Raw genomic sequence first — 57,671 nt, forward strand, 5'->3', positions numbered from 1 at the left:
AATCAGGCGCGATTAAAAGCCGTGCTGGCCTATGAGGATGCTGCCACAGATGATGCCGCGCTCACCCTGGCAGTAGCCGAATCGGCAAAACAGTTCGGCTGTGAAATCTCCGAATCGACCTCTCTGCAGCGGGCAACTTATGATGGTTCCTGCTGGCATCTGAAACTCAGCAGTGGTGAGATGATCAGCGCACGGATTCTGATCAATGCGACAGGAGCCTGGATCAACAGGCTCGGCAACAGAATTAAACCGGCCCCGCCCCGGCAGGCGATGCATCTGGTGCAGGGCAGCCATCTGATGCTTAATCGGCACTGCCCCGGTTTTATCTACAGCGAATCTGTGGATGGCAGGGTGATGTTCTTCCGCCCCTGGCAGGGCAAGACACTGGCAGGTACCACCGAAACCCCCTATAGCGATGACCCCGCCAGGATCAAACCGACAGGTGAGGAGATCGCCTCTATTCTGGCCAGCTACAACCACTACTTCCCGCAAATGCAGTGCAAAAAAAGTGATATCATCGGAACCTACTGCGGCCTGCGTGTTCTACCTGAGAGTGAGGGCGGAGCCTTTGCTGCCAGCCGCGAAACGATACTGCGCTGTGACAATGAGAAACAGCCGACCTATATCGCCATATACGGCGGCAAACTGACCACCTATCGACGGGAGTCGGCGAGAGTGGTCAAGCTGATCGGCAGAACTGTGCCACCACCCCATCTGGCCGATACCAGGAAGATTCCGTTAACCAGAAGTGAATAACCCTGCCTCTGCACCGCTCTTCTGCCATCTTATGACCGCATCGGCCTATGCCGGATCAAGCCTCTCAAGCTTGCGCAACTCAATCGGCATCGCCCTGATCTTTTCATAGACTCGCCGGTTGCGACGGATCGGCCACCAGTCGTAGAGGTATATCTGGATCGGCCGCCACATCGCCACCCAGCCACAGATCATCAGCCCCTCTTCGACAATATCGCGCATTAACCCTGCCTGCAGCGCCGTCGTGAGCAGTTCGCGTGCAAAGAGACAGCCGAAGAGAAAGAGCAGGCCGATCATCAGCGAAGTGCGCCCCTGCAGCAGCATAAAGCGCAGGTTCATATCGGCATGGTGGGCACGGTAATCGAAATAGTTTGCAATCGCTTCAGGGATCGAAGCGGCATCTTGACACTCATCTTCAGGCAGATAGATCACCAGCTTCAGCGCCACTGCCAGTGGAAAATCCATCACGGTATCGACAATGTAGTTCTCGGCATCACTATCCAGATCCTTCTCAATAAAAGGCGCCGGATCGAGTGAATTAAACAGTTGCCTGGCCTGGCTCAACCGGAGTTCAACCAGATAGTGCTCATCCTCACGGCTGTAGTGGGCAGCAAGGCGTCGCGTGGTAGAGAAGAGACGCATCGGCGCTACCTTGAACAGAGCAAGGCTAAAGGTTGAGTGTGAACGAAAAGCGTAGTCATGACTGATAACCTCACCTGCATGATCACTTCACAGGATAACCCACAGACAGCGGCTCTGCCAACTCCTGCGACAGGCAGGCCTGTGCAGAGCAGAATATCCAAGCTCATCGCCGGATTTTCTACCAACATTAAAAAGGCCCGCAGGGTAAGCTGCGAGCCTGTTCATATTCAGCCTGAGAGGAGAGCGAAAAAGCCTTACAGCTTCTCGATCACCTTCTCCATGGTTGCCTTATGTATAAAACGATCGCCCACCCGGATAGCAGGCGCATGCGGACAGAGGCTCTGGCAATCCAGATCCTCCACCTCATGACCCATTTTTCTCAGCTCCTCTGCCATATCCCTGCCACCGAAATCACTGCAGCGGGGGCCATAACAGACTCCGATCACAGATTTACAGCTCATCAGAATCAATCCTTCTTGGCTGCCGCCCGCTCATTTCTGCCGGGACGACGGCCACGCGTGCTATGCGGCTTGCGTGGTGAACTCGGGTCATGCCTGCGGTGATCAGGCCTTCTGCGCTGCTGCTGTTTCGGCAGCTCGGTCGACTCGTTCTCACCCGGCTCAAATCCCGGAATAACCACTTTCGGAATCGACTTTTTAATCAGCTTCTCAATATCAGCCAGCAGCTTCTTCTCATCTGCTGAAACCAGCGACAGCGACTCACCTGAGTTGCCGGCACGGCCGGTACGGCCAATGCGGTGCACATAATCCTCAGAGACATTAGGCAGCTCAAAGTTCACCACATGCGGCAGCTGATCAATATCAAGGCCACGGGCAGCAATATCGGTTGCCACCAGCACACGGATGTCGCCGGCTTTAAAGGCGGCCAGTGCTTTGGTACGGGCCGTCTGGCTCTTGTTACCGTGAATCGCTGCAGCCTGAATACCATCACTCTCCAGCTGTGTGGTCAGTTTATTGGCACCATGCTTGGTTTTGGTGAAGACCAGCACCTGCTGCCAGTCACCCTCTTTAATCAGGTGCGCCAGCAGGAATCGCTTCTTGGCTTTGCTTACCGGATGCACCACCTGAGTGACCTGATGGGCCGTCTCGTTACGAGCCACCTCAACAAACACAGGGTCATGTAAAAAGCCGCTTGCCAGCTGTTTGATCTCGCTGGAGAAGGTCGCTGAGAAGAGCAGGTTCTGACGCCTGTTCGGCAGCAGCTTGAGCACCTTGCGGATATCGTGGATAAAACCCATATCGAGCATGCGGTCAGCCTCATCAAGCACAAAAAACTCAACATGGCTGAGATCGCATTTACGCTGACCGATCAGATCCAGCAGGCGACCGGGTGTCGCAACAAGGATATCAACACCGCGCTGCAGCTTCTGAATCTGGGGATTGATGCCAACACCGCCGAAGACAACGGTGGAGCGCAGCGTGAGATGTTTGCCGTAAGTAGCGATACTCTCGCCCACCTGCGCAGCAAGCTCTCGTGTCGGGGTAAGTACCAGAGCGCGAATCGGACGCCTGTTGTGGCGTTCGGGGTGCGCCTTCTGCATCAGCTGCAGCATAGGCAGGGTAAAACCTGCGGTTTTGCCGGTGCCGGTCTGTGCGCCTGCAAGAATATCGTGGCCCGCAAGCACAACCGGGATCGATTTTTCCTGTACCGGTGTTGGCGTGGTATAGCCCTCTTCACGCACAGCGCGAAGCAGTTCGGCTGAAAGGCCGAGGTCGTCAAATGTCATCTGTTTCTAATTCCGTGGCACCCGAAGCTGTAACTCACTGAAAGTGTTGGGTACCTGTTTTATTTTCCGAATCGCCGACCATCAGTGACTGGTCGGGCAGATGAAGCAGAGAGTGTCCCCGCTTCAGGAGCGCCTCACCCTGCGTATTACCCAACAAAGTACAATCTTATTTTTATTACGATCTTTTAATATCCGCTGACAGAAGGAGGCAGCTGCTCCTCCAGATAGGTGTAACCGGCCAGCCCCTCTTTGTAGAAGCGCAGGAAGACACTCGACTCGGCAGCGCTCAGGCGTCCTTCGCTGCGCGCCTGTGTGAGCTGGCGGCGCATGCGATCAATCAGCACCTTCTCATTGAACTGCACATAATCGAGCACTTCAGCCACGCTTTCGCCCTCTACAATCTGCTCCAGCTCATAGTGATCACCATCCATGCGCACATGCACCGCATGGGTATCACCAAAGAGATTATGCAGATCCCCGAGAATCTCCTGATAGGCACCGGTCAGAAAGACACCGATAAGGTAGTCATCACCGTTATGCATCGGATGCAGCGGCAGCGTTTCTGAGTGGCCGCCCTCCAGTGCAAAGTTCTGAATCTTGCCATCGGAATCACAGGTGATATCGACCAGAATGCTCTGCCGGTCAGGCTCTTCGTCGAGGCGGTGAATCGGCACCACAGGAAAGAGCTGATCAATCGCCCAGGAGTCTGGCAGTGACTGGAACAGTGAGAAGTTGCAGAAATAGCGATCTGCCATCTGGGTGCGAATACCCGGAATCAGCTCGTCAACCTCATCATCGTCAAGCTTATCAATCAGCACGGTTAACATGTGCCAGTAGAGCTCATCTGCCTGTGCCCGTTCGGCCAGAGAACAGTGACCCAGCACGAAGAGCCTGTTCACATCCTCACGCAGGGAGACCACATCATGTAATGCTTCACGCGCTTCGATCTTGTCAAAGTCGACATAGGTATTCCAGAGTTGGCGCAGCTGCATTGGCGCCTCATCATCCGGCTCATGCTCAGGCAGACGACTACTACGCTTGGTTACACCCAGCACATCGATCACCATCACCGCATGGTGGGCCACCAGTGCCCGTCCCGATTCAGAGATGATGTGCGGATGCGGCAGCTCCTCATCATCACAGACCGCCTTCAGCGACCAGACAATATCGTTGGCATACTCCTGCAGTGAGTAATCCACCGAGGTGTGGGTGCCGGAGATCGAGCCATCATAGTTTACGCCCAGACCACCACCGACATCCATGAACTCAATCGGGGCCCCCAGCTTGCGCAGCTCAACATAGAAACGCGCCGCCTCCTGCATCGCCTGCTTGATACGACGTATACGCGGCACCTGTGAGCCGATATGGAAATGCAACAGACGCAGGGCATCCAGTTTGCCCGCCTCTTTCAGCTTGCTGACCACCTCAACCAGCTCTGACGCAGCCAGACCGAACTTGGAGCGGTCACCACCGGAATCTTCCCACTTGCCCTGACTGGTTGCAGCCAGACGGCAACGCAGGCCGATCAACGGCTCAACATTAAGGCGCCTGGATGCTTCGAGAATCATATCCAGCTCGTTGGACTTCTCGACCACGATAAATACCTGCTTACCCATCTTGCGACCTATCATGGCCAGCTCGATAAACTCGCGATCCTTGTAACCGTTGCAGACAATCAACCCTTCAACATCTTCAAGCATGGCCAGTGTAGCGTGCAGCTCAGGCTTGGATCCGGCCTCAAGTCCCCAGTTAAACTCGGAACCGAACTCGATGATCTCTTCTACCACCTGACGCTGCTGATTCACCTTGATCGGATAGACACCGTAGTAGCGTCCCTCATAACCGGACTCTTCGCGTGCGATTGTAAAACGCTGATGAATCTGGGACATGCGCTGCTTGAGGATGTCGGAAAAGCGCAGCAACAGCGGTGGATAGAGGTCGCGCTTGGCCAGCTCATCACAGAGCTGCTTCAGATCAACCTGATGCTCACCATCGGGAATCGCCACCATATGGCCGGCATCGTTGATGCCGAAAAAACCGTTGCCCCAACCCTCAACCTGATAAAGTTCAGCTGCGCGTTCGGTGCTCCACTCACTATTGGCCATGCTCAGACTCCTCATCACGACGTTTACTGCTGCGCAGATTTGCCTGCTCATAACGCCACGCCTCTATTTTGGCATGGTTACCGGAGAGTAACACATCGGGAACCTGCTTACCCTCGAACACTTCAGGACGGGTATAGTGCGGCCAGTCGAGTATGCCCTCCTCACTAAAGGAGTCGAGCACCGCAGATTCCGGGCTACCCAACACCTCAGGCAAAAGACGAATCACCGCATCAAGCAGGCAGATGGCCGCTGGTTCTCCACCGGAGAGCACATAATCACCAAGTGAAATCTCTTCATCGACATAGTCACAGATGCGCTCATCAAAACCTTCGTAACGTCCACAGAGCAGGGTAATACCGGCTTTTTCAGTAAACTCCAGCGCTTTGGCCTGCGTGAAACGGCTACCTGAGGGGGTGAGCATCACCACATGGGTATCGGGGTGACGCAAGCGCGCTTCGCGAATCGAGGCCACCACGGGTTCAGGTTTCATCAGCATACCCGGACCACCACCATAGGGGGTATCATCAACCCGGCTGTGTTTATCAGTGGCAAAATCACGAATCTGGATGGTATCGACCTGCACAAGGCCAGATGCTATCGCCCGTTTGGGGATCGAGCAGGCCAGCGGTGAATCAAAAAATTCAGGAAAGAGGGTCAGGATCTGGGCGTGAAACATACGTCCATCCCATCCGGAAGATCGACAACAATAATGCCCTCTTCGAGATCAACTTCGACAATAGTCTCTTCAATAAACGGTATCAGCCATTCACCCTGAACTTCAGCATCTTCAGGGGTACGAATCAGCAGATTATCCTGCGCACCATACTCCTCAAGTGCCTCGACAGTGCCGAGCAGCGCTTCACTACCCTCGCACAGCACCTCGCAGCCGATCAGGTCTTCCCAGAGGAACTCATCCTCATCAACCTCGACTTCAGAGGTCGGAACCCAGACTTTCAGCCCTTTAAAGCGCTCTGCACTATTGCAGTCACTGATACCATCGACTTCAGCCAGCATACGTTTACCGTGCTGCCAGCAGCGTTTAATCTCATAAGATTTTGCCGACTCCGCAGTTTTTCCCAGCCACCAACAAGAATACCCGGCGACCGCGTTAGCGGGCCGGGTATGCGAGAACACGATCAGCGTACCCTTGAGACCATGTGTCCCTAGAATATCGCCAACGTGCAGATATGATGAATCGAGCGCCATCAACCAAAGCCCTCAGTCAGGCTTCGTTGATCGGAATCAATTAAGCTGACGCTTTGGCGATCAGGCTGGCTACACGGTCAGAAACCTGTGCGCCCTGATCAGTCCATGCTTTCACACGGTCCAGGTCGAGCTTGATCACTTCAGGATCAGTACATGGATCAAAATAGCCAAGCTTCTCGATGAATGCACCATCGCGACGCTTACGCTCGTCCATGACTACTACAGAATAAAATGGGCGCTTCTTGCGTCCACCGCGGCTCAAACGAATAACAGTTGCCATCTATGTAAAACCTCCAAAAAACAGGCGGCGCACTATAGTCGGGTCAGGGGGCAGGGGCAAGGAGTCAGATGCATTTATTTTCAGCGATTCAATTTCCTCTGTCAGCAATAGGGATAATGGGAATCCAGATCCAACACCATCTACTCATCTTATCTGTTTTCCTTAGTGCCCTTTGCCCCTTTGTGGTGAAAAGGACTACATCCTCGGCATGCCCGGTGGCATACCACCACCGCCACCGAATTTACCCATCATCTGAGCCAGCATGCGTTTGCCTTTGCCACCCTTCATCTTTTTCATCATGCGCTGCATCTGCATAAACTGCTTGAGCATACGATTGAGCTCAGGCACAGAGGTGCCGGAACCCATAGCGATACGGCGCTTGCGACTGCCGTTCATCAGCTTGGGATACTTGCGCTCCTTGGCTGTCATGGAATAGACCATCGCCTGCATACGCTTGACCGGTTTATCATCGATCTGATCCAGTGCCTCCTGTGGCAGCTTCATGCCCGGCATCATCTTCAGCATACCGGCCATGCCACCCATGTTCTGCATCTGGCCCAGCTGCTCGGCAAAATCATTAAGATCGAACTGCCCCTTGTTCATCCTGTCGGCGGCTTTCTGCGCCTGCTCATGATCAACAGAGGATTGAATCTTCTCAACCAGACCAACCACATCACCCTGACCGAGGATGCGCCCTGCCATACGTTGCGGATCAAACAGCTCGAAGGCATCGACCTTCTCACCGGTACCGACATAACGGATCGGCACACCAGTACTGTGGGCCACGGAGAGTGCAGCACCACCGCGCACATCGGCATCGGTTTTGGTCAGAATACAGCCGGACATATTCACCGCTGAGTGGAACTGCTCGGCAATCTGCAGGGCGGTCTGACCGGTCATGGCATCCAGTACCAGCAAGCGCTCGGTAGCACCAACGGCAGCGGCAACCTCCCTGATCTCACGCATCAGCTCATCATCAACCACCTGACGACCGGCGGTATCGAGAATCAGTACATGGTGGCCGTCACGACCGGCCTGCTTCACAGCAGATCTGGCCATGGCAGCAGCACTGTGACCCTCACCGGCGATATATTGCACATCCACCTGACCAGCCAGCACCTGCAGCTGTTCACGAGCAGCAGGACGCGTTGCATCCACAGAGGTGAGCGCCACTTTTTTACCCTGACCTACCAGCAGACGGGCAAGTTTACCCGCCGTGGTTGTTTTACCTGCACCCTGCAGACCACAGAGCAGAATAACTGAAGGAATTTTAGAGAGATCAAGATCGCGGCGCTGACCACCGAGCAGATCGGCAAGCGCATCATTCAATATTTTGATGATCACCTGACCCGGCTGCAGGCTCTTGGCCACCTCGGCGCCAAGTGCACGTTCACGCACCTCACTCATCAGGTGACGGGTAACCGGCAGCGCCACATCCGCCTCAAGCAGTGCCAGACGCATCTCACGCAGCGTTGCATCCAGATCAGCCTCGGATACACGCGCAGCTCCGCGCAGCTTGTGGGCAATATCTCCGAGCTTTTCACTTAAACGACTAAACATCTCTCTCTCCTGCTAACCCGTTATAACCGCGGCAAACGGGCTGGCCATTCTGTGTCAGTAATGTGTTGGGTCAATCCTCGGTTTTTGATTCTTTATTTATTAGCCTATAATGAGAATCACTATAACATTTCCACCAATTATCCTCATCGCTATTACATCCCTGTTTCTGATCTGGGAGCGTCTTTTCTCAGGTCGAAAGTTGCCTTATGCCTCCGGGTGGCTGCTTCCCGTCAAAACAGGCATTCGCTCGGATTCTAAAATGAAGTACAAACAGTTTGAAACCTCTTGAAAAATGGCCTAATTTTTGCTTCATTTAAACGATCAATATTGTTTGTGGGGAACCAGCATGGCGAAAAAGAGTAATACAAAGGGCGATTCCATTCCCGCAAAGAAGAATGATAGTCGGCCAACCTATTACGTAGGCATTGGTGCCTCGGCCGGTGGACTGGAGGCGATTGAAGATTTTTTCAAACAGGCGCCTGAAGATGCAGGCATGGCCTATGTTGTGATTCAGCATCTCTCACCAACCCATAAAAGTATGATGGTTGAGTTACTCTCCCGCCACACTGAGATGCCGGTACTGCGAGCTGAAGATGGCATGGATGTAGAGCGTGACACGATCTACCTGATTCCACCCAATAAGACCTTAAGTATTTTTCACGACAAGCTGTTGCTCTCGGAAGTGGATCATTCGCGTGAACTGAATCTTCCGATTGATATCTTCTTCCGCTCGCTGGCAGAGGATCAGGAGGAGAAGGCGATCGCTATTGTGCTCTCCGGCACAGGTAGTGATGGCACCCGGGGAATCCGGAATGTCAAGGAGAAGCTGGGTATGGTGATGGTGCAGGAGCCATCCTCCGCGAAATTTGATGGTATGCCGAAGAGTGCGATAGCCACCGGCCTGTGTGATTATATTCTGCCTCCTAATGAGATGCCGGGTCAGCTGATGGAGTATGCCAAGCACCCCTATGCCAGCCGCTCCAAGATATCAGAGACTGTGTTAACCGATGAGGATGGGCTGACGCGTATCTTCTATCAGTTAAGAGAGAAAACAGCTGTTGATTTTACACTCTACAAACCGAGCACGCTGGTGCGCCGCATTGAGCGTCGCATGCTGGTCAATCAGATGCATGATCTGCCAGATTATGTACGTTTTCTGGAGTCCAATCAGACCGAAGTGATGACCCTGTATAGAGAGATGCTGATTGGCGTGACAAGCTTCTTTCGCGACTCCAAAGCATATGAGCTACTGGAAAAAACATTCCTGCCTGAGTTGATTCGTAAAAAAGAGGGGCAGGAGCTGCGCATCTGGGTGGCAGGCTGTTCTACCGGCGAAGAGGCCTATTCACTGGCCATGCTCTGCCATGATTGCATTGAACGGTTGGAGATTTCAGTGAAGGTGAAAATCTTTGCCACTGATGTCGATCGCGATGCCATTATAAGGGCCGGCAACGGCGTCTATCCGGAGTCGATCGCTGCTGATGTGCCAGATCGCCTGTTGGGGAAATATTTTTATCGACATGAAGATAGCTTCCACATCATTCGCCAGATTCGTGAGATGGTGGTCTTTGCGCAGCAGAATCTGGTGAAGGATCCGCCATTTACCAATATGGATATGGTCACCTGCCGCAACCTGTTGATCTATCTGCAGCCGATTCTGCAGCGCAAGGCGCTGGAGATGTTTAACTTCTCGCTCAGGCCGGAGGGCATTCTGTTTCTCGGTGCGAGTGAAACCACCGGTGAGATGTTCGAATACTTCGAGTCACTGGATAACAAATGGAAAATCTTCCGCTCTCGCGGCAAGCGTCGCGAACGCTCACTCACCGATGCTGATTCGATGCTGTATCGCAAAACAATAACCAGCATGCCCTATTCGAGCACTCCGCTACCGCGCAGCTATTCGCAAAGATTGCAGGAGGAGGAGCGGATTCTTGATCGGCTGTTGCAGTCGATCACTGGCAGTGCCCTGACCCTGGCACTGGCGGTCAATGAGCAGATGGAGCTGCAGTATGTAGCTGGTGACACGGATGGTTTTTTCAAACTGCCGTCAGGCAAGATTGAAAACAATATCGCCAAGATGGCGGTAAAGGATCTCTCGATTCCGCTCTCTACCGGTATTCAGAAAGCCTTCGCCAAGGGTGAAGAGGTACTCTACTCCAACATCTCCATTGAGCATCGCAGTGGCCCTAAAGTGTATGATATGCGGGTAAAACAGCTGGCCAAGAAGAAGGGGCAGGCGCCACTGGTTGGCGTGTTCCTGAATGAGAACAGAAAAATTCCGGTCATAGAAGAGAATGGTGATGCCTCGCATGTTTATGATGTCAGCAAAGAGGCGCAGCAGCGTATCATCGATCTGGAGCAGTCTCTGCAGTTCCATAAAGAGAATCTGCAGGCAACAGTGGAGGAGCTGGAGACCTCCAATGAGGAGTTGCAAGCCACCAATGAGGAGCTGATGGCCAGTAACGAAGAGCTGCAGTCCACCAATGAGGAGCTGCAGTCGGTCAACGAAGAGCTCTATACGGTGAATGCTGAGTATCAGAGCAAGATTGTTGAGCTGACCGAAGCCAACAACGATCTGGAAAACCTCAACGCCAGCACCAATATCGCCACTGTGTTTCTCGATGAGAACTTTGATATTCGTAAGTTTACGCCCGCCTTTTCAACGGTGTATAAGATCATCGAATCGGATGCCGGGCGTCCATTCAGCCACCTGAGCCACTATCTGCATGCTATCGACCCCTATGAGACGGTGAAGTCTGTGGCCAGAGATGGTGAGCCGGTGGAGATGGAGGTGGAGCATGAAAACGGCAACACCTATTTTATGCGCGTACTGCCCTACTATATCGCTCCGGAAGTCTATTCGGGTGTGGTGCTCAGCTTTATTGATGTCAGCCCGCTAAAAGCCGAAAGCCATGAGCGCAAGCTGATCAACGCTGTGCTGAATGGCATGGTCGATGGGCTGGTGGTGTGCGACAGCTCTGGTGTGATCAGGCATGTGAATCCGACGGTATGTAAAATTTTCGGCTATGCGGAAAAGAATCTTCTCGGCCAGAGTGTGAATATGCTGATGTTTGAGAAAGAGGCGAATGAGCATGATGAGCATATCGCCAGGCAGATGAGTAGCGGTAAGCACGTGAATGCTTGCGGTCAGGATGTGACTGGCAGACATCAGGATGGCAGTGGCATTGATCTGCATATCACACTCTCCGAATCCTTTCTGGAGGGTAACAAATACTTTACTGCTGTGATCAGGAGACGGAATTAAAGCATGGAGGGGAAATCTCGAGAGTTTGATGCGCGCTTTTCAAGGCTAAAAGATCAGGCCGAGGAGCTGCTGCGTGAGGATCCGCAGCGGGTTCATGAAATTGATGCGGCGCATGATCTGATTCATGAGCTGCAGGTCTATCAGGCCGAGCTGGAGATTCAGAATGAGGAGTTGCGGGCAAGCCAGCAGGCGCTCGCGGCCTCGCGTGATCGTTTCTCCTACCTCTATCATGAGGCGCCGGTCGGTTATGTGTCACTGGATCGCGATGGGATAGTGCGTGAAGCCAATGCCAGGATGGCACAGATGCTAAAGGTTCAGCTCTCTAACCTGATTGGTAAGTCGTTGCAGAATTTCATCTATCCCGGTGACCGGGATATCTATTTAGGGCGATACCGCGCTTTTTACAATGCACCGGATGGCAAAGAGCTGGAGCTGCGTATGGAGTGCTCGGATAACACGGTAATGGATGTGCTGATTGAGGGGCGTTCAGCAACATTGAAGCATGAGGATATCTCCTGCGATGTGCTGGTGTTGATGGTGATCACCGATATCAGTGAAAGAGTGGCGGCAGAGGCGAACCTTCGTTTGGCCGATAAGGTGATTCAGACGGCTCAGGAGGCGGTGATTGTGACCGACAGCGCTGGCCTGATTATTAGCGTTAACCCCTGTTTTGAGAAGACCACCGGCTATCAGAAGCATGAAGTGATCGGAAAAAATCCGCGTATCCTGCAGTCCGGGCGGCAGGATAGATTTTTTTATGAACAGATGTGGCAGGAGATTGTTCATAAGGGGCAGTGGCAGGGTATTGTCTGGAATCGCAAGAAGAGTGGCGAGGAGTATGCCGAGCGACTCTCGATTAGTTGTATTCGCGATACTCGCCAACATATCACCCATTATGTTGGTGTGTTTACCGACATCACCGAGCAACTCGAGCTCGAGGAGCAGCTCAGGCAATCCCAGAAGATGGAGGCGATCGGAACGCTGGTTGGCGGCATCGCCCATGATTTTAACAATATGCTGGCCGGCATCACCGGCAACCTCTATCTGGCCAGAAAAGCCAGTGCAGACAGGCCAGAGGTTGTTGCTAAACTGGATGTGATAGAAAAGCTCAGCCTTGATGCAGCGACCATGATCTCTCAGATGCTGGTGTTTGCCCGTAAGGATCTCGTGCGGCATGACTATCTGGATTTGAATCGTCTTGTGCAGCAGTTCAGTAGTAGCGTGGCTCGGGTAACCATTCCAGAGACCATTCAACTCGATGTCCAGCTGGAATCAGAACCTATGGTTGTATTGGCCGATGCCACGCAAATCCAGCAGGTCATTCTTAACCTGTTAAGTAATGCCCGTGATGCGGTAGCTGCCATCCGACAACCTGAGATCAGCATTGAGTTGGAACGATTTATCCCCGATGAGCTATTCGAGTTGCGTAATCAACACTTTTCCAGGAGGGAGCTTGTTCGATTAACGGTGCGTGACAATGGCTGTGGCATGGATGAGGAGATACTGAAGCGCGTGTTTGAGCCGTTTTATACCACCAAAGAGGTTGGTAAAGGTACCGGACTTGGGCTCTCCATGGTGTATGGTGCAGTGCAAAGCTTTGACGGAGTGGTTGAGATTGATAGTCAGCCTGATGCTGGCACGGCAATACATATCTATCTGCCACTTCATGAGGGGAAGGTTAATGATATTGCCAGTAGTGATGAAGAGGTGCCGAGCCTTGAATCTCGTGGTGAGTTGATTCTTGTCGCTGATGATGATGCCATGGTTCGCGATGTCACCGCAGAAACCCTGAGGGGAATCGGCTATAGCGTTATTGAGGCCGAAGACGGTTCCAGATTACTGGATCTTTTTATTGAGCATCGAGATGAGATTGATCTGGTTCTGGTTGATATGGTGATGCCGAAGGTGGGCGGTTGGACGGCGGCAGAGAAGTTGCGTCGATTGCGGCCTGATATGCCTATTATATTTATGACCGGATATGATCGTGAGCATGTTCTGGATGCACATGGAGAGATGGATAATACACGCGTTCTATCCAAACCATTTCCGGCTGATCAATTAAACGCAACAGTGCGTACACTGTTGGCCTGAAAAGTAATTTAAATCTGTTTGTGGCCGAAAGTGGCCATGCAATTATACCTGATAAAAAAGTTAAGCCATATGCTGTGGGATCTATTTGGATTAGAGAGGAGGCTAAAGCCTCCTCTTTTCTTGAATCCCAATTCAATCCTTAGATAATCATACCTGCGCCAACGGTGTTGTTGGTGAAGGTGTCGATCAGGATAAAGCTGCCGGTCGTACGGTTATCCGCATAACGATCATAGTGCAGCGGCTTCATCAGCTTCAGGGTGATCTGACCGATCTCGTTCATGGCCAGCTCATCAGCATCCTCCTGATGATCGAGCGTATGGATGTCGGTTTTGAAGTCGATACTGGCTACCATCGCTTTGACACTGTTGGTGGTGTGTTTAACGATATACTTCTGGCGCTCGGTCAGTGGTTCATCACCAATCCAGCAGACATTGGCTGTCAGCTCTTTGGCATCCATCGCCTTGTCGCCAACATGGGTGATCATATCACCACGTGAGATATCGATCTCATCATGAAGCGTGATGGTGATACTCTGCGGTGCGAATGCCTCATCAAGATTACCGTCGAAAGTGACAATCTCTTTGACTGTAGAGGTGTTGCCACTCGGTACAGATACGATCTGATCTCCGACTTTAACAGTGCCTGAGGCGATCGTGCCCATGAAACCACGATAATCGGGCAGATCAGCCGTCTGCGGACGATTCACCAGCTGCACCGGCATACGGAACGGTTTATTGTCGATATCACCCAGCACAGGCAGCGTCTCCAGAGTCTCCAACAGCGTATTGCCGTCATACCAGTCCAGATTATCGCCGCGCACAGCAACCATATCACCATCAAGCGCCGACATCGGCAGACAGATCAGATTATTCACCCCCTGCTTATCACAGTAGGCCTGCATCTCTTCACGAATATTCTCATAGATCGCCTGATCAAAACCGACCAGATCCATCTTGTTCACCGCCACAATCAGGTGGGTGATGTTCAGCAGCGCCAGAATATGGGTGTGACGCTTGGTCTGCGGCATCACGCCGTTGCGGGCATCGATCAGAATGATCGCGGCACTGGCGGTAGAGGCACCGGTCACCATGTTACGGGTGTACTGCTCATGACCCGGACAGTCAGCCATGATGAACTTGCGTTTCGGGGTGGCAAAGTAGCGATAGGCCACATCAATGGTAATGCCCTGCTCACGCTCAGCCGAGAGACCGTCGGTCAGCATCGCCAGATCGATCTCGGATGCAGAAGCGATATGATGCTCCTGCCCCTTCTTCTTGCGCACGGCCAGAAGCTGATCCTCGAATGCTCCCTTGGTATCGACCAGCAGGCGCCCGATCAGTGTCGATTTACCATCGTCCACACTGCCCACTGTCACCAGTCGCAGCAGCTCGATCTCTTCAGTCATCTTAATATTCAGTTCAGTCATCTATTAAACCCCATAAAACCTTTCGCGATCTCCCTTGAAGGAGCTCCCACTCCACCCAGGATGGGTGGCGAATCAGCTCCAGCTGATTCGTGAGGCAGCTGCAAACCACGTTTTTCTGCTGCCGTTCAAGCAAAAGGGCAGGACGCCCATTTGCCTGTCAATCAAAAATATCCTTCTTTCTTTTTGTCTTCCATACTGTTGGAACCGTGATCGATGATGCGCGTTTCACGCTCCGAACGGCGTGCCGCCGCTGCCTCGATCACAATCTCATCCATATTCGTGGCATCCGAGCGCACGGCACCGGTACACGGACTGCATCCGAGCGTACGGAAACGGCTCATCACCATCTTCGGCTCCTCGCCTTCAAGCAGCTGATCCTTCATCTCTTCATAGTAAGGGATGAGCAGGTTTTTACGCTCCACCATCAGACGCTCCTTGGCAAAGTAGAGCGGCACAATCGGGATATTCTCTTCACGGATGTAGAGCCAGACATCCATCTCGGTCCAGTTGGAGATCGGGAAGACACGTACCGATTCACCCTCATGGATGCGTCCGTTATAGAGGCTCCAGAGTTCAGGTCGCTGATTCTTCGGATCCCACTGACCGAACTCGTCACGCATTGAGAAGACACGCTCTTTGGCGCGTGAACGCTCCTCATCACGCCGTGCACCACCGAAGGCGGCGTCGTACTCCCCCTCCTCCAGCGCATCAAGCAGCCCCTGGGTTTTCAGTGCACCGCAGCAACGGGCTACGCCGTGATCCTTGGGGTTCATGCCCTTGGCAATGGCTTGCTCATTGCGACGCACGATCAGATCGGCACCGACCTCTTTGCAGTAGTCATCGCGGAACTGATACATCTCCTTGAACTTAAAGCCGGTATCCACATGCAGCAGCGGGAACGGCAGCGGCGCAGGGTGAAATGCCTTGCGCGCCAGGTGCAGCAGTACGCTTGAGTCCTTACCCACCGAATAGAGCATCACGGGATTACGGAACTCCGCCACCACTTCGCGGATGATATGAATCGACTCCGCCTCCAGCGCCTTGAGCTGTGTCAGTTTATGTTCTGATATATTACTTTCAGACATTGCTATCTCCTAAATTCCTTCGCCGCCTTCAATATCGCCGGTGACCTGCTTGATACTCATGACATGCAGGCCGCACTCTGCCGCCACATCATCATTTTCCCACCACCAGCGACCGGCACGTTCATCTTCTCCAACTGTAATCGCACGTGTACAACACTCACAGCCAATCGACTGATAATGGGCATCGTGAAGCCTGTTGTACGGCAGATCATTGGCACGCACATACGCCTCCACATCATTAAGGCTCCACTCCAGCAGCGGATTATACTTTTTCAAGCCATAGACCACATCAGTCTCTATCGACTGCAGGTCAGAGCGCCCCTTGGACTGCTGGCGACGGCGGCCGGTAATCCACGCCTGTTTGCCTTCCAGTGCCCGCATCAATGGGCGTATTTTGCGGATATCACAGCACTTCTTACGAAGTTCCGGTGACTTCCTGAACAGATTCACACCATCTTCCCGCACCATCGCTTCGACTTCGTGGCAATCAGGAAAGAGAACCCTGACGCGAATGCCGTAACGGCTCTCAAAGGCGGAGATCACATCATAGGTCGCCTGCGGCAGGCGTCCGGTATCGAGTGTCATGACAGGGATTTCAAGACCGTGTTTACTGATCAGGTCCACCATCACCGAACCTTCCAGCCCCATGCTGCATGGATAGACCAGACCATCGCCATGGGCCTCTTTGGCCTGCTTCAACAGGCTTACCGCCTGTTCAACTAAAACACTCATGTTGTTACCCAATCCTCTCCAGCAGCGGCCACCAGACCGAAACTGTGATCATAAATAGTACAAATGCAGTCAGGGAGAGTAGCGCTCCGTAACGCAGCATATGTGAAGCGCGTACATATCCTGTGCCGAATATCATCGCGTTCGGCGGCGTGCCCATCGGCAGCATAAAGGCAAAGCCGGAGACTATACCTACAGCCAGTGCCGCTGTGACAGGATCGATCTGCGCAGCAGCGGCAATGGGCATGGCTACCGGCAGCACAATCGCCACGGCTGCGGCATTGCTGACCCCTTCAGTAAAAAAGAGTGTAATCAGTGCCAGCAGCGCCAATAGCGCCAACCCGGCAATGCTTTCCGGGAAAATCGACGCTGCCAGCCAGATACCTGCCCCGGTCACCGTCAACGCTTTACCGATGGCAATGGCACCACCGTACATCAGCACCACACCCCAGTTGACATGCTTCTCAACCGCACGCCAACTCACCAGACGCAGGGCAAACATGAACACGACACTGATCAGCGCAATACCTGCCAGGGAACTGGAGTGGCCGGCAGAGATCCAGGCCAGCATGGTAATCACCAGCAACACTGCCATCGCTTTGGATTTAATATCGAAATCACCCAGCTCAAGTCTGCGCAGTGAGATACGCTGACGCGCCGATGCGATATCGATACCGGCCATAGGCGTGACCCGCATCAACACGATGGCCGAAACAAACAACACTGACAGGGCTAGGGGCGCCGCTGCCAGCGTCCAGTCGGCAAACGAAAAGGTCTTGCCGGTCAGCTCTTCAGTCAGCGCCAGAGCCAGTGGCCCGCGCGCACCACCAAGCAGGGTGATCACACCACCAATAATTGCGCCCCAGGCCAGGGCAAAAAAGATAGACTGGGCATAGGCGTTGCCCGCCTTCAGGCCAAGGCTGCGCACAATCGCCCAGGCAATCGGCAGAAACAGTGCGGCTACGGCATGCTCAGGCATAAAACAGGCCATAAAGGCGGGCAGTAGCAACATCGTCAGCAGCAGTCGGCGCGCACTGGTGCCAAAGCGGTCAATGGTCAGCAGCGCCATACGCTCTGAGAGACCACTCTGCATGGCTCCTGCGGCCAGCATAAAGGCACCGAGAATGAAAAACACGGCAGGATTACCAAACAGGGCGAAGACATTGGTTGCCGGCAATACACCCAGCAGCGGCAACAATGCCAATCCCAATAGTGACGTCACTGCCTGTGGCAGCAGCTGTGTCACCCACAGCACCAGACACAGAGCGAAAACGATCAGTGCACTCCAGCCGTTCTGGCTCAGCCCCTGCGGGGCATCCATGTTTCCGGCAGCAAAGGCCAGCAGCGCAATGACAACCAGAGCCGCAAACGGCAGCGCCTCGCCAGCCAGCAGCACATGCATCGGCCTGCGATCCAGCAGGGTCTCATCACCTTCACCGTTACCGGCACGCAGATGGCGGCGCAGACCATCCATCCAGCCATCCCAGTGACGCCCTATCGAGGAGGAGACCCAGCGTTCACTGAGCATCGCTTCGCGGCCATCAAGCACCCGACTCTCCATCGGCGTTAACACACGTCCCATATGGCGCAGCCGATGTGTCGAAAAGCCTGCCGCACTGATGGCTGCATAGAGATGCAGAAACAGCTCCTCCATCTCTTCCAGCGAAGGTCCGGCTTGCGACTCCAGCGGCGTTCCCGGCAGCGGCCTGAAGGGCTGCAGCAGAGGTACAACACCATGCGCAATCAGTGCATCAATACCCTTTTTGGTAGACTCCACATCATCCAGACCAACAATCAGATGACTCACTACTGCGCCACCGCGGAAAACCTGACGGGCATGATCCAGCGCCTTCCAGATTGCGACCTGACCACCAGCCTGCTGTTTGCCGGGACAAACTTCTGCAAATCGATCTGCATTATGCACTTCCAGATTGCAGACAAAGATATCCAGGCCTGCGGCATAGAGTGCATCAATCACCGAAGTATCCTTGGGTGCAACCGTCTCCAGAGCAATCTGACGATGCCCCAGGTGACGCCTGAGCAGGGCAATGACCGGCACCAGCCGGGAGAGACCGACATCATCACCCGGTGCAAAACCGTTGTAGAGATAGACCGTATCGATCTCACGCTCTGAGAGTGCGGCGCGAACCACCTCCACCAGCTCCAGCGGATCGCGCAGCGGCGGCTCATCTTCATTGAGCATCGAGTCATACTGGCAGTATTGACAGGCCAGACTCTGACCGGCAAAAAATCCGCAGCCCATAAGCGGATGCAGCATCAGCAGGTTTTCATGCAGCGAGGCAAAGCTGCCCATGCGGGCACCGGAGCGTGTTTTGTTGCGGTAGAAGCGCGGCGCAGGCAGAACCTGCACATCCAGTGTTTCATCCCCCCAATGCAGAGAGGCATTGCCATCACTATCCTGCTGTCTGAGCTGAATCGAACTCTTCTGCGTATAGGGCTGGGCTACAGGAACGGTAGCAAAGTGACCCGATGGCAACCTGATATCGATCACCGACTCGGTCGCATTGGCCTGCGCCACCCAGTGCGATGCATCCTGCAGACCATCCGGCAGGAAGATGCCCTGACTTACCAGTGCCAGCTTACAGCGGCCCGGATTGGCAAAAGGATTCAGTGTTGTCATCGGATCAGCTGTCGCGAAATTTAGATGCTTCCGATCTTCTCAACCCGGATTTTCCACTGAGTCTCGGAGATCTGCTCTTTGGCGAGCACCTTCTGCCCCTGCTCTTCAAGCGAGAGCGGAACATTCTCAATCGGAGCACCATCATCAAGAATCACATCCAGCAGCGAACCGACAGGCATCATCGTCAGCTTGATCTTGGTTTTCACAAAGTTCATCGGACACGCCACACCGGAGAGATCAAGCAGCACAACATCGTCGGAGGTTTGAGTTGCAGCCTCTGCTGCTGCAGTTGTCTCCACCGCTTCAGGTACCGCCGCAAAACGTTTGGCAGCCAGAGCCACCCACGCGCCCTGCACCTCTTTCAATTTGGTTACTCCGGTACCGGGATCGGCCAGATCGATATTCATCAGCGCCGACTGCACAGCGTTGAGACCGGCAATCACCTCCGCATCGGCAGCGGCATTCGCAGCCAGCAGGCCAAAGACAGTGCTATCCTCTTCCGGCGCTTCACCATAAGGCACCAGATAGGCACGAGCCGCAGAGATCGATGAGCGACGCAGCGCGGTAAGCGCCTCCGCCCAGAACATCGCATCCAGATGAGCTCGGGCAATCAACAGCTCATACTCGGCTTCTGAGATCAGCGCATCCGACATCGAGAGTACCGCACCGGCACACTCACCCTTCTTGTTGCCCTTGGTGTTAAATGCCTCGTTCTCACTCCAGTCGTAGATCAGCCCTTCAACCTCTCCGGCATCAGCGGCAAACGGAGCCAATATCTCTGAGATACCCTCTTTGCCAAGGCGTGTTGCCCAGTCATGCATATTCTCTTCACCACTGCGCCCCGCTTTATAGGCATTAAGCACGGCAATACCCGCTTCCGGCGCATATTTGGCCGGCACAGGATCGGTCGCAAAGGCCAGCGGAGAGCCGGCAACGCCACTGCCACCCACGTGCAGCTGATAATGCGGCACCGCCTGACCAGCCACCTTCTTGGCCATGCCGTGGAAACCGAGATCAGCAATATGATGACGACCGCAGGAGTGCTGACAGCCGGATGCCTTCACCGTAATACCGGCCAGCGTGCTGTCCTTCTTCAGATCGGCCATCAATGGCTGCAGGGCTGCAGCAAGGCCACGGCTAGATGTAATACCAAGACGGCAGGTCTCAGTGCCGGGGCATGCCACAACATCGGAGATACCGCGTGCATATTCGGTCTGCAGGCCTGCAGCATTGAGAATAGCCACGGCGGCAGCAACCTTGTCGGCATCCACATCGCAGAGCACCATGCCCTGCTCAGTGGTTACCCGCAGCTCGTCGGTGCCCGCAGCGCGTGCGGCACTGGCCACAGCACGGCACTGATCCGGAGTCATATCACCACGGAACAGATTGAGCAGAATGGCGGATTTACCATTGTGCTGATCCACCACGCCTGAGTCAGCAAATGGCATCGCAGCAGTAGGCGTGCGCCAGTTGGCTTCAGCATACCCTGAATCATCTGCATGGGTCTTCTCGATCACTGCTCGCTGCTTCCTGTACTCCTCGATAAAACCTTCAGCACCAAGTTTCTGGGCTACATATTTCATACGTGCACGGGCACGGCGTTTGCGATCGGAGTATTTAAAGTGCATACGCATCAACGCTTCACCGACCACAAACAGCTCCGACTCTTCGATAAACTCTTCCAGCAACAGTGCGCCCATAGGCTGGGATGAGAGGCCACCGGCCGCCCACACCTGGAAACCGGCTTTGCCATCTTTGTGCGTGGCAATGAAACCGGCATCGTGCATGCCTGAGAGGCCGCAATCGCTGGCACAACCGGAGAAGGTCACCTTGAATTTACGTGGAAACTGCTGCCCCAGCGGATGGCGCAGGAAAAACTCAGCGAACTTGCGCGCATGAATGGTCACATCGGCATGTTCAGCCGGGCAGCGACCGGCCAGAAAACAGGTGGTGACATTGCGTACGGTATTACCACACGCCTCACGTGTGGTCATCCCTGCAGCATCAAGCTTGCGCAGAAATTCCGGCACATCATCAAGCGCCACAAAGTTGGCCTGAATATCCTGACGTGTGGTCACATGCGCCACCTTCTCAGGCGCCTCAGTCAGCGTGCCATCTGTTGGCATACGTCCGGCATAGCGCTCAACACACTCGGCAATGACATCCATCTGATCGGCTGTGATGCAGCCACCTGGCAGCTTGGCGCGCACCATCTGCACACCCTCCTGACGCTGACCGTAAACACCCATCTGCAGACGGAACGGTGTAAAGCGCTCTTCGGACATGCGCCCCTCTTTGAAGGCCTTGTAACCTGCTTCAAACTCATCAACATCGGATGTGTGTGCGAAATCAAATTCTGTTGCCATGTTAAAACCCCATACGTTTTGCAAACTATAAAAATGCGACCTCTGCCGCCTGTAAGTGATAGAAGTCGAGAGGCCTGATCCTTCGTATCCCCCCAGACACTCCGGATCATGCGACTCCTATCTCAAAATAATTTTCAGTCTCTCTTATTCGCCAAACTTCAATTCACAAGCCTGCTCATAGGTAACCAGTTCTGTAATGGTAGGATTCTCACCACACAGTGGGCAGGCAGGATCCTTGCGCAATTTCAGCTTCTTCCACTCCATGCGCAGTGCATCAAAGGTCATCAGTTTGCCAGCCAGCGAATCACCGATACCGAGCAGCTCTTTCACCGCTTCTACAGCCTGGATCGTGCCGACAGCACCAGCCAGCGCACCGAGGATGCCCGCTTCGGAACAGGATGGAACAAGACCTGCCGGTGGTGGCTCAGGATAGAGACAGCGATAGCATGGCGCATCTTTCTGGCTGGTCGGCTTGAAGGTTGCGACCTGACCATCAAAGCGGAACATCGCACCGGAGATCAGCGTCTTCTTCTCAAAGAAACAGGCGTCATTAACCAGGAATCGGGTCGGGAAATTATCACAACCATCGATAACCAGGTCATACTCACGAATGATCTCGCGAATATTCTCTTCGGTGACAAAGTAGTTGTAGGTATTGACCTTTACGTCCGGATTCAGTGCCTGAATCGTCTCACGCGCACTCTCCACCTTCGGCATGCCGACACGATCTTCGTTATGAATAATCTGGCGCTGCAGGTTGGAGGAGTCGACCACATCGGCATCGGCAATGCCGATGGTTCCAACACCGGCCGCCGCCAGATAGTAGGCGACGGGTGACCCCAGACCACCGGCACCGATCATAAACACCTTGGACTCAAGCAGCTTGCTCTGCCCTTCAGCGCCGACTTCCGGCAAAATGATATGGCGCGAATAGCGCTCAATCTGTTTCTCTGTAAAATCAATCATGAACTATTAACCTCTTTTATGAACCACTAAGACACAAAGAAAATCTAATCACAGAGCGTAACTTTGTGACTTGGTGCCTTAGTGGTGAAAACTTTAGACTTCGATGCCTTTAAATAGATCTGTGGACATATAACGCTCAGCCATAGATGGCAGAATTACCACGATACGTTTGCCCTTCATCTCTGGTCGACTGGCCACTCGCACTGCAGCCATCACCGCTGCACCGGAAGAGATGCCACCTGGAATACCCTCTTCAGCAGCAAGGCGACGTGCCATCTCAAAGGCCTCATCGTTGGTCACCTTCTCAATACCATCAATAATATCGACATTCAGATTCTTCGGGATAAAACCAGCACCGATACCCTGAATCTTGTGCGGGCCGGGCGCTTCACCTGAAATCACGGGTGAATCAGCAGGTTCAACGGCAAAGGCCTTAAAGTCAGGATTGCGCTGCTTCAGCACCTCCGCAGCTCCAGTGATGGTGCCACCGGTACCTACACCGGCAACAATCGCGTCGATATTGCCATCGGTGTCGCGCCAGATCTCTTCAGCCGTAGTTCTGCGATGAATCTCGGGGTTGGCCGGATTCTCAAACTGCTGCGGCAGAAATGCACCTTCAGTAGTCGCGGCAATCTCTTCAGCCTTGGCAATAGCACCCTTCATACCCTTCTCGGCAGGCGTGAGCACAAGTTCAGCACCCAGCAATTTGAGCAGCTTGCGGCGCTCCAGGCTCATCGATTCAGGCATGGTCAGGATACAGCGGTAACCCTTGGCACGCGCCACAAAGGCCAGCGCGATACCGGTATTGCCACTGGTCGGCTCAACAATCAGGCCGCCGGGTTTCAGCCGCCCATCAGCTTCAGCCGCTTCGACCATCGCCTTGCCAATACGATCCTTCACCGAATTCAGCGGGTTAAAGAACTCCAGTTTGGCCACGATTTCAGCACCGCAACCAGCACTGACCCGATTCAGACGAACCAGCGGGGTATTACCAATCGCCTCTGCAGCATTATTAAAAATTGCCATTTCTAACTCCTGTCTTCACCACAAGTCTTACCACAGACTTTTTCACCACAAAGGCACGAAGGCACAAAGTAAACATTCAAGATTGGTTTTCTTTGTGTCTCTGTGTCTTAGTGGTAAAGAACACAAAACATCATCCTTCGATGATACTCTGCTCAATCGGGTCAACCTGAACACCCTGCTCACCCAGCCACTTCACAGCCGCATCGACCACATCGTTGTCGCCCTCAAGCTCAAGCCCGACAAGCCCCATATGATCCCTGACTTCAGCCGTTCGGATATTGGTAACCAGATCAAACTCTTTGCCCAACTGCCAGATAATCGGCGCACGCACAGTCGCCTCATCAAAGGTCAGATAAACACGGAACTTCATTAGCAACCGCCGGCAATGGCAGGGACGATAGAGATCTCATCACCATCTTTCAGTGCGGTGGCGCGACCATCAAGAAAGCGCACATCTTCATCGTTCACATAAACATTCACAAAGCGGCGAATTTCACCGGCATCGTCACACAGACGCTCTTTCAAGCCTGGATGTGCAGCCTCAAGGCTTTCAATCACATCACCGACTGTTGCGCCCTCTACACTTACTTCATCAGCGCCACCAGTCAGCTTACGCAGCGGGGTTGGAATACGTACAGATACACTCATTTCTCTCTCCTGTTCAAATTAAATCTTAATATATTTATGCGTCAGCAACGCCGTCAGCTTCAGCCAGCACATCAAACTCTTTCAAGCTGGCGTTGATAATACGCGGTTTGGTGATCGCATCCACTACTGCTTCCTGTGTCTTCAGCCCGTTACCGGTAATGCAGAGTACAATCGACTCATCACGCGGCAGCTTGCCGGACTCAATCATCTTCATTGCACAGCCCAGTGTTACACCACCGGCAGTCTCGGCAAAGATTCCTTCAGTCTCAGCCAGCAGCTTCATTGCAGCAATAACCTCCTCATCGGAGATATCTTCTGCCCAGCCACCGGATTCATTAATCACACGGTTGGCGTAGAAGCCATCGGCAGGGTTGCCGATAGCCAGTGATTTGGCGATCGTATCAGCATGCACAGGGTGGATCATGTCGGTACCGTCTTTCACAGACTTGGAGATAGGTGAACAACCTGTCGCCTGAGCGCCATACACGGCAGTGCCGGCATCTTCGATCAGACCAAGCTTGATGAACTCCTTAATCGCCTTATCCACCTTGGTACAGAGTGAACCCGAGGCCATCGGTACAACCACATGTTTGGGTGCCTTCCAGCCCAGCTGTTCCATCATCTCATAAGCCAGCGACTTGGAGCCTTCAGCATAAAACGGACGCACATTCACATTTACAAATGCCCAACCATACTTGCCGGCCACTTCAGAACAGAGGCGATTCACATCATCATATTTACCTTTGATCCCGATGATATTGGTACCGAAGATGCCAGCACCGAGCACTTTACCCTGCTCCAGATCGTGAGGAATAAAGACGTAGGACTCCAGCCCTGCTGCCGCTGCATTGGCAGCAACTGAACCGGCCAGATTGCCGGTAGAGGCACAAGCCACGGTAGTAAAACCAAACTCAACGGCCTTGGAGAGGGCCACGGAAACCACGCGGTCTTTAAAGGAGAGGGTCGGATAACAGACTGAATCATTCTTGATATAGAGCTCTTTCACGCCCAGCACTTTCTCAAGACGCTTTGCCCGCACCAGCGGGGTAAAACCATTCTGTGCACCCACAGTTGGCTCGCCATCAATCGGCAACAGTTCTTTATAACGCCACATGGTCTGCGGGCGAGACTCAATCAGTTCACGGGTAAATTTACCCTCAAGCTTGTGATAGTCGTACGCCACCTCAAGCGGGCCAAAACAGAACTCGCAAACATGCGTTGGCTCTATTGGATACTCCTGCCCGCATTCACGACACTTCAACGCACGAACGATACTTTCACTCATTATAGATACTCCGTTTTTTCAGGCGCATCCAGAAACGAAAAAACCTCCGCGATAGATGCGAAGGTTGTCATGTACAGAGCACAGGCATGCCCTTTACGAACAACCCGCCATCATCGCTCCCTCCGTGATTACTCACTTCGGGCAGGCATTGGCACCATTCTCCAAAAACTATCAAAATAGTCTCTGGCCGGTTGCCGCAGTTTCACAGGGCCTGTAACCCTCCACCGCTCTGGATAAAGCCGGATCAAAATATGTAGGTGCGAATTATCATGCCACTTTTGCAAAAGGCAAGCGTTCTTCGCTCACTACTGTTTGACACATACCCACATTATGGTTAGGTGTTTGCCTGAGATTTGTCCTCTCGAGCCGCGTCTTTCCCCTCCCTATACTTAAGACGCGGCAGCGCCCCGTTCGGTTTTCCGAGCGGGGCGTTTTTATTTACACCTTTCATTTACCCGTAAAAGCCCTGTTCTTGACACAACTGGCGAGGATTCACACGATGCTGCGTGCCTGAGAACTGCAGAGTAAAAAGACAAGCAGCTGCAGAACATGATCCTGGCAGACCAGCCATGATACGCATGGATTGCCTCATCCCTCAGACTGTCCATAGATACCCGGAGCCCTACATGATTACTGAAACCGACATCCTCAATGCACTCTCTGTGATCATCGATCCTGATTTCAAAAAAGATATTGTTTCGCTTGGTTTTGTTAAAAACATCACTATCAATGGTGCCCAGGTTGCATTCACAATTGAGTTGACCACGCCTGCCTGCCCGGTCAAAGAGGAGTTCCGTTCTCAGGCAGATGCGGCTGTAAGGGCTTTGCCCGGCATTGAGAAGATTGATATCACCATGAGCGCGAAAACTACTGCCGCCCAGAGCAAGGATCACATCCCGGGCGTAGCCAATATTGTTGCCATCGCATCGGGCAAAGGTGGTGTAGGAAAATCTACCACAGCGGTGAACCTTGCTGTTGCCATGGCTCAGACCGGCGCTCGTGTTGGCCTGCTCGACGCCGACATCTACGGCCCATCCATTCCACGCATGATGGGGCTTGCCGGTTACAAACCGGAGATCAATTATGAGACCAAAACCATCCAGCCATTGGAGAACTATGGTGTAAAAACCATCTCCATCGGATATCTGGTTGAAGACAATCAGGCGATGATCTGGCGCGGCCCGATGGTAGCCAGCGCCCTCAATCAGCTGCTCACCGATGTCGCATGGGGTGAACTTGACTACCTGTTTGTCGATATGCCTCCCGGCACCGGTGATGCACAACTCACGCTAACCCAGAAGGTGCCGGTAACCGGCGCTGTACTGGTCACCACACCACAGGACATTGCCCTGCTCGACTGCCGCAAAGGCATTGAGATGTTCCGCAAAGCCCGCGTTCCGGCCCTTGGTATTGTTGAAAACATGAGCCAGTTCATCTGCCCCCATTGTGGTGAGTCCAGCGCTATTTTTGCTGAAGGCGGTGCAGAGCGTTTAAGCCAGGAGTACAACACCGAAGTGCTGGCTCATATTCCACTGGATATCAAAATACGTGAGAAGGCGGATGAAGGTACGCCAATTGTTGCCGCATTTCCGGATTCAGAGCAGGCGGCCCACTACAAGAGACTGGCAGGTGATGTGGCCCGCAAAGTCAGCATCCAGAACAGTCGCAAGATCGATATCCCCGTCATTTTTCAGGATTAAAACAGAGAGGGCGCACAGCTTTGCTGTACGCCCCCGGATGTGCAAAAAGAAGAGTATTCGCTTACTAATCCAATCAGGAGCGGCGATCCGCTTCGCTGCCCACGCGACGCTTATCAGGTACGCCGCTGCGATCAGATGCACGAGTTTTCCACTCGCCCTTTTTGCGCGAAGCACGCTCGGTCACATAGAGCGTTGTACCAATAAGCAGAATGCCTGCAGAGAAGGTCATCAGATCCTTGATGCCGTCAATCTCCATACCAATGGCCATTTCGAAAAACTTCACAATCAGAACCATCATGATCACCTTGCCAAGGCGAGATTTCAGGTCATCCAGATTGTTCACCGAGAGCATATGCTCCGCAGATGTATCATGATCTTCATAAGCGTGATCGATTTTACTGATATAGAGCTCATACATACCCAGCCCAAAGATCATCAGTACAATCGCCAGCAGGAAGATATCAATCACCTTCACCACCATGCCGACAGCCTCTGCCCGCATCACGCCTCGGGCCTCAGGAGAATCCAGCAGATAATACTCTTTGAGCATATCGACAGCATAGAAGGTATCGACTGCCGAGATATAAAACATAATCAGTGCGGCACCAATGCTACACATCACAGCCAGAAGGACTGCCCAGCGGGATGTCCATAAGACCTGTTCAAAGCCACTTGAGAATGCTGATTTTTTAGGTGTTTCCATGATTCCTCACAAGATTAATCGCCAATGCCCGTTTAATAGAGCGCTGGTTTTTTTTCACTTCACGCAACTCAATACTCTGCGTACTGCATAAACTTGTTACTTGCCCGCACTTCCTCGGGTTGCCATTTCTGTCAACACCAGTGCTGCCGCACTCATCAACACACCACCGGCAAACATCAGCAGGGCCATGGTATTATCAACCTCCATACCGATCGCCAGCTCAAAGAATTTCACGATAAGGATCATCATGATCACCTTACCAAGACGCGACTTCAGGTCATCCAGACTGTCAATGGAAAGCAGATGCGCTGAAGCATCATCCTCAGCATCATAGGCGTGATGAATTTTACTGATATAGAGTTCATATAGTCCCAGACCGAAGATCAGCAATACAATCGCCAGCAGAAAGATATCAATGATCTCTACCACCTGGGCAACCGCTTCTGCCCTGATCTCACCGCGATCAGCATAATCATCAACGCCGGCATAGGTGGCCAGATGCTCTATGGTGTAAAAGGTATCAACACCTGCGATATAAAACATCAGCAGCGCTGCGATAACGCTACTGATGACGGCAACAAGAACAGCCCAGCGTGAGTTCCACAGGCTGTTTTCAAATACGGCCTCAAGTGCCGATCGATCTTCTGATTTTTTTAACATAAATTCTTTCCCCCGGACAAGCAGCCCTAAGCAAAAAACGAGCCAACCGATCCGCATAATGGCCATTTAAAAAGTGCGTTCATTTCCGATTAAGACAAAGAGTGCTTTAATTATATATCGCCTGTTTCTATCCGAACTTGAATTTAATCCTGTTTGCCCTTTTTCTATCAACGACTAGGTTTCGCAGCCCTACAATAACGGAGGTGTAACGTTGACTCTGCCCACTGATAAGAAAAAAGTATCCATCGTCTGTTTCTCCGGCGATTTTGATAAGATCGTTGCCGCCTTCACCATTGCTACGGGCGCAGCTGCCACCAACCGTGAAGTAACCATGTTCTTCACCTTCTGGGGACTCAATGCCCTGAAGAAGAACAAGGGGCGTGCCGCCACAGGCAACAGCATCATGGCCAAGGCTTTCAATTTCCTCATGGGAGGATTGAACAACCTGCCGCTCTCTCGCCTGAACTTCTTCGGCGCCAGCCCGAAGCTGATGACCGGCATGATGAAAAAGCACAATGTAGCTACCCTTCCTGAACTGGTTGAAGCTGCCCATGCGCTCGGCATTCGCATCGTCGCATGCGAGATGGCCATGCATATTCTAGAGGTCGGTAAAAGCGATATGATCGAAGAGGTACAGGATGTGGCTGGTGTAGCCACCTTCCTCAATGAATCCGAAAACGCCCACATTATTTTCATCTGACCTATTTAGATAAGGATACTATTACCATGAAACATTTCCTCGATATTACCCGCGAGACCTGCCCGATGACCTTTGTGAAGGTGAAGCTGAAACTGGCCCAGATCAACAAAGGCGAACAGTTGGAAGTACTGCTTAACGAAGGCGAACCACTGCAAAATGTTCCCCGCTCATGTGAAGAGCAGGGCTTTAAAGTTCTCTCCAATGAACCTACCGATGAGGCTGGTAAACATATGCTGGTGATTGAGAAGTAATCGACTTTGACTGATCGCGCCTTCTGGGAAGCCAAGTATAAGAATAACGAAACCGGCTGGGATCGCGGTGATTTCAGCCCTGCCCTAACCAAATGGCTGGAGACTCTGGAGCCTTGCCGCATACTTGTGCCCGGTTGTGGTCGTGGCCATGAGGTGATTGAGCTGGCTCGTCGCGGTTTTGACATCACCGCTGTCGACATTGCGACACCTGCCATTGATCACATGCAGGCCATGCTCGAAAAAGAGAAGCTTACCGCCACCCTGATTCACGGCGATCTCTTTGAGATTGAGCTACCACCCTTTGATGCGATCTATGAGCAGACCTGCCTCTGTGCCATTCAACCCAGCCAGTGGAAAGAGTACGAAGCGTGGTTATACAATCACCTGAAACCCGGCGGCCAGCTACTTGCCCTGTTTATGCAGACCGGAGCAGAAGGTGGCCCACCTTTCCACTGTGATCTGTCAGAGATGAAACCCCTTTTCGATGAATCCCGCTGGCAGTGGCCGGAATCCGCTGGTGATGCTGTCGTGCACCCCTCAGGCCGTCATGAGCTGGCCCACCTGTTAAAACGAAAACTTTAAGCATCAACAGGTAAAGTTTACCCATCTCCGGTCACGACTCACATACAAGTTGTGGCAACCCCTGAAAGATATGCGATTTCAATATCTTCACCTCTTCATCCAGATAGGGAACAGCCTCTAGCTTACCCCAAACCGGAGCAGGCCAGGCCGGGTCGGATTTGTAGCGGACGATGTGGTGAATATGCAGTTGCGGCACCATATTGCCGAGAGCGGCGATATTGATCTTGTCGGCGTTGAACGCTTTTTCGATGACTGCAGCCAGTTGCGAAGATTCGCGCATCAACTGCTGCTGATCTTCATCTGATAACTGATGGATTTCGGTGATGCCTTCGCGCTGTGGAACCAGAATAAACCACGGGTAGTTGGCATCATTAAGCAGAAGCAGCGTACAGAGTGGCAACTTCCCCACTACAAAACAGTCTTTTTCCAGCTGAGGATGCAGAATCATCGGTTCTCCTTTAGATGTTTGGTGATAAAACGATCAAACTGATTGGCAAAAGCCATGCGATCAGCCTGACTGAAAGGCGGAGGCCCACCTGTAACCACACCAGCCCCGCGCATCTCATCCATCATATTGCGAACACTTAACGCCCTGCGCACATTATCCCGGGTATAGAGCTCGCCTCTTGGATTAAGCGCGAAGCCTCCCTTCTCGATCATGCCTGCAGCCAGTGGAATATCGGCAGTAATAGCCAGATCTCCCGGTTCGCAATGATCAACGATATAAGCATCGGCCACATCGGCTCCGGCAGCCACATGAACCGAATCGATATAGTCAGACTTAGGGTGCTGCAGCTGCATGTTGGCGACCAGTGTCAATGGGATCTGCACACGCTCAGCCGCACGATAGAGAATCTCCTTGATCACTTTGGGACAGGCATCGGCATCAATCCAGATACGCATCAGCGACGCCCCATCAGACGACAGGCGCGCATCAGATCACCCGGCCTGCCGATATCAAACCACTCTCCCTTGTGGACTGCACCACGGCAGCGCCCCTGTTCAACAAGTTCGCGCATCGGCTTCACCAGTGAAAAAACAGAACCCAACGCATAGTGATCGAACACCGTCTCATCCCAGAGTGAGATGCCGGAGAAGGTGAAACGCGACTCTCCCTGGTTGGTCACCTCGCTGCCATGCAACGCAAAATCACCAACAGGATGGTGGGCTGGATTATTCACCAAACCGATCGCTACCCCCCGCTCTGGCACCAGATGACTCAAACGATGGAGTTCAAAGTTGCTCAGTACATCGGCATTATAGACCGCCACCAGCCCACTGCCCGACAGAAACCCCAGCGCCTGTTTCACACCACCGCCTGAATCAAGCAGTGAGGATTCATAACTGATCGAAATGCGGCATCCGAAACGAGAACCGTCACCCAGATAATCCCTGAGCAGCCCTGCATGGTGATGGGCATTAACTGCAATATCGTGAATGCCCTGAGCCACCAGCGAGCGGATGACATGCGCAACGACAGGTTCACCCGCCACCTGCATCAGCGCTTTGGGGCGGGAGCTGGTCAACCACTTCAGCCGTGTTCCAAGCCCTGCCGCCAACACGACAGCCCTTTCAACCCGTGCCCCCGTCACTGCTGCAGCTTTTTGATCAATGCAGGCATCTTCTCATATGCCGCCTGCCGTCCGCGATCAATCTCCTGTTCAGGATTACTGAAATCATTCCATTGGGTAAACCCGACCAGCGGCTCAATCACCACATCGGCATGATCCCGATTGGCCTTGCGCAGATGGAAGGATTTAACCTGTGTGGACCAGTCGAGCATGCCGTAGACATTAGCCGGTTCAATGTCATTGCGAGGCCTTGATCCGACATTAACCGCAACCACCAGCTGATGGGGACGGGCCACCATCTGCGCTTCAATCACAGGCAGATCGGAAGCCACACCACCATCAACATACTTTTTACCACCGACATGTACCGGCTCAAACACGCCCGGAATCGCCATGCTTGCAGCAATCGCACAGGGCAGTTTGACATGCGAATCGACTGAAAATATCTGGCACTCGCCGCTGGGAAACTCAACGGCCGTGATATAGAGGGGGATTTTGGCATCAATGAACGATTCACCACCACAAAAAGTAAATGCGATATCGATCAGGGCATCGGTATCGGCAATGGATCGATCCGTTGCCGCCCGCGTCAACATGATCGACTGCTTGGCTGCAGCGGTAAGTCTGGAGAGCCAGCTCTGCTCCTCTTCCCCCTCCCCGTCAAGCGCTGGCAGGGAGAGTCTGGAGAAGGACTCATGCGAGATAATATCCATGGTTCGAGCCATCACTTTTCTGGCATCCGGATCAATCGCATACATCGCCCCGAACAGCGCTCCGATACTGCAGCCGATGATCGCATCAGGTCTGAGTTTATGCTCTTCAAGCACCTCCAGCACACCAAGATGGGCCAGTCCACGGCCACCGCCACCGCCAAGTGCCAGCACAAACCCGTGTTTTTTCTCCTGACGGGCAGCAAAGATACGATCAAGCAGATTCATCTCTATTTGAACTCCTTATAACCCCTGACAGGGCTGTGGCAACGACAGCGGCTATACGACCCTCTTCTCAACTATCGCGCGAGTCAGGTCAACGGGTGTTGATCTGACTCGCTTGCTGGCAGTGCCGCTACTTCACGCAGTTTAGCACATAAAACCTCTATCTGTTCAGGTGAAAGCGGCCCGGAATCGCTCCCGGCAATAAAGAAGACATCAACAGCCCGCTCACCAAAGGTGGAAACCGAAGCGCCATGCAGCGAATACCCCTGCTGCGCAATCGCATCGGCCAGACGCGCCAGAAGCCTTGGCTGATCGGCTGTAGATACCTCGATTGCCGTTTCACGGAATGATGCTTTAGGCAGCTCGCGCACACGAACCGGCACGTTACGCATCAGCACATTTACCTTGAACTTCTTGCTGATCACCAGTGCAGGCAGACTCTCAGCCTGCAACAGCGCCGCCACGCGCTCCTGCAGCCGCTCAAGATCACTATGCACATTGAACGGAGCACCGCGTTGACCCTGCAGATGGAACACATCCAACACACGACCATCATTAAGCATATAGGCCTGAGCGGCCAGGATACTGGCGTGCCCCGTGGTCAGTGTTGCCGCCAGCGCAGCAAACAGCCCCGTCCGCGGCAGCCCGACAATATAAAACAGTGTTTCACTGCGATCATTATCCACCCAGTACTTCACCGCATTACCATCACTGCCGGCAATCAATGACACAATATCGACCAGCTGGCGAGGCGGGAAGTGCATAAGACACTGGCGCGACATGGTCGCCAGAGCAGCCCGTATATCGGCCTCATCGCCATCATCAACGCTGCTGAGTACCGAATCCACACGTGTCTGGTAAAGGCGCTCAGCCGTTTCACTGATCGTCTCATCACTAAGAAAATGGTTCTTGGTTGAGCGGTAGAGCTCAGCCAGCAGTGAACCTTTCCAGTCATTCCAGACATTAGGCCCCACCGCTGCGATATCGGCCACCGTCAACAGCAGCAGATAGTTGAGTCGGCTGTGATTACCTACCCGATCAGCAAAGGAGCGAATTACTTCAGGATCTGAAAGATCAAAACGCTGACTCTTCACTGCCATGAGCAGATGCTCTTTGACCAGCCACTCCACCAGCTCTACAGCATCCAGATCAAGGTGCATGCGTTCACAGAAGCGACGGGCAATTCTGGCACCCTCTTTAGAGTGATCGCCGGGCAACCCCTTGGCGATATCATGAAAAATAAGGGCAATATAGAGCAGTTCCGGGCGGTTAATGGTGTGACACACCTCATGCGCCAGTGGCAGGCGAACATCGCGGTCACGATGAAAAAAGTTGCGCGCCTCTCCTACCGCACGAATGGTATGCTCATCAACAGTAAAAGCGTGGTACTGGTTAAACTGCCCCAGCCCCACCACCTCACGGAATTCGGGGATAAAGCGTCCGAGCACACCTGTATCGTGCATCTGCCTGAGCACCCACTGCACATTACGTTTACTGCGCAGGATTTTCATGAATATGCGTTGTGCCAGTGGATCATCACGCATGGCATCATCAATCAGCAACACATCAGCCCGAACCTGCCGTAACGCCCGGCTGGAGAGTCGACGCTTACCCTTCTGTGCCTCCCTGAAAATGCGCAGCAGCCGCAACGGCTCATCCTTGAAAACACTGTCATCGGCAATACTCAGGCGTTTACCTTCAAGTATGAAACCATGGTCAATCGACTTCTTAAAGGCAAAAAGCCGTGGGTTTAACTGCTCTCTGAAATGCATATAGAGCAAGCTGGATACGCGAGAGATACGGCCGACATGACGAAAGTAGTCCTTCATAAAGGCATCAACAGCAGGCCGGTGCGAGACAGGCTGATACCCCATGCGCTCAGCCAGAATCGCCTGCTGTTCAAAACCCAGTCGATCAGATGGACGGCGCATCTCCAGATGCAAACCTGTTCGGCAACGCCAGAGAAATTCCTGCGCACTCAACAGGCCGTCACGTTCGTGTGCAGAGATCGCCCCTTTCTCCACCAGTTCAGCAATGCTATCGCAGCCATACCAGACCTTGGCTATCCAGAAAACAGCCTGCACATCACGCAATCCGCCTTTGCCCTCCTTGATGTCGGGCTCCATCCAGAATGCTGTGCCACCTGTACGGGCATGACGCGCTTTCACCTCGGCCAGTTTTGCCTCAACAAACGCCTTACGTCGCTTTTTAAAGAATTTCTCCAGCCCCCGTTGCAACTCTTCATAGCGCTCGCCGGGACCGATCAGAAGACGCGATTCAGATGCTGCTGTGGCGCTGTTCCAGTCCTCTTTGACATGCTCCAGACACTCTTTGACACTGCGCACGGCATGACCGATCTTGGCGCCCATATCCCATAGTGCGAGAAGAAATGCCTGTATCTCCTGTTCAATAGCCTCTGAACACTCTCCAGAGAGCAGAAACCACATATCCCAATCAGATTTGGGAGCCAGTTCACCGCGACCATTGCCACCGACAAGCACCAGATCAATAGAACGGCACGCTGTTGGCGCTTTCTGCTGCCAGAGACGAATCAGCAGCGCATCAACGCCGCGACACATCAAACCGGTCAGCTCCCCACCTGCTGCCCCGGCTTTAAACGCCTCTCCTACAGCGTCATTGAGCTTGCGCAGCTCCTCTTTTTCAGACAAAACTATTTACCACAGTGATAGACATTAAAGGCCTGCTCACCATCAATCACCTTGCTGACAGCCACAATGGTGTCGCCATTCAGCTCGGCAGCACTGTTCTTCGCCATCGTCTGCAACTCACCGGCCACCTTCTCTTCATCACGCGGAATAAAGACAACCTTGTCCAACACCGCCACAGTCACCTTGGCAATATTTTTGCATGTTTTAACCTGCTCAAAGGTAGCAACAGTGACACTTTCACCTGTCTCTGTCGGCTTCACCCAGGTACAGCCAGCAGCCAGCAGCGCTACAGAGAGAAACATCCATACTGATTTTTTCATGATTCACTTACCCCGTTTTTTAATTGATCCAATAACATCAGCGCATCAACCGGACGCATCGATTCAATATCAATGCCCTGCAATACATTTTCCAATGCTCGCAGGCGTTCCAGATCGCGCTCCTGCTGTTTTTTCTCCGCCACAGCAAACAGCCCCAACTGTGGCTTGCCTCGCTCTGCCGCCAACTCTGAACCATGCTCCAGTCGAAAAAGGTGTTCACGCGCACGTTTGATTACCTCACGCGGCAATCCTGCCAGCTGCGCCACAGCAATGCCGTAGGACTGATCCGCCGCATCCTCTATCACCTGATGCATAAAGATCACCGAACCATTCCACTCACGCACTGTGACAGAGGCATTAAATGCAGCGTCAAATTCGTCCGGCAGCTCAGTCAGCTCATGGTAGTGGGTGGCAAACAGTGTCAGCACATCAGCTGATGCAATCAAACGCTCGGCCACTGACCATGCTATGGCCAGTCCATCCCATGTGCTGGTGCCACGACCAATCTCATCGACAATCACCAGCGAACGCGGCTCCAGCTGATTGAGAATCGTGGCCGTCTCCATCATCTCAACCATGAATGTTGATCTGCCACTGCTGAGTTCATCTCCTGCCCCGACACGGGTGAAAATGCGTCGGGTCAACGGAATACGCGCCTCATCAGCAGGTACAAAACAGCCGGTGTGAGCCAGCCATACAATCCATGCCACCTGCCGCATATAGGTCGACTTGCCACCCATGTTAGGCCCGGTCAGCAGCATAAAGCGCCGATTTTTCAGATCCATGTGGGTATCGTTGGCGACAAACGGTTCGTTGCTATCGAGGAACCGTTCAACCACCGGATGGCGACCACCCACCAGCTTCATGCTGCGGCCACTGTGCACCTCAGGCCGCACATAGTTGTAGCTGCGCGCCAGCCAGGCAAAACAGCAGAGCACATCAAGTCTGGCCACCGCCTTAGCTGCCTGCTGAATCATTGATGCTGCACTGCACAGTTTTCTGCTTAGCGCCTCAACCAACTCATCTTCACGACTTAATGCCGCATCCCGGGCACCAAGCACCTCGGCCTCAAAACTGTGCAACTCATCGGTAATGAAACGCTCCGCATTGACCAGTGTCTGTTTGCGCACGAAATCAGGCGGTGCATCTTTTGCCTGCACCTTTGATATCTCAATAAAATAGCCGAACACCTTGTTGTACTTCACACGCAGATTGGCCAGTCCGGTGCGCTCCCGCTCCCGCGCCTCATAATCGCGCAGCCATGCATTGGCATCGTGAGCCAGCCCCCGCAAGCGATCCAACTCGCCATCAAAGCCTTCACGAATCACACCACCATCGCGGAACACCTGTGGCGGAGCCTCGACGATGGCACTGTCGAGCTCCGCTGCCAGCGACTCCATTCCCTGCATGGCACTGCTCATAGCGGCAAACAGACCACTGCGATCCTCAATCAGGGCATACAACTCAGGCAGCGCAATAATCGCTTCGGTCAAACCCCGAAAATCACGCGGAGAGGCGCGATTGAGAACGATACGCGTCAGCATCCGCTCCATATCACGCACACCACCAAGCCGCTGGCGCAATGACTGCAAGGTCTCCTGATCATCGAGCAGACTCTGCACTGCATTCTGACGATCATTGAGTTGTGCCATGTCACTCAAAGGCCTGTCGATCCACTCCCGCAGCAGGCGTGCTCCCATCGGGGTTTTGCTCTCATCCAGCACATGGATCAGGCCACCCTTGGGGTCTCCTGCCAGTGAGCAGTAGAGTTCAAGGTTTCTTCTCGAGCGCATATCGATGCGCATACCACTTCCCTGTTCAACAAATACCGGTAGCGAGAGATGTTCAAGCGCACACCTCTGGGTCTGACCAAGATAGACCAGCACAGCCCCGATCGCTGCAGCGGCATGCTCATGTTTTTCAAGATTGAGTGATTGCCAGTCACTGACACCAAAATGCTGCTGCAGCTGTTCTCGTGCCACGGCAGCACTAAAACTCCAGTCTCCCGGTCGATTCACAGGCACAGCGTGGCGGGAGTCATCGGATGTGCTCAGTAACAGCTCAGCCGGTGCCATCACCGCCAGCTGCTCTTCGAGAAGCAGATCACCTGATCCCTCAGTGAGGCGCCAGTGGCCACATGAGAGATCTACCGCAGCCAGCCCCCACGCCTCTCCCTTGTGATAACAGGCTACCAGCGGAGCAGAGCGAGCCTGATCCAGCAGCTCCGCCTCGGTAATCGTACCGGAGGTGACAACACGCACCACCTCGCGCCGAACCGGCCCCTTGCTGCCATCGGGTGCTTCCATCTGTTCACACACTGCAACCCGTTTACCGGCAGCGACGAGGCGGGCCAGATAACCCTCAGCCTGATGCCAGGGTACGCCCGCCATCGGAATATCATCGCCATTGGCTTTACCGCGTTTGGTCAGCGTGATATCGAGAATCTTCGATGCCTCTACGGCATCCTCAAAGAACATCTCATAAAAATCGCCCATGCGATAAAAGAGCAGGCAGTCCGAATGCTCGGATTTAATCTTCAGATACTGCTGCATCATAGGGGTGTGAGTCGTTTGACCCGGTGTCTTCGCCATGGCCGCAATGTAACACGCAGTTTGGCGATATTTAAGAAGGAACTGTGCATCTGATTAAAAGGTGCGAACGACCTGATTGTCTGACTGTGAAAAAGGGCATGTTTAATAGCTTTTCAGGAGATGCTTAAGCCCGGGAAATGTGCGAGGGAAGGGGGGGGGAAGGGGAAGGTGCACATTTGCCCGGGCTGTTTATAAAGCACTATCGCTTCTGATATCTATATCGGCAGATAACATACGCCCTTTAACAATCCTGTTGTGAAAGAGGCGTCGCAACAGGGCTTAGTTTAGAGATCCGATTGGTACGAAAATGTGACCCACATCATCTTTTCACACTTTACCTTTCCGCCATCTCCGCCGTTGACTTCACCACCCTTGCACCGGAGCGTTCCCGCCTCAAAAGGGAAGAAACATGAATAGAACCAGAAATCAAATCCTGCTGTTTATCCTGCTGATCGCCGCCGATCAGATCAGTAAGTGGTGGATCCAGCAGCCCGACTTCAAAGCCTTCGTCGTTATCGACGGCTATTTCAACATCATCCGCGCCTACAACCCGGGCGTTGCCTTCTCAATGTTTTCCGACCTGCCAGATGCTGTACGCATCTGGTTGCTGCTCGCAGTCACCGTTGGCATAGCTGTCGCCGTTAGCTTCTGGTGGTGGCAGGAGCGCCAGAGTGCCGGCATCACCTCATGGCTACTGGTGCTGATTCTGGCGGGTGCAGTCGGCAACATATGGGATCGCATGCAGCTGGGTTATGTGGTCGACTTTATCGACTGGTACGTGCGCACTGATGCCGTTGAGTACCACTGGCCTGCTTTTAATGTTGCCGATGCCTGCATCTCAATTGCCGTAGTGATGCTTCTGATCACCAGCTTCAAACAGCGCTAATCACACATTCATAGCAGCCCTAACACCTTTAATCAGGCCTGCGACTTCATCTGATTTCTAAAGTTTTCTGCCTCTCCGATGCATGCCAATGACCCGGATGACGATTCCTACAAACATATCCACAACATCTCACAGGAGTTCCTCGTGTTCACTGATCATTTCAAGGCTGTCAACGACACCTACGGAGATCCGGCAGACGATGCCCTGCTCATCGCAGTAGCTACTAAGTTACATAAACTGGCAGAGAGATGATTTCGGCAACCATTTCGCTGGGCCTTGCATACATTCCCGGCTCCACACGGCCGAATCGCCTGACCACTATCTGAGAATCGCTGATCGCGCCCTCTATCAGGCCAAAGAGAGAGGCAGAAACAAAACCATACTTGGTACAGACTGATTTACAGACGTTTCACCATCTTACTTGCCACCTGATCTGCGAGTATAGCCAGCCGCCGCTGATTCGTATTTGTGCCATAGATGCCTCCTGCAGCATCATAAATGCTACTCACCGCCTCAGAAGCCACCACCTCCCCATCTCGGGTAATCCATATCCTGATGCCCATCTCATCAACACCAGCCACCTGCCATAACAAAAACACCGCCGCATTTTTTCTTAAACGGATATATTTGATCTCGATATGGATAACCAGCGCCTCATCCTCACTCCAACGCCCTGACTTTCGCAGCTGACGCTCTGTCGCATGCGTAAGACGATTGCCAACGAAATCAAACACCTTACCTTTAGAACCTTCCACCTCAACCTGACTGGCAATATATTTCACCTCGGAAATCCGGTCATATTCTTCCAATAGCGGCGCATTGGAGAGACCAGTGACAACAGGCTGGTCGGTATGTGCCACACAAGCGCTTAAAACTACCATCAGAAGCGCGGCAAGAACGCCTCGTCGCAGACTCTTGTTCAGATCTTTTTCCTGCGTTCAGATCGCATGCGAATGCCGAACATCAGACGCGCCACATCCTTAAAATGACGGGCATAATGAATCACCAACCCTTCACGCACACTCTCCGGCAACTCAGCCACATCCACCTCATTGGCAGAAGGAAGAATCACTTCGCTGATTCCCAAACGTTTGGCCGCCAGCAGTTTTTCACGCTCACCACCAATGGGCAGCACATCCCCCACCAGTGTCAGCTCACCTGTCATGGCAATGCGTTCGGGCGATCTATCCAGTGCCAGAGAGAGCAGGGCCGTCGCAATGGCGATGCCTGCAGATGGCCCATCCTTGGGAACCGCACCTTCAGGCACATGCAGATGGATAAAGGCTTTATCAAAGAAGTCGGGAGCAACGCCGAAACGGTCAAGATTGGCACTGACATAGGAGTAGGCAATCTCGACTGACTCCTGCATCACCTTACCCAGTTGTCCGGTCACCTTCATGCCACGGCGATCATGATGTGTGATGGTAGCCTCAAGCGTCAGCGTGGTACCACCCATAGCCGTCCAGGCCAGCCCTGTTGAGAGGCCAACGCCCTGCTTGATCGCCTGCTCACGAAAACGGGGTTTGCCGATATACTCGGCAATATCGGAGATGCCAATACGCACAGGCGTCTCAGTGGAACCTTCCGCAAGGTTGCGTGCCAGCTTGCGCAGAATCTTCTTCAACAATCCCTCTAAACGCCGCACACCCGGTTCACGTGCATAGTTCTCAACCAGATGCTTGAGCACCCCAGACGTCAACGTGACATCGCTGCGTTTTAAGGCGTGTTCATTTAACTGGTTCGGCCAGAGATGTTTGCGTGCAATCTCCACCTTTTCACTGGCCATATAACCGGGCAGACGAATGATTTCGGCACGATCAAGCAGAGGCCTTGGCACGGTATCAAGTTGGTTGGCGGTCAGCAGAAACAGCACCTGTGAGAGATCAAAGCGGACATCGAGATAGTGATCCATAAAATCTGAATTCTGCTCCGGATCAAGCACCTCCAGCAGCGCAGAGGAGGGGTCGCCACGGAAATCGTTACCGATCTTATCCACCTCATCGATCATAATCACCGGATTGGCCACCTCAACACGCTTCAGCGCCTGCACAATCTTGCCCGGCATGGCACCGATATAGGTACGACGGTGACCTTTAATCTCAGCCTCATCACGCATGCCACCGACTGAAAAACGGTAGAAGGGACGGCTTACCGCCTCTGCAATGGCTTTACCCAGTGACGTTTTACCCACGCCCGGCGGGCCGACAAAGAGAATGATGGAGCCACCCACCGCCTTCTTGCGAGCACCCACGGCGATGAACTCAAGAATACGATCTTTCACATCCTCCAATCCTGAGTGGTGTTTGTTCAAGGCCCGTGTCGCAGCCTTCAGGTTGTAGCGGTCACGACAGGTCTTACCCCACGGCAGGCAGGTCAACCAGTCCAGATAGTTACGGGTAACACTATACTCAGGGGATGCGGTCTCCAGCATCGAGAGCTTGTTCAGCTCCTCTTCAAATGCGCCATCGGCCTCTTTACTGAACTTAAGCTTTTTGGCCTTCTTCCTGAACTCCTCGATCTCCTTCTCACGAGGATCTTCATTCATACCCAGTTCGCGCTGAATCTCATGCAGTTGCTCCTGCAGAAAAAAGCGGCGCTGCTGATCAGAGACACGCTCCTCGATATTGTCACGGATTTTACGCTGCACCTTACTAACGTTGAGTTCGCGATTGAGTAGCGTCACCACCTTCTTCAGGCGATCATAAATCGGATAGGTCTCAAGAATCTCCTGCAGGTCCTCGCGACTGGCAGTGGTCAGACTGGCTGCAAAATCGGCCAGCCGGTTGGGCTCATTGACATCAAAGCGTGAGGCAAAAAGACGCAACTCCTCCTCATGCAGCGGATTATGTTTGAGCAACTCCTTGATCGTATTGATCACGGCAACGGTATAGGCGCGCAGCTCAATATTATCTTTATAGGAGGTCTCTTCACGATAGGCCGCCCTCACCCGGATCGGATGCTCATCACTGATGAAACTCTCAATACGGAAACGGCGCAGACACTCGACCACCAGATGCAGGCCGTGCCCTTCGATCTCTACCGCCTTGGCAATGCGGGCAACCACGCCCACCTCATAGAGATTGGCCGGTTCGTACGGTTCATTCTCGTCACGTACCAGCACAAGGCCGATGTGCTGCTGATGGCTGGCTGCCAGTTCACGCACCACCTTGCTCATATCCTCATTCTCATAGACCAGCGGCACCACCAGTCCGGGGAATAGCGGGCGATTGGAGAGTGGCAGCAGCGTCAACTGATTGGGCAGCACCTCATCGGCCTGCACCAGTGATGCTTCCATGCTTTCGCCCTCATCAGCAGAGCCGACATCAAGGCTATCAATTTCATCTAAAATTTCAGGGTCGTGAATATCGTCTGGCTTCATAACGTTTTATTAAGGTTATCCTCATCATTTTTCAAGACTTGAATTCATACGCTAGCATCCCCACATTTAACCTGACAATCAAAAAAGGAGATTTCATGCGCAGCTTCAAAGGTATTTTTCTGTTAATCATCACCAATGTACTGATCTTTTTTACCCTGGCGATCACCGGCACCATTCTCATAGAGGTGGTTTTACCGAACTTCGGTATTGATCTGCGGGGCACTGTTGCCGCACAGGACTTCGCCTGGGCGATGGTCTTCGGCTTTGGCGGCGCTTTTATTTCACTGTTTATGTCCAAGTTTCTCGCCAAGCGAGGCATGCGCATGCAACAGATCACCAGCCCGTCCACGCCCAAAGAGAAGGTGGTCTACAACACTGTTGCCGAGCTTGCGCAGCGTGAAGGCATTAAGATGCCGGAGGTGTGGGTCTACTGGGATGATGTTCCCAACGCCTTTGCCACCGGCCCTACCCGCAACAATGCCATGGTAGCCGTATCCTCAGGCCTGGCCATGAATCTCACCGATGACGAACTCAAAGCGGTGGTTGCGCATGAGGTCGGTCACATCAGCAATGGCGACATGATGGCCACCACCCTGCTACAGGGATTGATGAACACCTTTGTTTACTTCCTTGCCCGCATGATCTCCCGTCCGCTGATGGAGCGTAATTACTGGCTCGGCTTTGCAGTCTATATGGCACTGCAATTCATGCTCTCAATTCTGGCGATGATCCCGATCTGCTGGTTCTCCCGTCGTCGCGAGTTTCGTGCTGATGCCTTTGCCGCTGATGCGGTGGGTGCGGCATCCATGGCCTCTGCCCTGCAGAAGATCGAAGCGCTCTCTCAACGCACACTGGCCACTGAACATCGCGAAGAGGGCATGAGTGAAGATGCTCTGGCGACCATGAAAATCCATGGTCAGTCTTCAGGTTTCGCTCATCTGTTTTCCACGCATCCGCCAACAGAGGCGCGTATCGCAGCACTGAAAAACCGTAAATAGTCAGCCGCTGTTAATACAGCATCAAAGGCGTGCCAATCCGGTGCGCCTTTTTTCTTGCACTGGCGAACTTCTGATGACCTATCTATGATATAGCCATGGCACATCAGACGGCTGCAATTCTGGTTATCGGCAATGAGGTTCTCTCCGGGCGCACCCGCGAGGCCAACGCTTTTTATGCGGCTGGAAAGCTGTTTGAGGCAGGCTGCAAGCTAAGCGAAGTGGCGGTTATCCCCGATGAACGCGATGCCATCATCTCCACGCTCAATCGGCTGCGAAACAAATTTGATGCTGTCATCACCTCCGGTGGCATCGGCCCCACCCATGATGATATCACCATGGAGTCGATTGCAGAGGCATTCGACGTTGAGCTCATTGAACACAACTTTATTGTGCAGGCGATGACCGAGCACTTCGGTGCTGAAGGACTGAATGAGGGGCGTCGTCGTATGACCCGCGTGCCGCAGGGCTCCAAACTGATCCGCTGTGAGAAGACCATCGCGCCGGGCGCACGTATCGGCAATGTCTATATTCTGGCCGGTGTGCCCTACATCTTTGAATCACAGCTCGACTCTATTTTGCATCAGTTCGGTGACAGGCCCTACCGGCGTATTGAGATAGAAGTAAAACTGGCTGAGAGCCTCTTTGCCAAACCACTGACAGCTATTCAGGCGCAGTATGATGATGTCGAGATCGGCTCTTATCCCGGCCGCTGCGGCCCTGACCCTTGCGGCAAAATCTGCCTGAGCGGTCAGAATGAAGGTCGGTTAAATGAAGCCGTCAAAGCGGTTAATGCGATGTTGAAGAACATCATACCTGCATGAGCTAACGCTCACCCGGATTGAATCTGAATGGGGATCCGGCGGGCACCAAAGGCATCGTGGAATTCATCGAAATGACCCGGCGTTTTAGCGCCACACATCACACACAAACCCTCTTCATCTAAACGGTGCTCTGTAATCTCATACCAGTCCCGGACAATCACCCTGTTTTTACAACCGGGACAGAGCGTGGTTCCGCCCTGCTTATCATGCGTATTGCCTGTATAGACAAAATTTAAGCCTGCCTTTTTGGCAATCCTGCGGGCCCGGCTCAGGGTGGCCTGCGGTGTTGCTGGCACATCCTCCATCTTCCATGCCGGGTGAAAGGCGGTGAAGTGGAGCGGAACATCCGGCCCGAGGTTTGCCATGATCCATTCAGCCAGCGCGGTGAGCTCCTGATCACCATCATTGTGGCCGGGAATCAACAGGGTAGTAATCTCAAACCAGACATCCGTCTCATCGTTAAGATACTTCAGTGTATCAAGCACCGGCTGCAGCTCTCCGGCACAGAACTTACGGTAAAAATCTTCTGAGAAGGCCTTCAGATCAACATTGGCGGCATCAATATGGGCGAAAAACTCCTGCCGTGCTGCAGGGTGAATATAACCCGCCGTTACGGCCACCGTGTTAATGTCCAGAGCATGGCAGGCCTTCGCTACATCAACGGCATACTCAAGAAAAATGACCGGATCGTTGTAGGTGAAAGCGACACTCCTGCAGCCCCACTCCAGAGCGGCTGCAGCTATCGCTTCAGGCGTAGCCTGATCGCATAAGCGGTCAAATTCGCGCGATTTGGAGATGTCCCAGTTCTGACAGAATTTACAGTTCAGGTTACACCCTGCGGTGCCAAAAGAGAGAACGCTACTGCCCGGATAGAAGTGGTTGAGTGGTTTTTTCTCAATCGGATCAATACAGAAACCTGATGATCTGCCATAGGTGGTGAGAACGATCTGATCATCTTCACACTTGCGAACAAAACACAACCCCCGCTGGCCATCGTGAAGCTTGCAGTCACGCGGACAGATATCGCACTGAATGCGTCCATCTTCAAGCTTGTGCCAGTAGCGGCCGGGAAAGTGAGACGTGATCATAGACTATTCGGCGGGTAGATCCTTTTCGCGATACTTCTTTACCTGATACTTATAGAGCAGCACTTCAGGATGCCAGAACTCGGCAGAGAGCCCCGCCTTGGCCTTGAGATGACCGAGAAAATCGGCCGGCTCAGGCAGCTGATCCCACACCTGCGGCAGGAAGGTCGCTTTGTACATGCCAAACTTAAAGACCACGCCATCAATGCCGGGCCGCAGCTTGGATATGGCAACATCCTCAGTATGGGCATGCATCGCTTCGATCTCGGTAAGCACGGAGACCTCAACCAGCAGCCCGGCAAACTCATCGGCTGTCAGAGGCTGAAATCTGGAATCTTCAAATGCGGCAGCTCGTGCATTGGCAGAGACATCTTCAAGCAGCGAGCGATGCGCCTCCAGTGTGCCGATACAGCCGCGCAGCTTGCCATTGATGGTCAGGGTGACAAAGGTTGCAGCAGGCTCCTCCAGCCAGCTCAGCCCTGCAGTAGGAAACTCATCGATAGCCACGCGCAGCTGCCTGGCAATGGCCGAGCGCGCAATACTGATAAGAACCCTGCCTCTGTTTACCGAATCATTCATTCAGCCCCCCCTGCTCAAACCATGCCATCGAAGCATATCCCACCACACGGTTTTTATCTCCCGCTGTATCTCCCGAATTACGGTAGTCGAGAAGGCGAGGCTCAAGTCCATATTTGTCGGCGAGAATCAGCAAGGCATTAATAGCAGTAGCCCCACAGGCCTGCTCATGAGTAACAGGCCATTGAATGGTCAGCATCGCATCGACTGTGGCGGCATCAATGGCATTGGCACGCTGATAATCGTGAAAATGAGAGAGATCGGAACTAATCACAATCAATGTCTCCTTTTCATCCAGAAACAGTTCCATCACCTCAGCGACAGCTTGCGGCTCAACCATGCCGACACAGACCGGAAGAAGCTCGAAATGCTGCAACACGCTCTGCAAAAAAGGCAGCTGCACCTCCAGTGAATGCTCCTCTGCATGCGGCGCATCGGAGGCTTGTACTTGAGCATGAACCAATGCGCGCCGTACAGCTTCCTGATCAACAGATATATCCCCCAGAGGAGTCCGAAACACTTCGCTCTCCGGTACAGCCATACCCTGAAAGCCAACCCGATGAGCAGGACCAAACAGCACAACCCGTCTGAATGGAGACTCACGAACAGCCTGATAGGCGAAAGCGGCAGTCACTCCTGAATAGATATAACCGGCATGGGGTACAATGAGAGCCCGGGGAACCGGCAATCCCTTCTCCAGCTCCCTTTCAGCCACAGCCAGCGACCGGGAGATCTGATGAGCAAGCGCTGCTGCTTCTGCCGGATAGAACATGCCTGCAACTGCGGCGGGACGAACGACCATCTACACCTCCGGAACTACCCCCAGCTTAAGAGTTTCAGCCCGTGCTGTGAAGTCCTCTGATGCCCCGGAGAGCTGATGTTGCGCACGTTATCACGTGAGTCAGTCAATAGCGGAAGGTTGCCTTCACCAGATAACTTTGCTGTTGCAGTGTGGAGGCTTCAAGGGTGGATTCAAGATCCTCTTTATGCGTAGCCTTCAACAGGTTTTTTCCAACCAGACTTAACTCCAGATTCCTGATCGGCCGCCATCCCAGCCTTGCATCCAAACGATTATAGCGGGCCACCCTGTCGCGCTTAAAGATATCCCAATGCGAAAAATTCAGATCCAGTTCAACATCATCACCCATATCGATACTGGTACCGATATGGTACCTGTTTTCCGGTGTCTGTTCTCTGAGCACATATGCAGAGTAACGGGTCTCCGCATCGTTTATCGGCGTAGGCAGATAGTGGGAGCGCTGGTGCGTAAAGGAGCCCTTCAGCTTGATCCAATCGAGCGCCTGCCATGTAAAATCAAGCTCAACTCCTCGCGTACTACCATCAAGGATGTTGGCCATATAGATCGGAATCACCAGATAGGTATTTTCGATAAATGCCGATGCCGGATCCTGATAGGTATCGGCAACACCTTTGTAGAACATCTTGAACACTGTGGCCTGAAACAGCAGGTCATCATCAGGATGAAATCGTAAGCCAGCCTCATAAGCAGTGACCTGCTCAGGGTGCATGCGTCCATCGCCAATCAGACGCGCCACATATCCCGGACCGGCTTTCACATTATATGAGATAGTATTCTCAATCATGTTCGGCATACGCAGTGTTCGTGATGCGGCTGCCCACAAGCCCCACTGATCAGCACTGTAGATGGCTCGAAAACTGGGCTGCATCTCCCATCCGCTATATTGATTATGCTCTGCCTTTAGCCCTCCTGTGAGCTTCAAACGATTGTCCATAAAATAGATATCATCCTGAATAAACAGTGAATAGAGCACGTTCGTTTTATCCGGCATCTGTATGACCGCTGAATTGGTTATATCCGCCCGTGACAAGCGATAGCCACCGCCGATTGAGATCGATTGCTTGAGGAATCTTGGAAAGTCGAGTTGCAGCTCGGCATCAAATGTATCGCGCGTTTCATCAAAATGGGGAACTTCCATCTTAGCCCGATCAACATAGAACTTGGCAGAGAGCTGGGTATCAGAGATCAACTCATGATTGAGTTGCATCACCAAATTGCTGCCGGAGTAGGTGTTGTTGCTGATATAGGGAAGGTTTGTTGTCCCGGCACTGGCTGTATAGCCAAATGCGCCTGCTTTCACTCTGTATGCATTGCCAGTCAAGGAGAGCTGCGTCAGATGAGAGGCATCCCAGTCCACCCTGAACCCCGCCTGACCAAAGCGTCTGTAGTCGGGGGTATCACTGCCGCGTGGCATACCCCAAAGATTTGCCACTGCTATATCGTAGATGCCGCCATCTCTCTGCTCACTCATGGCATAGGCGCGGTAGTGGGCATCTTTACTATCCCAGCCATAACGCACTGTACCAAAGCCTTTCTCCTCGCTTCCGGCACCTCCTGAAAGCATGAAACCCTGCGTTTTCCTGCTGTTTTTAGTGATAATATTAATTACGCCATTGACAGCATTGGAGCCCCACACTGCGCCGGCAGGGCCTCTGATCACCTCAATACGATCAATATCTTCCAGCGGATAGTTCTGCACCAGCCACCAGACGCCGGAAAAGGTCGGTGTATACAGGGCCCGTCCGTCCATCAGCACCAACAGCTTGTCGGAGAAAACATCATTGTGGCCGCGAATACTCACTGCAAACTGATTGGCATTGGGCTGCTGCACCTCGACGCCGGGAGCCAGACGCAGTGCTTCAGGAATACTCATCGCTCCGGAACGGCGAATATCATCATTGGTAATCACAAACACCGCAGCGGCCGTCGAATAGTACTTTTCACCTCGTTTGCCGGCAGAGGTCACCGTCAGATTCATCAGCTGCTGCATATCCATCTGCAGCAGGGCATCGGTCTGATCCGCCTCCTGAGCAGCAAGCGGCATAACCTTCAAAAAGATCAATAATGTAAATCCCGCCACTAAACCGGCAAGTCGAAACCTCCGTCTCAAGCACCTATACGCTGTCATGGACCACTCCCTGTAATGTCTACCAGACTCTGACGCAGCACCGTGTGCAACGACTGCAATGAAAACGGCTTCTGCAAAAAGGCCTCTGGCTGAACCTGTTCAAATTGCGGCATGACATTCTCATTGCTGTAACCGCTACAGACGATAACCGGCGCCTTAATACCCATCTCCCTGAGCCTGACCAGCACCTCTTTTCCACCCATTCGGGGCATGGTCATATCCAGCAATACGGCATCCACCCTATCCCGATGCTCACTGTAGACCTGCAAGCCCTCCTCGCCATCACAGGCAAGCAGCACTTCGCACCCCATTTTTCTGAGCATTTTCTCAAAGATAGCCCTGACCATCACCTCATCATCAATCACCAGAACGGTCAGAGCCCGCTCACTGAGTTTAAGTTCTTCTGCCTTCGCATCTGCCATGTGCTCATCATTGACAGCCGCAGAAGAGACAGGGAAGAGCACCCTGAACCGAGCCCCCTGCTCCGGTGCACTCTCAACCTGAAGCGCACCACCATGTGAGCGCACAATGCCCAGCATCGCACTCATGCCCAGGCCTCGACCGGTAAACTTCGTCGTAAAAAACGGGTCAAACATTCTGCTCAGAGTCGCCTCATCCATACCGCAGCCATTATCTGAGACCTCAAGGAATACATATTCGCCCGGTGGCCGCTTCTCCTCGAGGAAAGGGCTATCCAGCGCCGCTCTATCGGCATGCAGAGACCCGGTTACGACCTGAATCTTGCCGCCTTTTTTATCGCCTATCGCCTCTGATGCATTGGTAATCAGGTTCATCACGATCTGCTGCATCTGTGTATTATCGGCAAGAATAATCGGCAGTTGAGTTTGCAGATCAAATGTAAGTGATACATCCTTGGAGATTGACACATCAATCAGCTGCACCGTCTCCTCGACCAGCGTGGAGAGATTGACCGGCTTTTTAACCAGTGACCCCTGTCCGGAATAGGCGAGCATCTGCCTGCACAGATCAGCAGCCCGAATGCTACTGGCTACAATATTCTCCAACTCCTTGTCTGCCGGCAGGTGCTCTTTCATGTTCATCTCTGCCAGTTCGGCATTACCCATGATGCCGGCCAGGATATTATTAAAGTCATGCGCAATACCACCGGCCAGAACGCCCAGAGATTCCAGCCGCTGCACATGCGCCATCTTCTTCTCCATCTCCTGCTTCTGCGTCTCGGCCTCCACCTGCAGTGAAATGTCGCGAACCACGCCTTCAATGCCGATGACCTCTCCCTGCTGATCAATAATCAGATGCGCGGATATTGAGCTCCAGATCAGACGCCCATCACGGTGTTTGAGCTGGATTTTATGATTCATCAGCACGCCACCATTCTCACTTATGGCGGTCACAGAGTGTGCAAAGCCACAGCTATCAACCCACAGGGCTTGCAACGGCAGGCCGGCCACCTCTTCCTGTGCGTAACCGAGTAGCGAATAAACGGAACTTGATGCCCAGACCACTGTGCCGTCTGAAGAGAGGCGATAGTAGGTATCAAGCATATTATCCAGTGTCGATTGCAACTCATCGCGGGTCTTTTCAAGTTCAGAAGTCCGCTCAGAGACCTGCTCCTCCAATCTCTTCTCAATACTCTTCTGATCAGTAATATCCATAAAAGCACTGAACAGTGCCGGTTCAGACTCAAATGTTATCTGGCTCATCGAGAGGGAAATCCAGAGCGGGGTACCATCACAACCAACCACCTCTATCTCCTTGCCGATAACCTTACCTTCCTGCTTCAACGTGCGGAGCAGCTGCTGGCGATCATCGGGGTCGCGGTAGAAGTCCACCGCCTTGACGCCTTCACCTGAGCTGCCTTCGAAGCCGAACAGCTGGGCTGCTGCTGCATTAAAAAACAGCACTTCACCATCACACTGCCGACTGATCAGTACAGGCATAGGCGCAAGTGCCACGACATTTCTGAAACGGACTTCACCCTCCTGCAGATCCCGGTGATTCTCTTTGATAGTGCGGAAACTGTTTTCAATCTCATCGGCCATCTGATTAAAACCAATCAGCAGCTCTTCGGTCTCCCTGTTATAGGTCGGGCTACCGGCCCTGAGTGAATAGTCACGGTCATACCCCATCTGGCGCATCAAACCGGCCAGAGAGGTGATCGGTACAGCAATCCTCTTTTGCAAACGGGCTGCCAGCATCAGTCCCACAAGCAGACAGCCGAACATCACCATCAACACCGTAATATAACCGGTACGCTGGCTCTCTTTCAGGTGGTTAAGACGGGACTCCAGATAGATAACACCAACCGCTTCACCTTTATGTTTGACAACCCTGTAGAGGCGCAGTCGGCCATCGGAGAAGAGCGTACTCTGCAGCTTTTGAAAGTGAACCGGATCTGCCCGGACTGCAGTATCGTCTTCTGCAGCATAGGTAAACAGGCTAAGTCCGTCATAGGTGAACAGTTTCACCATGGCGATGTCGGGATCAAACTGCATCGATTGCAGCAGTTCAGCAGCCATACGCTGATCGTTGAACATCATAGCCGGCCTGGCCGCAGCACCGATGATGTCACCTTCAACAATCAGCACCCTCTCAGCCTCCCTCTCGAGCAACACCTGATTGTGACCGATCCACACGCCGCCCATCACGAGCACAGTGAATCCCAGTGTTAACACGAAAAAGAGCTGAAGCTGGCGCTGGATAGAAGTAGAAGATTCTCTATTCATTACCCCTCCCAACAATCTCACCGAGCTGCAACAGCTGCGCACTGATATAGAGACCAGCGCGTTTGACTGCCTGCAGGTTGACGATAAAGGTGAGTTTTTCGTTGTGATATTTGATTTCGATCATACCGCCCTGCTCCGCAAAGCCGGGAATATCCGAAATCGTAAGTACCGGAGCGCCTTCAACCAGTTTCAACAGCTGGTCAAAATGTCCCCGTTGCGGCTCCCCGATATAGAGAGCCGAGCTGGCACGAAGGCAATCAATCTCCTTACATGAGCGCAGCTTCAGCCCTAATTTCCGGGCTGCCGGTTTATCCGCAATAGTCTGAAGTATGTCGTGCAGCTTCTGATCATAGAGCACATTCAGCCGGATGCCGGTTGCAGCGGCATCATGTTCAGGCCAGTCGGTAAAACGGATAAAGTTGAAGATATATACAGATTTCAGCTCATCAGAGCGAATCGAAGCCTGTTCAGAGGCGAACACTGTCGTCGATGAGAACGCAAACAGAGCAATAGCGGCCGCCATAACAACTGTTCGGCAGATGTGATTGCATTCGCATCTTGCGTATGTGAGAAAGGTTCTTCCTCTCAAAAGAAGGGCTTTAGAAAAAGCCCGAATTAACAGCCACATCAGTGCAGATGTATGCCTCTCCGGTAAATATCCATTGATGAAGCATGAAGGCTTTCATGTCATGAATCAATTGCGAACAGGAATCCCCTGTTTGGCCAGATAAGCCTTGGTTTCGGCAATCGTAAAGGTGCCGAAATGGAAGATAGAGGCGGCCAGCACCGCATCAGCACCACCGGCCTTCAATCCTTCGGCCATATGCTCAAGCGTACCCACACCACCGGATGCCACCACATTGGCACTGATCGCATCAGAGACCGCACGTGTCAGCGGAATGTCATAGCCATTTTTGGTGCCATCAGCATCCATGCTGGTGAGCAGAATCTCACCGGCACCGTAGTCAGACATACGCTTGGCCCACTCTACGGCATTGATGCCGGTCGGTTTTCTGCCGCCGTGGGTAAAACACTCCCAGTGATCACCGACAGATTTGGCATCAACGGCCACAACAATCGTTGAAGAGCCGAAACGTTCAGCAGCCTCTTTGACCAGTTCAGGGGTAAAGATCGCGGCGGTATTGATCGAGACCTTATCGGCACCGGCATGCAGCAGATTCTCAATATCGGAGAGAGCCTTCACACCACCACCAACGGTAAGCGGCATAAACACATGTTCGGCCACCTCGGTAACCATATGGTAGAGCGTATCGCGGCTCTCGTGGCTGGCACGGATATCGAGAAAGCAGAGCTCGTCTGCCCCCTGCTGATCATATTTGATGGCAGCTTCAACCGGATCACCGGCATCGATAATATCTACAAACTGCACACCTTTAACCACACGCCCGTGTGCCACATCCAGACAGGGAATTATTCTTTTACTGAGCATTAGAATGAACCACGAAGGCACGAAGGCACGAAGGCTCGAAGAAAATCATTTTAATATTGTAACTCTTTGTGCCTCTGTGCCTTAGTGGTGAAAGCGTGTTCATTTCAACAGCTCCATTGCAGCAGCGAAGTCGATAGTGTTTTCGTAGATGGCACGACCGGTGATGGCGCCGCATATGCCATCATCCACATGTTTGGCACAGGCAATGACATCATCCATTTTCGATACGCCACCGGAGACAATCACGGGAATCGAGATCGCTTTAGCCAGATTCACCGTCTCCTCAATATTGGGGCCGGTCATCATGCCGTCGCGGGCGATATCCGTATAAATAATCGATGATACGCCGGCATCTTCAAACTTGAGTGCCAGATCAACAGCCGTGACATCGGTAACATCATCCCAGCCATGCACAGCCACCATGCCACCTTTGGCATCGATACCGACACAGATCTGGCCGGGAAACGCCTTGCACGCCTCCTCAACCAGCGCCGGATTGGCTACAGCAATAGAGCCTAGGATCACACGATCCACACCGAGATTCAGCGTGCCTTCAATCATGGCCAGATCACGCAGACCACCACCAAGCTGTACCGGAATATGCATCTGTGCACAGATCGCACGGATCGCTTCGCGGTTGGCCGGTTTGCCGGCAAAAGCGCCATCGAGATCAACCACATGCAGACGTTTGGCCCCGAGTGACTGCCAGTGTGCAGCCATAGCACCCGGATCATCGCCATAAACGGTGGCATCATCCATACGCCCCTGCTTCAGACGTACGCAGTGCCCCCCTTTCAGGTCAATGGCGGGAATTAATTCAAATTGATTGGCTTCTGTTTTGGTGTTTACGGATTCCATTGCAGGAATGCCTCCATCATCGCCAGGCCTGCGCTCTGGCTTTTTTCAGGGTGAAACTGCACTGCTACAATATTGTCGCGACCTACTGCGGCCGCAAACGGGTAATCACCATAGGAGCAGGCGGCCAACAGATGATCCGGGTTTTCAGGCATGCAGCAGTAGGAGTGGACATAATAGACCTGCTGACCTGCCAGCGGTGCCAGCACCGGATGCTGCGGCTTCTCAGATGAGAAGATCACATCATTCCAGCCCATATGCGGAATTTTATAGCCACGCGCAGCATGATCTTCAGGAAAGTGTGTCACTGCACCGGGAATCAGCCCCAACCCCTTATGACGACCGAACTCAAGCGAGTAATCCATCAATACCTGCATACCGAGGCAGATACCAAGGAACGGCTTACCTGTAGCAATCTCATCCTTGATGGCAACATCGAGGCCACTCTCTTTCAGGGCCGCGATACAGTCACGAAAAGCACCCACACCGGGCAGCACGATACGATCATAGTTTTTCAGTGATTCAGCTTCAGTGACCAGCTCAACCTCACCGCCCGCCTTCTCCAGCGCCTTGGCTACCGAGTGCAGATTACCCATACCATAGTTTATCAATCCAATCATAAGAAATTACTCACCTCGAAGCCACAGAGACACAAAGATAGACATAGTACACTTTGTGCCTTTGTATCTTTGTGGTTACAGAGCTCCTTTTGTCGATGGGATTCCGCTCTGGCGCGGATCCGACTCTACAGCCATGCGCAGTGCACGACCGAAGGCCTTGAATACTGTCTCGATAATGTGGTGGTTGTTGTCACCACGAAGCGCATCGATATGCAGCGTAATGCGACCATGATTACTCACCGCCTGGAAGAACTCCTTGAACAGGTCGATATCAAAACCGCCAACCGTCTCTTTCGGGAAGTCGATATTATATTCGAGGCCGGGGCGACCTGAGAAGTCGAGCACAACGCGTGAAAGCGCCTCATCCAGCGGCACATAGGCATGACCGTAGCGGATGATACCGGCTTTATCACCAATGGCATCACGCAGAGCTTCACCGAGGCAGATACCGATATCCTCCACCGTGTGATGGTCATCAATCTCGCGATCGCCTTTGGCATCCACACTCAGATCAATCAGGCCATGACGGGCAATCTGCTCGAGCATGTGATCCAGAAACGGGATCGAAGAGTTCAGCTCCGCCTTGCCTGTTCCATCCAGATCAAGACTCAAGCGGATCGAGGTCTCTTTGGTTGCGCGTTCTATTGATGCATTGCGACTCATAACTGAATCTCCCGGAGTGCCGCCAGTAGCGCACTGTTTTCATCTCTGCTGCCAATGGTGATACGCAGGCAATTGACCAGAAGCCTATCAGAACCGTGCATATTCTTAATTAAAATTCCCGCCCTCTTAAGTGCGTCGAATACAGCGTTGGCATCGTTCACCCTGACCAGAAGGAAATTTGCCTGTGACGGAAAAACTTCAATGCCATCAAATTCAGCCAGTGCTGCAGCCATACGCTCACGCTCATCACGAAGCTCCGCCACCTGCGCCTCAAACACCGCAAAGTGATCAAGCAGAAAATTTGCAGAAGCCTGGGTCAGCGCATTGATGTTATAGGGCATACGCACCTTGTTCAGCTGCGCAATCACATCGGCATCACCAAGCAGATAGCCCATGCGCAGACCTGCCCAGCCCACCTTGGAGAAGGTTTTCAGAACCATCACATTGGCTGCAATAAGGTAGTTGTGGGTGCGCTCAGAGAAGGGGCCATACGCCTCATCAATGACCAGCATGCCCCCCATCCCCCTGGCGATCTTCTCAATCCGCTCCTGCCGCCAGAGATTGCCGGTCGGATTGTTCGGGCAGGCCAGAAATGCTATCTCAGCCTTTTCACGCGCACACACCTGCAGAAAGTGCTCCTCATTCATGGTGAAATCATCTGCCAGAGGCACGGTTGCCACCGGTCGTTTCAACCACTGCGAGACCAGATTATACATCACGAATGTTGGCCCTGGCACCACGCAGGTGCCAGGCACCGTGGCGATAAGGAGCATCTGAATGATCTCATCCGAACCATTGCCGAGCAGCACCTGCTCAGGCTTTACACCCTCATGTTCGGCAATCTTTGTACGCAGCGCGAGCATCCCGGCATCGGGATAACGATTCACATCCACTTCAGCCAGTCGTTTAACCCACCTCTTGCGCAGATCATCCGGCATGGAAAACGGATTCTCCATAGCATCGAGCTTGATCATGCCGCTGCTATCAGGCACGTGGTATGCCGACAGCGCTTTGATATCACTACGAATCACCGGAAACCACCCGTGCCTGTGGAGATTGCGCTCCGCTGTTCGGCTAGCAGCATCATTATCCTTTCTCTTTCAGGCGCAGTTCAAGGGTCAGGGCATGCGCCTGCAGACCTTCGCGATGAGCAAGGTGAGCCGCAGCCGGGCCGATCGCCTGCACCGCTGCACGGGTAGCGCGGATCACACTGCTGCGCTTCTGGAAATCATAAAGACCCAGCGGCGAAGAGAAACGCGCCGTACGGTTGGTTGGCAATACATGGTTCGGGCCTGCGATATAATCACCCAGTGCTTCAGGCACAAAGTGGCCGATAAAGATAGCGCCTGCATGCCTGATACTCGGAAGAATTTCATCGGGATTCTCCAGTGCCAGTTCCAGATGCTCCGGTGCAATCACATTGACCACATCCGCAGCCTCGGCCCAATCCTTAACAAGAATCAGTGCGCCATGCGTCTCAACAGAGGCGCGTGCGATCCTGGCCCGTGGCAACACCTGCAAGTGTGCCTCAATCGATTGTGCCACCTGCGTCAGCAGGTGTGCATCGGTAGAGATCAGAATGCTCTGTGCCGCCTCGTCATGTTCAGCCTGGGAAAGGAAATCAGCTGCAATCCAGGCCGGATTACCACCATCAGCCACCACCACGATCTCGGAGGGGCCGGCAATCATATCGATGCCACAGGTGCCGAACACCTGACGTTTGGCTGCTGCTACAAACTTATTGCCCGGCCCGACAATCTTGTCCACAGCCGGAATGGTTTCGGTACCGTAAGCCAGCGCTGCCACTGCCTGGGCTCCACCGACAGCAAAACCGCGCTGTACACCTGAGACATAGGCTGCGGCCAGTACCAGTTCATTGATCTCGCCACCGGGGGTTGGCACCACCATGACAATCTCTTGCACACCGGCCACCACGGCAGGTACAGCATTCATCAATACCGATGAAGGGTAGGCAGCCTTGCCACCGGGCACATAAAGCCCCACACGATCCAGCGGCGTAATACGCTGGCCGAGGGTCATGCCGACCTCATCGGTATACTCCCAGTCATCCTGCTGCTGCTTTTCGTGGTAAGCGCGGATACGATCCGTCGCCAGCTGCAGCGATTCGCGATCCATATCCGATACCGCATTCCACGCCTGTTCCATGCGTGCGCGGCTGATC

Annotated in this window: 52 protein-coding genes and 1 riboswitch (2 of these 53 cut by a window edge); of the genes, 11 read left to right on the top strand and 41 right to left on the bottom strand. The window is 53.1% G+C overall.

Annotation, left to right across the window (positions count from 1 at the left end):
* Window positions 1-756: the 3' portion of a glycerol-3-phosphate dehydrogenase/oxidase gene (locus F3F93_RS06440; RefSeq protein ID WP_176958343.1), read on the top strand. Its footprint begins 402 nt before the window's first position; 756 of the gene's 1,158 nt are visible here — the last part of the coding sequence; its start codon lies beyond the left edge, outside the window; it ends in the stop codon at window positions 754-756.
* Window positions 757-801: 45 nt separating this feature from the next.
* Here the strand turns inward: F3F93_RS06440 and F3F93_RS06445 are convergent, their stop codons facing one another.
* The 8 genes from F3F93_RS06445 to ffh all read right to left on the bottom strand — a co-directional run bounded on the left by F3F93_RS06445 (window position 802) and on the right by ffh (window position 8,293).
* Window positions 802-1,395 (bottom strand): hypothetical protein, encoded by a 594-nt coding sequence (locus F3F93_RS06445; protein WP_176958344.1) that lies wholly within the window; start codon window positions 1,393-1,395, stop codon window positions 802-804.
* A gap of 254 nt (window positions 1,396-1,649) precedes the next feature.
* Window positions 1,650-1,856 carry a (2Fe-2S) ferredoxin domain-containing protein gene (locus tag F3F93_RS06450; protein ID WP_176958345.1) on the bottom strand — a complete coding sequence of 69 codons (207 nt, stop codon included), beginning with the start codon at window positions 1,854-1,856 and terminating at the stop codon, window positions 1,650-1,652.
* A 5-nt stretch (window positions 1,857-1,861) separates the two neighbouring features.
* Entirely contained in the window at window positions 1,862-3,142 is a 1,281-nt protein-coding gene (locus F3F93_RS06455) for a DEAD/DEAH box helicase (protein ID WP_176958346.1), read from the bottom strand.
* Between the two features lie 185 nt (window positions 3,143-3,327).
* Window positions 3,328-5,247: a biosynthetic arginine decarboxylase gene (gene speA / locus F3F93_RS06460; protein WP_176958347.1), complete on the bottom strand. Its 1,920-nt coding sequence runs from the start codon at window positions 5,245-5,247 to the stop codon at window positions 3,328-3,330.
* On the bottom strand, window positions 5,237-5,923 hold the full coding sequence (gene trmD, locus F3F93_RS06465) for a tRNA (guanosine(37)-N1)-methyltransferase TrmD (protein ID WP_176958348.1): 687 nt from the start codon (window positions 5,921-5,923) through the stop codon (window positions 5,237-5,239). The genes speA and trmD overlap by 11 nt, the downstream gene beginning before the upstream one ends.
* Complete coding sequence (rimM, locus tag F3F93_RS06470) at window positions 5,902-6,453, bottom strand: ribosome maturation factor RimM (RefSeq protein ID WP_176958349.1); 552 nt, start codon at window positions 6,451-6,453, stop codon at window positions 5,902-5,904. Before rimM ends, trmD begins: the two co-directional genes overlap by 22 nt.
* Window positions 6,454-6,493: 40 nt before the next feature.
* Window positions 6,494-6,733: a 30S ribosomal protein S16 gene (gene rpsP, locus F3F93_RS06475; protein ID WP_176958350.1), complete on the bottom strand. Its 240-nt coding sequence runs from the start codon at window positions 6,731-6,733 to the stop codon at window positions 6,494-6,496.
* A 195-nt stretch (window positions 6,734-6,928) separates the two neighbouring features.
* A complete protein-coding gene (gene ffh, locus F3F93_RS06480) occupies window positions 6,929-8,293 on the bottom strand; it encodes a signal recognition particle protein (RefSeq protein WP_176958351.1) in 1,365 nt (454 codons plus the stop codon).
* 346 nt (window positions 8,294-8,639) lie between these two features.
* On the opposite strand from ffh, the gene F3F93_RS06485 reads away from it, so the two are divergent.
* Window positions 8,640-11,558 carry a chemotaxis protein CheB gene (locus F3F93_RS06485; protein WP_176958352.1) on the top strand — a complete coding sequence of 973 codons (2,919 nt, stop codon included), beginning with the start codon at window positions 8,640-8,642 and terminating at the stop codon, window positions 11,556-11,558.
* A 3-nt stretch (window positions 11,559-11,561) separates the two neighbouring features.
* Window positions 11,562-13,649, top strand: coding sequence for a PAS domain-containing sensor histidine kinase (locus tag F3F93_RS06490; RefSeq protein ID WP_176958353.1), 2,088 nt, complete (start codon window positions 11,562-11,564; stop codon window positions 13,647-13,649).
* A 139-nt stretch (window positions 13,650-13,788) separates the two neighbouring features.
* Here F3F93_RS06490 and F3F93_RS06495 read toward each other — a convergent pair whose 3' ends face one another.
* From F3F93_RS06495 to thrC, 10 genes are all read right to left on the bottom strand, one after another.
* A complete protein-coding gene (locus tag F3F93_RS06495; RefSeq protein ID WP_176958354.1) occupies window positions 13,789-15,075 on the bottom strand; it encodes a GTP-binding protein in 1,287 nt (428 codons plus the stop codon).
* A gap of 161 nt (window positions 15,076-15,236) precedes the next feature.
* A complete protein-coding gene (gene cysD, locus F3F93_RS06500; protein WP_194334992.1) occupies window positions 15,237-16,160 on the bottom strand; it encodes a sulfate adenylyltransferase subunit CysD in 924 nt (307 codons plus the stop codon).
* 9 nt (window positions 16,161-16,169) lie between these two features.
* Window positions 16,170-16,892 carry a phosphoadenylyl-sulfate reductase gene (locus tag F3F93_RS06505; RefSeq protein WP_176958355.1) on the bottom strand — a complete coding sequence of 241 codons (723 nt, stop codon included), beginning with the start codon at window positions 16,890-16,892 and terminating at the stop codon, window positions 16,170-16,172.
* Window positions 16,893-16,896: 4 nt separating this feature from the next.
* Window positions 16,897-19,530, bottom strand: coding sequence for a DASS family sodium-coupled anion symporter (locus F3F93_RS06510; RefSeq protein WP_176958356.1), 2,634 nt, complete (start codon window positions 19,528-19,530; stop codon window positions 16,897-16,899).
* A 20-nt stretch (window positions 19,531-19,550) separates the two neighbouring features.
* Window positions 19,551-21,896 carry a sulfurtransferase TusA family protein gene (locus tag F3F93_RS06515; protein ID WP_176958357.1) on the bottom strand — a complete coding sequence of 782 codons (2,346 nt, stop codon included), beginning with the start codon at window positions 21,894-21,896 and terminating at the stop codon, window positions 19,551-19,553.
* Between the two features lie 144 nt (window positions 21,897-22,040).
* Window positions 22,041-22,862 carry a molybdopterin-synthase adenylyltransferase MoeB gene (gene moeB, locus F3F93_RS06520; protein WP_176958358.1) on the bottom strand — a complete coding sequence of 274 codons (822 nt, stop codon included), beginning with the start codon at window positions 22,860-22,862 and terminating at the stop codon, window positions 22,041-22,043.
* 93 nt (window positions 22,863-22,955) lie between these two features.
* Complete coding sequence (gene cysK, locus F3F93_RS06525) at window positions 22,956-23,888, bottom strand: cysteine synthase A (protein WP_176958359.1); 933 nt, start codon at window positions 23,886-23,888, stop codon at window positions 22,956-22,958.
* 130 nt (window positions 23,889-24,018) lie between these two features.
* Window positions 24,019-24,258 carry an NIL domain-containing protein gene (locus F3F93_RS06530; protein WP_176958360.1) on the bottom strand — a complete coding sequence of 80 codons (240 nt, stop codon included), beginning with the start codon at window positions 24,256-24,258 and terminating at the stop codon, window positions 24,019-24,021.
* Complete coding sequence (locus F3F93_RS06535) at window positions 24,258-24,536, bottom strand: ubiquitin-like small modifier protein 1 (RefSeq protein ID WP_176958361.1); 279 nt, start codon at window positions 24,534-24,536, stop codon at window positions 24,258-24,260. Before F3F93_RS06535 ends, F3F93_RS06530 begins: the two co-directional genes overlap by 1 nt.
* Window positions 24,537-24,570: 34 nt before the next feature.
* Window positions 24,571-25,821 carry a threonine synthase gene (gene thrC, locus F3F93_RS06540; RefSeq protein WP_176958362.1) on the bottom strand — a complete coding sequence of 417 codons (1,251 nt, stop codon included), beginning with the start codon at window positions 25,819-25,821 and terminating at the stop codon, window positions 24,571-24,573.
* A 107-nt stretch (window positions 25,822-25,928) separates the two neighbouring features.
* Window positions 25,929-26,061, bottom strand: a riboswitch (SAM riboswitch).
* Window positions 26,062-26,447: 386 nt separating this feature from the next.
* Between thrC and apbC the strand changes: the two genes are divergently transcribed.
* Complete coding sequence (gene apbC, locus F3F93_RS06545) at window positions 26,448-27,521, top strand: iron-sulfur cluster carrier protein ApbC (protein ID WP_176958363.1); 1,074 nt, start codon at window positions 26,448-26,450, stop codon at window positions 27,519-27,521.
* A gap of 73 nt (window positions 27,522-27,594) precedes the next feature.
* Here apbC and F3F93_RS06550 read toward each other — a convergent pair whose 3' ends face one another.
* Window positions 27,595-28,224: a YqhA family protein gene (locus F3F93_RS06550; RefSeq protein ID WP_176958364.1), complete on the bottom strand. Its 630-nt coding sequence runs from the start codon at window positions 28,222-28,224 to the stop codon at window positions 27,595-27,597.
* 96 nt (window positions 28,225-28,320) lie between these two features.
* Window positions 28,321-28,884, bottom strand: a complete 564-nt coding sequence (locus F3F93_RS06555; RefSeq protein ID WP_176958365.1) for a YqhA family protein — start codon at window positions 28,882-28,884, stop codon at window positions 28,321-28,323.
* A 211-nt stretch (window positions 28,885-29,095) separates the two neighbouring features.
* Here F3F93_RS06555 and F3F93_RS06560 point away from each other — a divergent pair, with 211 nt between their 5' ends.
* From F3F93_RS06560 to F3F93_RS06570, 3 genes are read left to right on the top strand one after another with little or no spacing between them, the layout of a single operon-like run.
* The gene (locus F3F93_RS06560) at window positions 29,096-29,584 is read left to right on the top strand and encodes a DsrE/DsrF/DrsH-like family protein (RefSeq protein WP_176958366.1); all 489 of its coding nucleotides are present in this window, start codon (window positions 29,096-29,098) and stop codon (window positions 29,582-29,584) included.
* Between the two features lie 26 nt (window positions 29,585-29,610).
* Window positions 29,611-29,835, top strand: a complete 225-nt coding sequence (locus F3F93_RS06565) for a sulfurtransferase TusA family protein (RefSeq protein WP_176958367.1) — start codon at window positions 29,611-29,613, stop codon at window positions 29,833-29,835.
* Between the two features lie 6 nt (window positions 29,836-29,841).
* On the top strand, window positions 29,842-30,417 hold the full coding sequence (locus F3F93_RS06570; RefSeq protein WP_176958368.1) for a methyltransferase domain-containing protein: 576 nt from the start codon (window positions 29,842-29,844) through the stop codon (window positions 30,415-30,417).
* Window positions 30,418-30,448: 31 nt separating this feature from the next.
* Here the strand turns inward: F3F93_RS06570 and F3F93_RS06575 are convergent, their stop codons facing one another.
* The 7 genes from F3F93_RS06575 to mutS form a co-directional block, all read right to left on the bottom strand.
* Complete coding sequence (locus F3F93_RS06575; RefSeq protein ID WP_176958369.1) at window positions 30,449-30,865, bottom strand: HIT domain-containing protein; 417 nt, start codon at window positions 30,863-30,865, stop codon at window positions 30,449-30,451.
* Window positions 30,862-31,320, bottom strand: a complete 459-nt coding sequence (locus F3F93_RS06580) for a YaiI/YqxD family protein (RefSeq protein WP_176958370.1) — start codon at window positions 31,318-31,320, stop codon at window positions 30,862-30,864. The genes F3F93_RS06575 and F3F93_RS06580 overlap by 4 nt, the downstream gene beginning before the upstream one ends.
* Complete coding sequence (locus F3F93_RS06585) at window positions 31,320-32,009, bottom strand: sugar phosphate nucleotidyltransferase (protein WP_176958371.1); 690 nt, start codon at window positions 32,007-32,009, stop codon at window positions 31,320-31,322. The genes F3F93_RS06580 and F3F93_RS06585 overlap by 1 nt, the downstream gene beginning before the upstream one ends.
* Window positions 32,006-32,926 carry a patatin-like phospholipase family protein gene (locus F3F93_RS06590; protein WP_176958372.1) on the bottom strand — a complete coding sequence of 307 codons (921 nt, stop codon included), beginning with the start codon at window positions 32,924-32,926 and terminating at the stop codon, window positions 32,006-32,008. Before F3F93_RS06590 ends, F3F93_RS06585 begins: the two co-directional genes overlap by 4 nt.
* An 83-nt stretch (window positions 32,927-33,009) precedes the next feature.
* Complete coding sequence (glnD, locus tag F3F93_RS06595) at window positions 33,010-35,592, bottom strand: [protein-PII] uridylyltransferase (protein ID WP_176958373.1); 2,583 nt, start codon at window positions 35,590-35,592, stop codon at window positions 33,010-33,012.
* Between the two features lie 2 nt (window positions 35,593-35,594).
* Window positions 35,595-35,912 (bottom strand): DUF4156 domain-containing protein, encoded by a 318-nt coding sequence (locus F3F93_RS06600; protein WP_176958374.1) that lies wholly within the window; start codon window positions 35,910-35,912, stop codon window positions 35,595-35,597.
* Entirely contained in the window at window positions 35,909-38,503 is a 2,595-nt protein-coding gene (mutS, locus tag F3F93_RS06605; protein ID WP_241697023.1) for a DNA mismatch repair protein MutS, read from the bottom strand. Before mutS ends, F3F93_RS06600 begins: the two co-directional genes overlap by 4 nt.
* Before the next feature lie 409 nt (window positions 38,504-38,912).
* Here mutS and lspA point away from each other — a divergent pair, with 409 nt between their 5' ends.
* Both lspA and F3F93_RS06615 read left to right on the top strand, forming a co-directional pair.
* Complete coding sequence (lspA, locus tag F3F93_RS06610) at window positions 38,913-39,389, top strand: signal peptidase II (protein WP_176958375.1); 477 nt, start codon at window positions 38,913-38,915, stop codon at window positions 39,387-39,389.
* 78 nt (window positions 39,390-39,467) lie between these two features.
* Complete coding sequence (locus tag F3F93_RS06615) at window positions 39,468-39,641, top strand: GGDEF domain-containing protein (RefSeq protein WP_176958376.1); 174 nt, start codon at window positions 39,468-39,470, stop codon at window positions 39,639-39,641.
* A gap of 146 nt (window positions 39,642-39,787) precedes the next feature.
* Here the strand turns inward: F3F93_RS06615 and F3F93_RS06620 are convergent, their stop codons facing one another.
* Both F3F93_RS06620 and lon read right to left on the bottom strand, forming a co-directional pair.
* The gene (locus F3F93_RS06620; protein WP_176958377.1) at window positions 39,788-40,249 is read right to left on the bottom strand and encodes a hypothetical protein; all 462 of its coding nucleotides are present in this window, start codon (window positions 40,247-40,249) and stop codon (window positions 39,788-39,790) included.
* Between the two features lie 59 nt (window positions 40,250-40,308).
* Complete coding sequence (gene lon, locus F3F93_RS06625; RefSeq protein WP_176958378.1) at window positions 40,309-42,768, bottom strand: endopeptidase La; 2,460 nt, start codon at window positions 42,766-42,768, stop codon at window positions 40,309-40,311.
* Between the two features lie 95 nt (window positions 42,769-42,863).
* On the opposite strand from lon, the gene htpX reads away from it, so the two are divergent.
* Complete coding sequence (gene htpX / locus F3F93_RS06630) at window positions 42,864-43,766, top strand: protease HtpX (protein WP_176958379.1); 903 nt, start codon at window positions 42,864-42,866, stop codon at window positions 43,764-43,766.
* Window positions 43,767-43,861: 95 nt separating this feature from the next.
* On the top strand, window positions 43,862-44,587 hold the full coding sequence (locus F3F93_RS06635) for a molybdopterin-binding protein (RefSeq protein ID WP_176958380.1): 726 nt from the start codon (window positions 43,862-43,864) through the stop codon (window positions 44,585-44,587).
* 8 nt (window positions 44,588-44,595) lie between these two features.
* Here the strand turns inward: F3F93_RS06635 and amrS are convergent, their stop codons facing one another.
* The 12 genes from amrS to hisD all read right to left on the bottom strand — a co-directional run.
* Window positions 44,596-45,675, bottom strand: a complete 1,080-nt coding sequence (amrS, locus tag F3F93_RS06640; RefSeq protein WP_176958381.1) for an AmmeMemoRadiSam system radical SAM enzyme — start codon at window positions 45,673-45,675, stop codon at window positions 44,596-44,598.
* Between the two features lie 3 nt (window positions 45,676-45,678).
* Entirely contained in the window at window positions 45,679-46,251 is a 573-nt protein-coding gene (amrA, locus tag F3F93_RS06645; protein WP_176958382.1) for an AmmeMemoRadiSam system protein A, read from the bottom strand.
* Window positions 46,244-47,050, bottom strand: coding sequence for an AmmeMemoRadiSam system protein B (gene amrB / locus F3F93_RS06650; protein ID WP_176958383.1), 807 nt, complete (start codon window positions 47,048-47,050; stop codon window positions 46,244-46,246). Before amrB ends, amrA begins: the two co-directional genes overlap by 8 nt.
* Window positions 47,051-47,153: 103 nt before the next feature.
* The gene (locus F3F93_RS06655) at window positions 47,154-49,178 is read right to left on the bottom strand and encodes a TonB-dependent receptor (RefSeq protein ID WP_176958384.1); all 2,025 of its coding nucleotides are present in this window, start codon (window positions 49,176-49,178) and stop codon (window positions 47,154-47,156) included.
* A gap of 14 nt (window positions 49,179-49,192) precedes the next feature.
* On the bottom strand, window positions 49,193-51,901 hold the full coding sequence (locus F3F93_RS06660) for a PAS domain S-box protein (RefSeq protein ID WP_176958385.1): 2,709 nt from the start codon (window positions 51,899-51,901) through the stop codon (window positions 49,193-49,195).
* Window positions 51,894-52,424: a YfiR family protein gene (locus tag F3F93_RS06665; protein WP_194334993.1), complete on the bottom strand. Its 531-nt coding sequence runs from the start codon at window positions 52,422-52,424 to the stop codon at window positions 51,894-51,896. Before F3F93_RS06665 ends, F3F93_RS06660 begins: the two co-directional genes overlap by 8 nt.
* A 171-nt stretch (window positions 52,425-52,595) precedes the next feature.
* Entirely contained in the window at window positions 52,596-53,351 is a 756-nt protein-coding gene (hisF, locus tag F3F93_RS06670) for an imidazole glycerol phosphate synthase subunit HisF (RefSeq protein ID WP_176958386.1), read from the bottom strand.
* A 99-nt stretch (window positions 53,352-53,450) separates the two neighbouring features.
* A complete protein-coding gene (hisA, locus tag F3F93_RS06675) occupies window positions 53,451-54,209 on the bottom strand; it encodes a 1-(5-phosphoribosyl)-5-[(5-phosphoribosylamino)methylideneamino]imidazole-4-carboxamide isomerase (protein ID WP_176958387.1) in 759 nt (252 codons plus the stop codon).
* Window positions 54,197-54,826 carry an imidazole glycerol phosphate synthase subunit HisH gene (gene hisH, locus F3F93_RS06680; protein ID WP_176958388.1) on the bottom strand — a complete coding sequence of 210 codons (630 nt, stop codon included), beginning with the start codon at window positions 54,824-54,826 and terminating at the stop codon, window positions 54,197-54,199. The genes hisA and hisH overlap by 13 nt, the downstream gene beginning before the upstream one ends.
* A 75-nt stretch (window positions 54,827-54,901) precedes the next feature.
* Window positions 54,902-55,489: an imidazoleglycerol-phosphate dehydratase HisB gene (gene hisB / locus F3F93_RS06685; protein ID WP_176958389.1), complete on the bottom strand. Its 588-nt coding sequence runs from the start codon at window positions 55,487-55,489 to the stop codon at window positions 54,902-54,904.
* On the bottom strand, window positions 55,486-56,520 hold the full coding sequence (gene hisC / locus F3F93_RS06690) for a histidinol-phosphate transaminase (RefSeq protein ID WP_176958390.1): 1,035 nt from the start codon (window positions 56,518-56,520) through the stop codon (window positions 55,486-55,488). Before hisC ends, hisB begins: the two co-directional genes overlap by 4 nt.
* A gap of 55 nt (window positions 56,521-56,575) precedes the next feature.
* Window positions 56,576-57,671, bottom strand: the 3' portion of a protein-coding gene (gene hisD, locus F3F93_RS06695) for a histidinol dehydrogenase (protein ID WP_176958391.1). The gene runs 206 nt beyond the window's last position; 1,096 of the gene's 1,302 nt are visible here — the last part of the coding sequence; its start codon lies beyond the right edge, outside the window; its stop codon occupies window positions 56,576-56,578.

It is taken from the genome of Mariprofundus sp. KV, from assembly GCF_013387475.1.
Classification (GTDB): domain Bacteria; phylum Pseudomonadota; class Zetaproteobacteria; order Mariprofundales; family Mariprofundaceae; genus Mariprofundus.

Coding starts and splice junctions, on each gene's coding strand:
- F3F93_RS06555 (WP_176958365.1), bottom strand. CDS start 28,884: ATGTTAAAAAAATCAGAAGATCGATCGGCACTTGAGGCCGTATTTGAA.
- F3F93_RS06565 (WP_176958367.1), top strand. CDS start 29,611: ATGAAACATTTCCTCGATATTACCCGCGAGACCTGCCCGATGACCTTT.
- F3F93_RS06450 (WP_176958345.1), bottom strand. CDS start 1,856: ATGAGCTGTAAATCTGTGATCGGAGTCTGTTATGGCCCCCGCTGCAGT.
- amrA (WP_176958382.1), bottom strand. CDS start 46,251: ATGAATGATTCGGTAAACAGAGGCAGGGTTCTTATCAGTATTGCGCGC.
- hisF (WP_176958386.1), bottom strand. CDS start 53,351: ATGCTCAGTAAAAGAATAATTCCCTGTCTGGATGTGGCACACGGGCGT.
- F3F93_RS06615 (WP_176958376.1), top strand. CDS start 39,468: ATGCATGCCAATGACCCGGATGACGATTCCTACAAACATATCCACAAC.
- F3F93_RS06510 (WP_176958356.1), bottom strand. CDS start 19,530: ATGACAACACTGAATCCTTTTGCCAATCCGGGCCGCTGTAAGCTGGCA.
- rpsP (WP_176958350.1), bottom strand. CDS start 6,733: ATGGCAACTGTTATTCGTTTGAGCCGCGGTGGACGCAAGAAGCGCCCA.
- trmD (WP_176958348.1), bottom strand. CDS start 5,923: ATGTTTCACGCCCAGATCCTGACCCTCTTTCCTGAATTTTTTGATTCA.
- mutS (WP_241697023.1), bottom strand. CDS start 38,503: ATGGCGAAGACACCGGGTCAAACGACTCACACCCCTATGATGCAGCAG.
- lspA (WP_176958375.1), top strand. CDS start 38,913: ATGAATAGAACCAGAAATCAAATCCTGCTGTTTATCCTGCTGATCGCC.
- F3F93_RS06635 (WP_176958380.1), top strand. CDS start 43,862: ATGGCACATCAGACGGCTGCAATTCTGGTTATCGGCAATGAGGTTCTC.
- speA (WP_176958347.1), bottom strand. CDS start 5,247: ATGGCCAATAGTGAGTGGAGCACCGAACGCGCAGCTGAACTTTATCAG.
- F3F93_RS06490 (WP_176958353.1), top strand. CDS start 11,562: ATGGAGGGGAAATCTCGAGAGTTTGATGCGCGCTTTTCAAGGCTAAAA.
- F3F93_RS06550 (WP_176958364.1), bottom strand. CDS start 28,224: ATGGAAACACCTAAAAAATCAGCATTCTCAAGTGGCTTTGAACAGGTC.
- F3F93_RS06515 (WP_176958357.1), bottom strand. CDS start 21,896: ATGGCAACAGAATTTGATTTCGCACACACATCCGATGTTGATGAGTTT.
- F3F93_RS06660 (WP_176958385.1), bottom strand. CDS start 51,901: ATGAATAGAGAATCTTCTACTTCTATCCAGCGCCAGCTTCAGCTCTTT.
- F3F93_RS06535 (WP_176958361.1), bottom strand. CDS start 24,536: ATGAGTGTATCTGTACGTATTCCAACCCCGCTGCGTAAGCTGACTGGT.
- cysK (WP_176958359.1), bottom strand. CDS start 23,888: ATGGCAATTTTTAATAATGCTGCAGAGGCGATTGGTAATACCCCGCTG.
- hisB (WP_176958389.1), bottom strand. CDS start 55,489: ATGAGTCGCAATGCATCAATAGAACGCGCAACCAAAGAGACCTCGATC.
- F3F93_RS06575 (WP_176958369.1), bottom strand. CDS start 30,865: ATGATTCTGCATCCTCAGCTGGAAAAAGACTGTTTTGTAGTGGGGAAG.
- hisA (WP_176958387.1), bottom strand. CDS start 54,209: ATGGAATCCGTAAACACCAAAACAGAAGCCAATCAATTTGAATTAATT.
- F3F93_RS06600 (WP_176958374.1), bottom strand. CDS start 35,912: ATGAAAAAATCAGTATGGATGTTTCTCTCTGTAGCGCTGCTGGCTGCT.
- F3F93_RS06505 (WP_176958355.1), bottom strand. CDS start 16,892: ATGAGTGTTTTAGTTGAACAGGCGGTAAGCCTGTTGAAGCAGGCCAAA.
- cysD (WP_194334992.1), bottom strand. CDS start 16,160: ATGTCTGAAAGTAATATATCAGAACATAAACTGACACAGCTCAAGGCG.
- apbC (WP_176958363.1), top strand. CDS start 26,448: ATGATTACTGAAACCGACATCCTCAATGCACTCTCTGTGATCATCGAT.
- F3F93_RS06455 (WP_176958346.1), bottom strand. CDS start 3,142: ATGACATTTGACGACCTCGGCCTTTCAGCCGAACTGCTTCGCGCTGTG.
- moeB (WP_176958358.1), bottom strand. CDS start 22,862: ATGATTGATTTTACAGAGAAACAGATTGAGCGCTATTCGCGCCATATC.
- F3F93_RS06445 (WP_176958344.1), bottom strand. CDS start 1,395: ATGCGTCTCTTCTCTACCACGCGACGCCTTGCTGCCCACTACAGCCGT.
- F3F93_RS06495 (WP_176958354.1), bottom strand. CDS start 15,075: ATGACTGAACTGAATATTAAGATGACTGAAGAGATCGAGCTGCTGCGA.
- amrS (WP_176958381.1), bottom strand. CDS start 45,675: ATGATCACGTCTCACTTTCCCGGCCGCTACTGGCACAAGCTTGAAGAT.
- htpX (WP_176958379.1), top strand. CDS start 42,864: ATGCGCAGCTTCAAAGGTATTTTTCTGTTAATCATCACCAATGTACTG.
- F3F93_RS06580 (WP_176958370.1), bottom strand. CDS start 31,320: ATGCGTATCTGGATTGATGCCGATGCCTGTCCCAAAGTGATCAAGGAG.
- F3F93_RS06530 (WP_176958360.1), bottom strand. CDS start 24,258: ATGAAGTTCCGTGTTTATCTGACCTTTGATGAGGCGACTGTGCGTGCG.
- F3F93_RS06665 (WP_194334993.1), bottom strand. CDS start 52,424: ATGGCGGCCGCTATTGCTCTGTTTGCGTTCTCATCGACGACAGTGTTC.
- F3F93_RS06590 (WP_176958372.1), bottom strand. CDS start 32,926: ATGAATCTGCTTGATCGTATCTTTGCTGCCCGTCAGGAGAAAAAACAC.
- thrC (WP_176958362.1), bottom strand. CDS start 25,821: ATGAGTGAAAGTATCGTTCGTGCGTTGAAGTGTCGTGAATGCGGGCAG.
- amrB (WP_176958383.1), bottom strand. CDS start 47,050: ATGGTCGTTCGTCCCGCCGCAGTTGCAGGCATGTTCTATCCGGCAGAA.
- hisH (WP_176958388.1), bottom strand. CDS start 54,826: ATGATTGGATTGATAAACTATGGTATGGGTAATCTGCACTCGGTAGCC.
- ffh (WP_176958351.1), bottom strand. CDS start 8,293: ATGTTTAGTCGTTTAAGTGAAAAGCTCGGAGATATTGCCCACAAGCTG.
- F3F93_RS06485 (WP_176958352.1), top strand. CDS start 8,640: ATGGCGAAAAAGAGTAATACAAAGGGCGATTCCATTCCCGCAAAGAAG.
- rimM (WP_176958349.1), bottom strand. CDS start 6,453: ATGGCGCTCGATTCATCATATCTGCACGTTGGCGATATTCTAGGGACA.
- lon (WP_176958378.1), bottom strand. CDS start 42,768: ATGAAGCCAGACGATATTCACGACCCTGAAATTTTAGATGAAATTGAT.